55 protein-coding genes and 1 pseudogene (1 of these 56 running past the window's edge) are annotated in these 57,671 nt (G+C 41.3%); 46 read left to right on the top strand and 10 right to left on the bottom strand.

Going from position 1 to position 57,671, the window contains the following annotated elements; genetic code table 11:
- The 8 genes from IFU39_RS03515 to IFU39_RS03480 all read left to right on the top strand — a co-directional run.
- Positions 1-280, top strand: the 3' portion of a protein-coding gene (locus IFU39_RS03515) for a thioredoxin family protein (protein ID WP_192131287.1). 62 nt of this gene lie to the left of the window's left edge; the window shows 280 of its 342 coding nt (coding positions 63-342); its start codon lies beyond the left edge, outside the window; the stop codon is at positions 278-280.
- 141 nt (positions 281-421) lie between these two features.
- Positions 422-1,102, top strand: coding sequence for a hypothetical protein (locus IFU39_RS03510; protein WP_105598997.1), 681 nt, complete (start codon positions 422-424; stop codon positions 1,100-1,102).
- Positions 1,103-1,153: 51 nt separating this feature from the next.
- The gene (locus IFU39_RS03505; protein ID WP_105599162.1) at positions 1,154-1,858 is read left to right on the top strand and encodes a cytochrome c biogenesis CcdA family protein; all 705 of its coding nucleotides are present in this window, start codon (positions 1,154-1,156) and stop codon (positions 1,856-1,858) included.
- 16 nt (positions 1,859-1,874) lie between these two features.
- Positions 1,875-2,438 carry a redoxin domain-containing protein gene (locus IFU39_RS03500; protein WP_192131285.1) on the top strand — a complete coding sequence of 188 codons (564 nt, stop codon included), beginning with the start codon at positions 1,875-1,877 and terminating at the stop codon, positions 2,436-2,438.
- Between the two features lie 102 nt (positions 2,439-2,540).
- Entirely contained in the window at positions 2,541-2,939 is a 399-nt protein-coding gene (locus IFU39_RS03495) for a rhodanese-like domain-containing protein (protein WP_192131283.1), read from the top strand.
- Between the two features lie 234 nt (positions 2,940-3,173).
- A complete protein-coding gene (licT, locus tag IFU39_RS03490) occupies positions 3,174-4,016 on the top strand; it encodes a BglG family transcription antiterminator LicT (RefSeq protein WP_192131281.1) in 843 nt (280 codons plus the stop codon).
- 107 nt (positions 4,017-4,123) lie between these two features.
- A complete protein-coding gene (locus IFU39_RS03485; protein ID WP_192131279.1) occupies positions 4,124-6,055 on the top strand; it encodes a beta-glucoside-specific PTS transporter subunit IIABC in 1,932 nt (643 codons plus the stop codon).
- A gap of 42 nt (positions 6,056-6,097) precedes the next feature.
- Positions 6,098-7,528: a 6-phospho-beta-glucosidase gene (locus tag IFU39_RS03480; protein ID WP_197997658.1), complete on the top strand. Its 1,431-nt coding sequence runs from the start codon at positions 6,098-6,100 to the stop codon at positions 7,526-7,528.
- Between the two features lie 177 nt (positions 7,529-7,705).
- Here the strand turns inward: IFU39_RS03480 and IFU39_RS03475 are convergent, their stop codons facing one another.
- Positions 7,706-8,254 carry a cysteine hydrolase family protein gene (locus tag IFU39_RS03475; RefSeq protein WP_076331723.1) on the bottom strand — a complete coding sequence of 183 codons (549 nt, stop codon included), beginning with the start codon at positions 8,252-8,254 and terminating at the stop codon, positions 7,706-7,708.
- A 121-nt stretch (positions 8,255-8,375) separates the two neighbouring features.
- Here IFU39_RS03475 and IFU39_RS03470 point away from each other — a divergent pair, with 121 nt between their 5' ends.
- The 7 genes from IFU39_RS03470 to IFU39_RS03440 all read left to right on the top strand — a co-directional run bounded on the left by IFU39_RS03470 (position 8,376) and on the right by IFU39_RS03440 (position 17,059).
- Entirely contained in the window at positions 8,376-8,816 is a 441-nt protein-coding gene (locus IFU39_RS03470) for an Lrp/AsnC family transcriptional regulator (protein ID WP_076331722.1), read from the top strand.
- Between the two features lie 199 nt (positions 8,817-9,015).
- A complete protein-coding gene (locus IFU39_RS03465) occupies positions 9,016-9,309 on the top strand; it encodes an ArsR/SmtB family transcription factor (protein ID WP_076331795.1) in 294 nt (97 codons plus the stop codon).
- Entirely contained in the window at positions 9,306-11,777 is a 2,472-nt protein-coding gene (locus tag IFU39_RS03460; protein ID WP_192131277.1) for an FAD-dependent oxidoreductase, read from the top strand. The genes IFU39_RS03465 and IFU39_RS03460 overlap by 4 nt, the downstream gene beginning before the upstream one ends.
- A 449-nt stretch (positions 11,778-12,226) precedes the next feature.
- Positions 12,227-12,931 carry a response regulator transcription factor gene (locus IFU39_RS03455; RefSeq protein WP_206759544.1) on the top strand — a complete coding sequence of 235 codons (705 nt, stop codon included), beginning with the start codon at positions 12,227-12,229 and terminating at the stop codon, positions 12,929-12,931.
- Between the two features lie 41 nt (positions 12,932-12,972).
- Positions 12,973-13,812 carry a sensor histidine kinase gene (locus IFU39_RS03450; protein ID WP_062328998.1) on the top strand — a complete coding sequence of 280 codons (840 nt, stop codon included), beginning with the start codon at positions 12,973-12,975 and terminating at the stop codon, positions 13,810-13,812.
- Entirely contained in the window at positions 13,809-14,477 is a 669-nt protein-coding gene (locus tag IFU39_RS03445) for a response regulator (protein ID WP_105598999.1), read from the top strand. The genes IFU39_RS03450 and IFU39_RS03445 overlap by 4 nt, the downstream gene beginning before the upstream one ends.
- 143 nt (positions 14,478-14,620) lie before the next feature.
- The gene (locus IFU39_RS03440) at positions 14,621-17,059 is read left to right on the top strand and encodes a heavy metal translocating P-type ATPase (RefSeq protein ID WP_244660902.1); all 2,439 of its coding nucleotides are present in this window, start codon (positions 14,621-14,623) and stop codon (positions 17,057-17,059) included.
- A gap of 181 nt (positions 17,060-17,240) precedes the next feature.
- Here IFU39_RS03440 and IFU39_RS03435 read toward each other — a convergent pair whose 3' ends face one another.
- On the bottom strand, positions 17,241-18,125 hold the full coding sequence (locus IFU39_RS03435; RefSeq protein ID WP_105599001.1) for an SDR family oxidoreductase: 885 nt from the start codon (positions 18,123-18,125) through the stop codon (positions 17,241-17,243).
- A 144-nt stretch (positions 18,126-18,269) separates the two neighbouring features.
- On the opposite strand from IFU39_RS03435, the gene IFU39_RS03430 reads away from it, so the two are divergent.
- From IFU39_RS03430 to IFU39_RS03310, 25 genes and pseudogenes are all read left to right on the top strand, one after another.
- Positions 18,270-18,593: a winged helix-turn-helix transcriptional regulator gene (locus IFU39_RS03430; protein WP_105599002.1), complete on the top strand. Its 324-nt coding sequence runs from the start codon at positions 18,270-18,272 to the stop codon at positions 18,591-18,593.
- A gap of 417 nt (positions 18,594-19,010) precedes the next feature.
- Entirely contained in the window at positions 19,011-19,991 is a 981-nt protein-coding gene (locus IFU39_RS03425; RefSeq protein WP_105599004.1) for an ABC transporter substrate-binding protein, read from the top strand.
- Positions 19,992-20,027: 36 nt separating this feature from the next.
- Positions 20,028-21,005, top strand: a complete 978-nt coding sequence (locus IFU39_RS03420; RefSeq protein WP_105599163.1) for a FecCD family ABC transporter permease — start codon at positions 20,028-20,030, stop codon at positions 21,003-21,005.
- Positions 21,002-21,787 carry an ABC transporter ATP-binding protein gene (locus IFU39_RS03415; RefSeq protein ID WP_192131269.1) on the top strand — a complete coding sequence of 262 codons (786 nt, stop codon included), beginning with the start codon at positions 21,002-21,004 and terminating at the stop codon, positions 21,785-21,787. The genes IFU39_RS03420 and IFU39_RS03415 overlap by 4 nt, the downstream gene beginning before the upstream one ends.
- Before the next feature lie 283 nt (positions 21,788-22,070).
- The gene (locus tag IFU39_RS03410) at positions 22,071-22,997 is read left to right on the top strand and encodes an ABC transporter substrate-binding protein (RefSeq protein ID WP_188310574.1); all 927 of its coding nucleotides are present in this window, start codon (positions 22,071-22,073) and stop codon (positions 22,995-22,997) included.
- Positions 22,998-23,377: 380 nt separating this feature from the next.
- Complete coding sequence (locus IFU39_RS03405) at positions 23,378-24,184, top strand: nicotianamine synthase family protein (protein ID WP_105599164.1); 807 nt, start codon at positions 23,378-23,380, stop codon at positions 24,182-24,184.
- Positions 24,185-24,198: 14 nt separating this feature from the next.
- Complete coding sequence (locus tag IFU39_RS03400; RefSeq protein WP_105599007.1) at positions 24,199-25,539, top strand: opine metallophore biosynthesis dehydrogenase; 1,341 nt, start codon at positions 24,199-24,201, stop codon at positions 25,537-25,539.
- Positions 25,536-27,128: a nickel ABC transporter substrate-binding protein gene (nikA, locus tag IFU39_RS03395; protein WP_105599008.1), complete on the top strand. Its 1,593-nt coding sequence runs from the start codon at positions 25,536-25,538 to the stop codon at positions 27,126-27,128. The genes IFU39_RS03400 and nikA (IFU39_RS03395) overlap by 4 nt, the downstream gene beginning before the upstream one ends.
- Position 27,129: 1 nt before the next feature.
- Positions 27,130-28,074, top strand: a complete 945-nt coding sequence (gene nikB / locus IFU39_RS03390) for a nickel ABC transporter permease (protein ID WP_149847154.1) — start codon at positions 27,130-27,132, stop codon at positions 28,072-28,074.
- On the top strand, positions 28,071-28,928 hold the full coding sequence (nikC, locus tag IFU39_RS03385; protein ID WP_105599010.1) for a nickel transporter permease: 858 nt from the start codon (positions 28,071-28,073) through the stop codon (positions 28,926-28,928). The genes nikB (IFU39_RS03390) and nikC (IFU39_RS03385) overlap by 4 nt, the downstream gene beginning before the upstream one ends.
- A 31-nt stretch (positions 28,929-28,959) precedes the next feature.
- A complete protein-coding gene (locus IFU39_RS03380) occupies positions 28,960-29,805 on the top strand; it encodes an ABC transporter ATP-binding protein (RefSeq protein ID WP_223200037.1) in 846 nt (281 codons plus the stop codon).
- Positions 29,806-29,811: 6 nt separating this feature from the next.
- Entirely contained in the window at positions 29,812-30,603 is a 792-nt protein-coding gene (locus IFU39_RS03375) for an ABC transporter ATP-binding protein (protein WP_076331704.1), read from the top strand.
- A gap of 19 nt (positions 30,604-30,622) precedes the next feature.
- Positions 30,623-31,489 (top strand): DMT family transporter, encoded by an 867-nt coding sequence (locus IFU39_RS03370; RefSeq protein WP_244660853.1) that lies wholly within the window; start codon positions 30,623-30,625, stop codon positions 31,487-31,489.
- 40 nt (positions 31,490-31,529) lie between these two features.
- Entirely contained in the window at positions 31,530-32,234 is a 705-nt protein-coding gene (locus tag IFU39_RS03365; RefSeq protein WP_192131267.1) for a class I SAM-dependent methyltransferase, read from the top strand.
- A 225-nt stretch (positions 32,235-32,459) separates the two neighbouring features.
- Entirely contained in the window at positions 32,460-33,968 is a 1,509-nt protein-coding gene (gene nikA / locus IFU39_RS03360) for a nickel ABC transporter substrate-binding protein (RefSeq protein ID WP_192131954.1), read from the top strand.
- A 2-nt stretch (positions 33,969-33,970) separates the two neighbouring features.
- Positions 33,971-34,906 (top strand): nickel ABC transporter permease, encoded by a 936-nt coding sequence (gene nikB, locus IFU39_RS03355; RefSeq protein WP_192131265.1) that lies wholly within the window; start codon positions 33,971-33,973, stop codon positions 34,904-34,906.
- A gap of 2 nt (positions 34,907-34,908) precedes the next feature.
- A complete protein-coding gene (nikC, locus tag IFU39_RS03350; RefSeq protein WP_076331701.1) occupies positions 34,909-35,751 on the top strand; it encodes a nickel transporter permease in 843 nt (280 codons plus the stop codon).
- Positions 35,752-35,758: 7 nt separating this feature from the next.
- A complete protein-coding gene (locus IFU39_RS03345; protein WP_076331700.1) occupies positions 35,759-36,571 on the top strand; it encodes an ABC transporter ATP-binding protein in 813 nt (270 codons plus the stop codon).
- Entirely contained in the window at positions 36,568-37,365 is a 798-nt protein-coding gene (locus IFU39_RS03340; protein WP_192131263.1) for an ABC transporter ATP-binding protein, read from the top strand. Before IFU39_RS03345 ends, IFU39_RS03340 begins: the two co-directional genes overlap by 4 nt.
- A gap of 346 nt (positions 37,366-37,711) precedes the next feature.
- The gene (locus tag IFU39_RS03335; protein WP_192131261.1) at positions 37,712-38,110 is read left to right on the top strand and encodes a hypothetical protein; all 399 of its coding nucleotides are present in this window, start codon (positions 37,712-37,714) and stop codon (positions 38,108-38,110) included.
- Positions 38,111-38,284: 174 nt separating this feature from the next.
- A complete protein-coding gene (locus IFU39_RS03330; protein ID WP_192131259.1) occupies positions 38,285-38,590 on the top strand; it encodes a hypothetical protein in 306 nt (101 codons plus the stop codon).
- Positions 38,591-38,957: 367 nt separating this feature from the next.
- Complete coding sequence (locus IFU39_RS32730; RefSeq protein WP_244660852.1) at positions 38,958-40,232, top strand: GIY-YIG nuclease family protein; 1,275 nt, start codon at positions 38,958-38,960, stop codon at positions 40,230-40,232.
- Between the two features lie 440 nt (positions 40,233-40,672).
- Positions 40,673-41,970 (top strand): annotated as a pseudogene (locus IFU39_RS03320) (IS110 family transposase).
- Between the two features lie 786 nt (positions 41,971-42,756).
- Complete coding sequence (locus tag IFU39_RS03315) at positions 42,757-44,769, top strand: ATP-binding protein (RefSeq protein WP_192131257.1); 2,013 nt, start codon at positions 42,757-42,759, stop codon at positions 44,767-44,769.
- 18 nt (positions 44,770-44,787) lie between these two features.
- Positions 44,788-45,240, top strand: a complete 453-nt coding sequence (locus tag IFU39_RS03310; RefSeq protein WP_062319776.1) for a DUF6042 family protein — start codon at positions 44,788-44,790, stop codon at positions 45,238-45,240.
- A gap of 870 nt (positions 45,241-46,110) precedes the next feature.
- On the opposite strand, the gene IFU39_RS03305 is transcribed toward IFU39_RS03310, so the two are convergent.
- A complete protein-coding gene (locus IFU39_RS03305; protein ID WP_143038097.1) occupies positions 46,111-46,269 on the bottom strand; it encodes a YjzC family protein in 159 nt (52 codons plus the stop codon).
- 470 nt (positions 46,270-46,739) lie between these two features.
- Here IFU39_RS03305 and IFU39_RS03300 point away from each other — a divergent pair, with 470 nt between their 5' ends.
- Complete coding sequence (locus IFU39_RS03300) at positions 46,740-47,579, top strand: hypothetical protein (RefSeq protein WP_192131255.1); 840 nt, start codon at positions 46,740-46,742, stop codon at positions 47,577-47,579.
- Positions 47,580-47,626: 47 nt separating this feature from the next.
- On the opposite strand, the gene IFU39_RS03295 is transcribed toward IFU39_RS03300, so the two are convergent.
- Complete coding sequence (locus tag IFU39_RS03295; protein WP_062319770.1) at positions 47,627-47,968, bottom strand: helix-turn-helix domain-containing protein; 342 nt, start codon at positions 47,966-47,968, stop codon at positions 47,627-47,629.
- A 129-nt stretch (positions 47,969-48,097) separates the two neighbouring features.
- Here IFU39_RS03295 and IFU39_RS03290 point away from each other — a divergent pair, with 129 nt between their 5' ends.
- Positions 48,098-48,388, top strand: a complete 291-nt coding sequence (locus IFU39_RS03290; RefSeq protein WP_192131253.1) for a hypothetical protein — start codon at positions 48,098-48,100, stop codon at positions 48,386-48,388.
- Between the two features lie 36 nt (positions 48,389-48,424).
- Here IFU39_RS03290 and IFU39_RS03285 read toward each other — a convergent pair whose 3' ends face one another.
- Together IFU39_RS03285 and IFU39_RS03280 are read right to left on the bottom strand one after the other, a co-directional pair.
- A complete protein-coding gene (locus IFU39_RS03285; protein WP_192131251.1) occupies positions 48,425-49,462 on the bottom strand; it encodes a tyrosine-type recombinase/integrase in 1,038 nt (345 codons plus the stop codon).
- A gap of 64 nt (positions 49,463-49,526) precedes the next feature.
- On the bottom strand, positions 49,527-49,769 hold the full coding sequence (locus IFU39_RS03280) for a helix-turn-helix domain-containing protein (protein WP_062319765.1): 243 nt from the start codon (positions 49,767-49,769) through the stop codon (positions 49,527-49,529).
- Positions 49,770-49,897: 128 nt separating this feature from the next.
- On the opposite strand from IFU39_RS03280, the gene IFU39_RS03275 reads away from it, so the two are divergent.
- The 4 genes from IFU39_RS03275 to IFU39_RS03260 are packed head-to-tail and all read left to right on the top strand — an operon-like array spanning position 49,898 to position 55,026.
- A complete protein-coding gene (locus IFU39_RS03275) occupies positions 49,898-50,575 on the top strand; it encodes a TnsA endonuclease N-terminal domain-containing protein (protein ID WP_062319764.1) in 678 nt (225 codons plus the stop codon).
- On the top strand, positions 50,568-52,544 hold the full coding sequence (locus tag IFU39_RS03270) for a hypothetical protein (RefSeq protein WP_192131249.1): 1,977 nt from the start codon (positions 50,568-50,570) through the stop codon (positions 52,542-52,544). Before IFU39_RS03275 ends, IFU39_RS03270 begins: the two co-directional genes overlap by 8 nt.
- An 18-nt stretch (positions 52,545-52,562) precedes the next feature.
- The gene (locus IFU39_RS03265; RefSeq protein ID WP_192131247.1) at positions 52,563-53,546 is read left to right on the top strand and encodes an ATP-binding protein; all 984 of its coding nucleotides are present in this window, start codon (positions 52,563-52,565) and stop codon (positions 53,544-53,546) included.
- A 1-nt stretch (position 53,547) separates the two neighbouring features.
- Complete coding sequence (locus IFU39_RS03260; RefSeq protein ID WP_192131245.1) at positions 53,548-55,026, top strand: hypothetical protein; 1,479 nt, start codon at positions 53,548-53,550, stop codon at positions 55,024-55,026.
- 280 nt (positions 55,027-55,306) lie between these two features.
- Here the strand turns inward: IFU39_RS03260 and IFU39_RS03255 are convergent, their stop codons facing one another.
- The 4 genes from IFU39_RS03255 to IFU39_RS32720 form a co-directional block, all read right to left on the bottom strand.
- Positions 55,307-55,705 (bottom strand): RDD family protein, encoded by a 399-nt coding sequence (locus IFU39_RS03255; protein ID WP_149846706.1) that lies wholly within the window; start codon positions 55,703-55,705, stop codon positions 55,307-55,309.
- A gap of 312 nt (positions 55,706-56,017) precedes the next feature.
- Positions 56,018-56,482, bottom strand: a complete 465-nt coding sequence (locus IFU39_RS03250) for a hypothetical protein (RefSeq protein WP_105599017.1) — start codon at positions 56,480-56,482, stop codon at positions 56,018-56,020.
- A 160-nt stretch (positions 56,483-56,642) separates the two neighbouring features.
- Positions 56,643-57,188, bottom strand: coding sequence for a hypothetical protein (locus tag IFU39_RS32725; RefSeq protein WP_244660851.1), 546 nt, complete (start codon positions 57,186-57,188; stop codon positions 56,643-56,645).
- Positions 57,142-57,411: an ABC transporter transmembrane domain-containing protein gene (locus tag IFU39_RS32720; RefSeq protein WP_223199716.1), complete on the bottom strand. Its 270-nt coding sequence runs from the start codon at positions 57,409-57,411 to the stop codon at positions 57,142-57,144. Before IFU39_RS32720 ends, IFU39_RS32725 begins: the two co-directional genes overlap by 47 nt.
- Between the last annotated feature and the right edge of the window lie 260 nt (positions 57,412-57,671).

The following is a 57,671-nucleotide window of genomic DNA, read 5'->3' as shown; positions in this document are numbered from 1 at the left end:
ATTAAGTTTTTTATATGTATCTCAAACGAATTGCAGTGTTTGTCATGCATTGCTCCCTAAGATCAAAATGCTATTAGAAGAATATCCTAAGATTCAATTGGGGCATATCGACATTCACAATGTAGAGAGCATAGCAGAGAAATATATGATTTTCACAGCTCCGATCATGTTGCTGATCATAGAACAGAAGGAATATGTCATAGCAGATCGATTTGTTCGCTTTAACGAATTGAAGCATAAACTTGATCAGATATATGAACTGTACACCCAGTCCATGTAAACCCAATGAATCTGAACTCTTGGGAACGACAGCGGGCAAAAGTCACACTTAATCAAGCTGGCACCTATCAAATTTGGAGCCAGCTTGATTCATTTCCCTTGATTACTTGTGCCGGCTGTGCACTCGAATAGGAGATACGCCTTGGAGTCTATTACAATTGGTTCTTTCAATATTAGCTTGGAACTGCTGATCAGAAGTGCTTCCGTACTTGCAGGTTATTTTGTCTTAAAATGGCGTCTGCATGTACTGCGAAACGTTGAAGGAACTTCGATCGATCATCTCATGACAAACATTTTGATTGCAGGTCTCTTTATTTGGAAACTCAGCCCGCTGATTTTGGACTTTCAGCTGGTCATTCACGATCCGTTGTCCCTGATCTACTTTAACGGAGGAACAAATGGCCTCTGGATTGCTGCCTTGTATGGCTGCATCGTGTTGATGATTCATACGTGGAGAAAGAAATTTTCTTTCTTTATGTTCCCTGACCTCTTGCTGACGTTCTACCTGGCTTCATCAGCCTTGTATGGTCTGTTATATTTTATCCTTCTCCAAGGAGGAGTTCGATCTTTAGCGTTAGGCTTGCTCGGCTTGGTTATGGTCATCACTCAATTCAAATTCAGCAACCAACGTATGTTGTCTTTTCTAGGATTGGTAGTAACCGTCTTATGGTACAGCGTGGGCAGAGCAGTGATCGCCTTTGTGGACGGAAACAATGAATTTGTTTTACACGGAATTGCCGCTGAACAGCTTTTTTTTCTTAGTGCAGCATGCATCTCTTTTTTGACTAAAATCATGCTGGAGAGGCGAACCGAACACGATTGATTTTATTCCATGGGGGAATCTGGTCCGTGAAGGAGTGACGATTTGGAACAAGTGACGCTTTTAGTAGCATTTACAGCAGGTGCGCTTTCGTTTTTCTCCCCTTGTGTCTTCCCGCTTGTACCTGCTTATGTTTCACATATCTCGGATACAATGGTTGAAGTAGGAAGGATTGCGGCGAATCGGAAACAATTATTCCTCCGATCGATCGGTTTTATCCTTGGTTTTGGCGTTATTTTCGTATTTATGGGAGCTTCCGCTAGTGCCATTGGGAGTTTCATTTCTATGCGCAGGGAATTAATCGAGAAGTTCGGCGGTATTTTAATTATCGTATTCGGATTGCAGATGATGGGTTTGCTGAAACTCAAGTTATTGATGAATTCCAAGCCCTTGCAAAACGAAAAAAAATATGGTGGCTGGTTCGGTTCCTTTTTTCTCGGACTGGCCTTTGGTGCAGGTTGGACGCCGTGTGTAGGACTCGCATTATCCTCCATATTAATCTTGGCTGGTTCTTCTGAATCCCTATATCAAGGGATTGGTTTCTTAGCGGCTTATTCATTAGGCTTGGGTATTCCTTTTTTGCTTATTTCACTTTTAGTTACATTTTCGCTATCAATCGTTAAGCTCATTAATCGGGCCCTTCCTCTGTTGAGCATATTCAATGGAGCCATCATGGTGGCTTTGGGCATTATGCTGTATACCGGGAGTTTCCAACGATTAAGTGCAATGCTTGCCAAGTACTCATTTTTCAGTTTCTAATGGAGGACTACTGCTCGTGAAAAATATTCGTAATATGCTCGTTGGCGTTTTTCTGACAGGCTTGGTTGTATGGGGAGTCTACGATCATCTGCGCGAACAAAATGAATTGAAGTTTCATGATAACGCGAACGGTATCAACGGCATAGAAACAGGCATCCAGGTGGGCAAAATTGCACCAAATTTTGAGCTGGCATCCCTGGATAACGAAGAAATGTCGCTGACTGAATTGAAGGGAAAACGGGTTTTGCTGAATTTCTGGGCCACTTGGTGCCCGCCGTGTCGTGCCGAAATGCCACATATCGAGAAATTTCATGAAGAGTATAAAGATCAGAACGTTGTCGTCATAGGGATCAATTTGAGTTATACGGAAGATTCGATAGAGGAGGTGTCAACATTCCTTCGAAAATATAATGTAACCTTCCCTATTTTGAAAGATGAGAAGGCACGGGTAGCTGATTTATTTGCGATCCACTCGTACCCGACCACCTATATGATTGATTCCAGTGGGATTATTCGCCAAAAATTTCAAGGTGCAATTACGTACGATACGATGAAAACAGCGATGGATTCCATGAATTGAAACGCTTTTGGTAAGAAGGATGTCTGGCATTGTCACGTAGCTTGGGGAAAAAGTTCAAGCAAGTTTCAGGTCTTGCAATTTTGTGGAGGAAGGGATAGTACGATGACATTGATTTATATCTTATTGGGGCTGGCGGGTATATGGGGACTGACTCAACTATGGCCTCTGCGTTCCCTTACTTATATTAATATCGAGGACTTGGACCTCACTCAAGAACGTTGGGGAAAGGTGAAAATCCTGGATGTCAGAGACGCGAGCGAGTATTGGACTGGTCATATTCCGGGCACAATAAATATCTCGGTTGGCAGACTGCCTGTATTGTGGAGCAAACATATTGAGCCGCATGATGAAGTATTCATCTTTTCCCGCAGTTGGATTCAGCGAAAAAAAGCTGCCAGAATTCTGGCACGTCGGGGCTTTCGGCAGTTGTATGCTGCTAGAGGTGTTTTTCTTTCAACTAATAAGGGAAACGTGGCATCTCCGTGTCCATGTATGCAATGAAGCGTTTCATTAATGGCTGTGCAACAGATTTAAGGCAAAAACAAGCAGTTGAATAAATTAAAATGGTTATTGCTAAATCTTTCGTCCGCGGCTATAATGAGAATGCGAGTTAAGGATAGTGATTGTTTAATTACAAGCTAGACCTGCTTGCACATCGTGAATTTGCGCTATATTTAGCGTTTATTTCGAGATGTGCGGGTGGGTCTTTTTATTTGTATTAAGGGGGGAAATGAGATGATTATTCTTAAGATCCTTAACAATAATGTGGCGGTTACACAAGATAAATTGGGCCAGGAAGTCATTGTGATGGGCAAAGGAATTGCTTACCAAAAGAGAATAGGCGATGCTCTTGACGAGCAAAGCATTGATAAAATTTACTCCCTTTCTACCAAGGAGGCATTTATCAAATTCCAGGAACTTCTGACGGAAATCCCTTTAGATTACTTCGATGTTGCGGATAGAATCATAAATTTCGCAAAAATGACGCTAGGCAAAAAACTGAATGATAGTGTATATATATCGCTCAGCGACCATATTTTCTCAACCGTAAGCCGTTTTAGAGACGGAATCTCCCTCAAAAATGCTTTACTTTGGGATATTAAACGGTTTTACGCGGATGAGTATAAGGTTGGTTTGAAGGCGCTTCAATTCATCAAGGAGTCTTTTGATATTCAGTTTCCGGAAGATGAGGCTGGTTTTCTTGCTTTGCACATCGTCAATGCGGAGGATCGCCAAGAAAGTCAGGATATCTACAGAGTGACTAAAATCATTCAGGAAATTAGCGACATTGTCAGGTATTATTTTCAAATTGAATTCGATGAGCAATCCGTAGCATTCTATCGATTTATTACGCATCTGAAATTTTTTGCTCAACGATTAATCAGTGGAAATTTGCATGAGAATGAAAGCGATCAGGATCTTCTGGATGTGATAAAAGAGAAACATCAGAATGCGTTTCGTTGTGTCGGGAAAATCGAAACCTACATCAAAAACAACTACAATTACAGCCTTACGGGTGAAGAAAAGCTGTATTTGACGGTCCACATTCAACGTGTGGTGTATAAGACTCGATCATAACGTAACTATGAAAGGAGGTGAGGGTTTAAAAGCAAGCCAGGATGGTGACATTAAGTTGGCCAAACCCTTCACTATGCTGTTTCAGCTAGAATATGGAGGAGAACATAATGGGAAAATATCAGCAGTTAGCGGAAGAGATTGTGAATCAATTAGGGGGATCAGATAACATCGGTGACCTCACTCATTGCGTTACAAGGTTAAGATTTCATCTGAAGGACGATTCCATACCCAATGATGAAGTTATGAAAAAGCTGGACGGGGTAGTAACTGTCTTACGTTCAGGTGGGCAATATCAAGTCGTTATTGGAAATCATGTTTCTGAAGTTTATTCGGAGGTTAGCTCACTGGTTAAACTGAATCCAGACAATACGAGTTCTTCAACCGAAAAAGGTGTTAAAAAGAAAAAGCCGCTGGACGCTTTTGTTGATGTAATATCAAACTTGTTTCAACCTATTCTCGGCATTCTATTAGCTGCAGGGATGCTGAAAGGCTTCAATACGTTGTTGAGCACACTAAATCTTTATACAACGGATAGCGGGGCATATATGATCATTAATACCATGGGGGATGCTATGTTCATGTTCCTCCCTGTATTTTTGGGATATACATCTGCTAACAAGTTTAAAGTACAACCCTTTATCGGTATACTCATTGGATTAGCTATGTGTTACCCCGCTATTCAGTTGGATGCCTTGGCAGGATCCAGAGAGCCACTTTACACGCTATTCAGCGGATCTGCCTTCAGTTCTCCAGTTTATCTGGATGTGTTCGGCGTTCCATTGATCAGTATGAACTACACATCCACTGTTCTCCCAATCATCATCGTAGTTTACTTTGCTTCTAAAGTTCAACGTACGCTGGATAAAATTGTTCCGAGTGCGGTTAAATTTTTCATGGTACCGATGGTCACGGTGCTGATTTCCTTATCCTTGGGCTTCTTATTGATCGGACCTGTTGCGAGTTATGCGTCTGAATTGATTGCTCAAGGCATACTGGTGGCACGAGACGCAAGTCCATTATTTGCAGGATTCCTTTTGGGGCTCTCCTGGCAAGTACTTGTCGTGTTCGGACTGCATTGGGGACTCATCCCTTTATATATTAACAACATTACGAGCATGGGTTACGACACCATCATGGCTTCCGTCTTTGCAACATCATTTGCCCAGTTGGCCATTGTGCTTGCAATTATCGTGAAAACCAAGGATAAAAAGCTTAAGGCTCTTGGCTTCCCTTCGGCCATTTCTGCATTGTTTGGCATCACTGAACCTGTCGTTTACGGTATTATCCTGCCGCGCAAGAAGCTGTTTATTATGAGCTGTATCGTTTCGGGTGTTGCCGGTGGATTTTATGGACTGTACAACCTTAGAGAGTTTACTTTTGGTGGATTTGGTATATTTGAGTTTTTGACGATGTTCGACCCTAATGAACCAGGCACGTCTAATATTATGATTGCCATCATTGGTGTAGTGTTTGCCATGGTTGTCTCGTTTGCATTAACACTCGTCATGTTTAAGGATGATAAGACGGAAGCTGACTCTACTACATTGTCTGTAGATCCACCTCAATCGATGTCTAAGACTGGAAAAAAACATACGATGCTCAGTCCGATGAACGGGGAGATCATTCCGATTAAAGATGTGCAGGATGGGGCTTTCTCGCAAGAACTACTTGGCCGAGGGATTGGAATTCGTCCTTCTACAGGCGAGCTGTTTGCCCCCTTTGCCGGAAGGATCGTTACGCTATTCCCGACCAAACATGCCGTTGGAATAATTTCGGATGAAGGAATGGAAGTATTGATTCACATTGGTTTTAACACCGTTCGGTTGAAAGGAAAACACTTTGAAAGCTTCGTTCAAGAAGGGGACATTGTGCAACAGGGACAGAAACTGGTCGAATTTAACATTGCTGAGATCGAGAAAGAAGGATACTCCTTAGAAACGCCAATGATTGTTACAAACACGGAGAATTATCTGGAAATCGTCGAGACCAAAGAAAATAAAGTGAACGCAGGCGATGTGCTGCTTACAGGCTTGTTGTAAGAGAATAATTATATATTTTATAAATAGAGGGAGACGATAAATTTGGGATTTAAAGATGGGTTCTTATGGGGAGGAGCAACCTCGGCCAACCAATCAGAGGGAGCTTACAATGCGGACGGCAGAGGACTAGCAAACGTTGATTTGAGCCCGACTGGCGATGTGCGAGAAAGTGTGCTTATGGGAAAAACTAAAATGTTTGACTTTGACGAAAATTATTACTATCCTGCCAAAGAAGCAATCGATATGTATCACCATTTTAAAGAAGATATTGCCTTGTTTGCCGAAATGGGTTTCAAGGTATATCGCTTGTCGATTGCGTGGAGTCGTATTTTTCCCAAGGGGGATGAGACAGAGCCTAATGAGGCTGGGCTTCAATTCTACGAAGACTTGTTCAAAGAGTGCCAAAAGTATAATATTGAACCCCTCGTCACCATTACTCACTTTGATGTTCCAATGCATTTGGTCAAGGAGTATGGTTCATGGCGGAACAGAAAAATGGTTCATTTCTATGAAAGACTGTGTACGGTGATATTTAATCGTTACAAAGGCTTGGTTAAATATTGGATTACTTTTAATGAAATTAACATGGTCTTAGAAGCGCCATTTTTAGCAGCTGGGCTGTTCATTGAAGAACACGAAGACGCGGAAGCTGTAAAGTTCACAGCCAGTCACCATGAACTGGTAGCCAGTGCGTTGGCCACCAAAATTGCCCATGAAGTTGATCCGGAAAATATGGTAGGTTGTATGCTTGCTGCCAATGCTCCGTATCCTAGAACATGCCACCCACAGGATATATGGAAAGCGAAGCAGGTTGAGAACCAAAGCTACTTCTTCATTGACGTTCAGGTGAGAGGTGAGTATCCTGCGTATACCCTCAAAGATCTTGAGCGCAAAAATATAGTTCTCCCATTCGAAAAAGGGGATCAGGAGTTACTAAAACAGCACACCGTTGATTTTATCGGATTCTCGTACTATTCTTCCAGTGTGGTTAGCGCTGATCCTACACAAACGGATACGATTGGAGGCAATTTGTTCCCCAGCTTGCCTAACCCCTACTTGAAAGCTAGTGACTGGGGCTGGCAAATTGATCCACTCGGTTTGCGGATTACGATGAACAACATTTATGATCGATATCAAAAACCTTTATTCATCGTAGAAAATGGGCTCGGTGCTGCAGATATAGCGAATGAGAACGGATATGTTGAAGATGACTATCGAATTGCTTATCTAAGCGAGCATATTCAGGCGATGAGAGATGCTGTCGACTACGACGGCGTTGATTTGCTTGGGTATACTGTCTGGGGACCGATTGATATTGTGAGTGCCAGTACTGGCGAAATGAAAAAAAGATATGGATTCATTTATGTTGACCGGGACGACGACGGTCAAGGAACATTAAAACGCTCCAAAAAAAAATCATTCGAATGGTACAAGAAGGTTATTGAGTCAAATGGTCAGAATCTGGATGTTTAATTCATAATAAGGTCAACATAAACAAAGGTCACTCCCACTTTGCTTGACAGAGTGGAAGTGACCTTATGTTTTCTACTTTTATTATTTTACAATAAAATAATTTTGCAACTGGTTGCGAAGTTTTTCACCTTCAACTTTGATCTGAACTATTGTGCTCTGTAATATCGTGTTTATTTCTTATTGCGATGTGAAATCTTCAGTCGATTTCACATCGCAATACATGCCATTAAGTGCGCCGACAAAGGCATAATGGACCTGTTCAGCTGGTACGACCTTATTTTGATAGGATAGCTCTCTCGTTGCACATGCATCTTCAATAAGTGTTGTTTCATAGCCGAGATCCACTGCAGCTCTAACGGTTGCATCAATACACATATGTGTCATCATCCCTACAACCACTACTTTGGTTATTTCTTTCTCTTTAAGTTTGCTTTGTAATTCGGTATTCAAAAAGCTGTTAGGGGAGTGCTTTATAATAATACTTTCATTTTCTAATGGTAGAACAGCCTCATGTATTTTTACACCTTCCGAATCTGGAAGAAAGAAACCAATCGCTGGGTCACTTGCGATATGTTGAACATGGAAAATATTATCCTTGTGGTTTTTTCTGAACCAATCAAGCACTTTTGCAGCATTAGAAGCTGCTTTTTCAGGATTGCTTAATTCCATCTTCCCATTCGGGAAATAGTCATTTTGAATATCTACAATAATTAGAGCTGTGCTCATTATTCTCCACCTCGTATAAAATATTTTGTTACACTATAATCATAAATCGAATTGTAATTTTATTCGATAAGTTAACGAAACACTTTTGTCCTAAAAAAATTCATGGTGAAAGGAATTTATTATGGAACTTGATCATATTGATTTTCAGATCCTTCGGATACTATCTGAAAATGCACGTATCCAATGGAAAGAATTAGGTGAACAGATTCATATGACAGGGCAAGCAGTAGGAAATCGTATAAAAAAACTTGAGGAAAGTGGTGTTATAAAAGGTTATTCTGCAATAGTTGATGAAACGAAAATGGGACTAACCTTTACAGCTTTTATCATTTTCTATATGAAAACAGCTAACCATCATTCGTTTATAAGATTAATGGACGATCGAAGGGAGGTATTAGAGGTTCACCGCGTATCGGGAGAAGGCTGTTACCATTTAAAAATTAAAACTAGCTCTCAAGAGCAATTGAATCGTTTTCTGGACGATATTCTTGAGTATGGGAATTATACTTTACATCTATCTATACAAGAAATAAAAAAACAGAATTCTATAACTACTACATGACTAAACGTATTTAATTTTCTATAAGTAACAACTAAAAAGGTATAATTCCTCGTTCAATGTGTTTTATACCTTTTCTCAGAATAAAGCGCTGCGTGATGAATGTGAATTTAAGAGAGCACATTGACATAAAAACCGTTATATCGTAATATTACGTTATAACGGTTTAGGAGGGATACTTTTGACCACACCCGCTTTTGATATGAATACTTTAAAACAGTTCGACGAACCCGCTAATCTGCTGAAAGCTTTATCTCACCCGATTCGTTTATGTATTGTGCGTGGACTGATGCAAAAAAAGAAATGTAATGTTTCATATATGCAGGAGTGTCTGGATCTTCCCCAATCAACCGTATCACAGCACTTGCAGAAGCTTCGCAGTGCCGGTATTGTCGCTACAGAACGGAATGGTCTTGAAGTGAATTATGTGCTTGCCGATCAACGGGTCGAACAGATTATAATTACTTTGTTTGGAAAGGAAGACTGTGAATCATGAGCAAAAAAATACTGATTGTTGGCGGTGTAGCTGGGGGTGCATCTGCGGCTGCACGGCTGCGCCGTCTGGATGAACATGCCGAAATTATTATCTTTGAGAAAGGCCCCTATATATCGTTTGCCAATTGTGGTTTACCTTATTATATTGGTGGCTCGATTGATGAGCGAGAGCGTCTGCTGGTACAAACACCAAAAGGGATGGCAGATCGCTTTCGTATTGATGTGCGTACAAAAAGCGAGGTCATGGCTATTGATCCGCAAAAACGTACGGTTCGAGTGCAGAGCCAAGAGCGTGGCCATTATGAAGAAAGCTATGATGAGTTAATTTTGTCACCAGGTGCAAAACCAATGGTTCCCGATATACCGGGTAAGGACAATCCACTGATTTACACCGTACGTAGCATTCCTGATATTGATCGTATCAAAGAACAAATAAATTCATCTAACAACCGATCATCAATCGTTATAGGTGGTGGATTTATTGGTGTTGAAATGGCAGAAAACTTAAAGGAAGCTGGATTGGAAGTAACGTTAATCGAGGGTAATGGACAGCTACTCACCCCATTTGATCCTGAATTAGCAGCAGCTTTGGCCCAGGAAATGGAGCTGAATGGTGTTAACATGCTGTTCTCCCAGCGTGTTCAGGGATTTCATTCCCTTGAGCAGGGCATTGGAGTAGAGCTTGCTGATGGTCATGTTCTGACAGCTGACCTGGTTATTCTTGCGATAGGGGTAACCCCGGATACATCTTTTCTGAAAAGTAGCGGCGTTTCTCTGGGCACACGTGGACATATCATTGTAAATGAAGCTCTAGAAAGCAGCGTGCCACATATTTATGCAGTTGGCGATGCCATCGAAGTAACTGAGACCATTCATGGTACGAAGACAGCTATTCCACTTGCCGGACCTGCCAATAAACAGGGAAGAATTGTTGCTGATCGAATTGCCGGACTTAGTTCCACATACAAAGGAACACAAGGTACGTCCATTATCAAAGTATTTGGAATGACAGGAGCAACTACGGGGAGCAATGAAAAAACACTAAAGCGTCTTGGTGTTGATTATAGAACCGTAATCGTGCATCCTGCCTCTCATGCATCGTATTATCCAGGTTCCAGCGCGATTACTCTTAAGTTGCTTTTCACACCGGAAGGTAAGATTCTAGGTGCACAAGCAGTCGGTTATGACGGAGTGGATAAACGGATTGATGATATTGCTGTAGCCATACATTTTGGCGGTCATATCCGAGATTTAACCGAGCTTGAACTGAGTTACGCCCCACCTTATTCTTCTGCAAAAGATCCAGTGAATATGGCTGGGTACGCAGCAGAGAATATTACAGCTGGACGTGTTCAAACGTTCACCTATGATCAGCTGTCTGAGCGCAAGCCAGACCAGTCTATACTACTGGATGTTCGCAGTGCTCTGGAGCATCGTAATGGGAATATTCCGGGTTCAATAAATATTTCAGTGGATGAGCTTCGTCAGCGGTTAGATGAACTAGACTCATCCAAAGATATCTGGGTATACTGTCAGGTTGGTTTACGTGGATATACGGCTTCGCAAATCCTGCGTCAGCATGGATTTAGCGTGAAAAACTTGAGTGGAGGCTATAAAACAGATCGCCAAGCCCAGTTTAAGCCGGCTCCATTTTCTCCTGCAAAACCAGATCATCATGAGCCTGGGCTAGGCGTGAAGGAATCAGGGCCAATTCCCACTGCTTCGACTGAGCCACAGCGTATCGATAATGAGTTGAATGTATGCGGTTTAAGTTGTCCGGGTCCGCTGATACAAGTGAAGCAGAAAATGGATCAACTATCGAATGGAGAGACCTTGCGGGTTAAAGCTTCCGATCCAGGATTCTATGAAGATGTGAAAGCATGGGCAACCATGTCTGGGTCCGCACTCTTACATCTGGAACGAATCAAAGGCGGAATTATTGAGGCTGTCATTGCCAAGAATTCAGTAAAACCCATTTCCGATTCGCCTAGCCACCATGATCCCGCTAGCACGATGGTTGTCTTTAGCGGCGATCTAGATAAAGCCATTGCCTCTCTTATTATTGCAAATGGAGCTGCAGCAAGTGGACGTAAAGTAACGATGTTTTTCACATTTTGGGGATTGAATGTTATTCGGAAGCATCAGACGCAGCCTGTATCCAAAACCATGATTGGCCGGATGTTTGATATGATGCTGCCACGTGGAAGCAAAAAGCTTGGCATGTCCAAAATGAATATGCTTGGTGTTGGTCCAAAAATTATCCGTGGCCTGATGAAAAATAATAACGTTCCGTCTTTAGAAGAGTTGATAGAGTCCGTCATTGCACAAGGGGCTGAGTTGGTAGCCTGCCAAATGTCCATGGATTTAATGGGCATTCAGCGTGAAGAATTAATAGATCAAGTTACAATTGGTGGGGTCGGTTACTATCTGGGAGAAGCATCCCAAGCTAATCATAACCTGTTTATTTAAGTCAATTCCTACTTTCAAAGAACACCAAATGACATTGTCTTAGAGAAGTTAGAGGGTAAGCGTAGAGACATGCTTTCCTTAATCGCATTATCTGTATTACCTGAAAAAAGGCCGAAAAGTGGTTTCTGTCATGCACAGAGAGCTGCTTTTCGGCCTTTTTGGCCAATAAGAACAAATACACAAGAGAAGAGCGATATATCGCGTACAGTTTTGTAGCAGATCCTACTTTATTCTTTCATTTATGTATCTAGGACTTGTTGTAAACCGGTTATCAGGTATGTTCATGATTTGTTTACATTTGAACGATATTACATGTTTCTGATAGCCCTACAGAGCCATTCAGTTAATGGACAGATGCAGTTATGATTTTCAGTAAACCTGTGACATCAAGTTCTGTGGTTCATGCAATGGAGGGGAAGCAAGTGGCCAATATTCACAAAAAAATTTTATTGATAGACCATGAAACTAGAATTCGAGTGCTGATGAGAAGGTATTTGGAAAAAGAGGGTTTCATTGTAGACGAAGCCTCCAGTGGAGGCCAAGCCATTCAGAAATGTTATTTAAACAATGGAAATTACGATCTGATGTTGCTTGATTTATCGTTGCCCGATATGAATGGGATTGAGATCTGCAAATATATGAAGCACAACTATCATGAGATTCCGATCATCATGTTGTCTGAGTATTCCGAAGAAAAGGATCGAATCGAAGGTTTCAAGGCAGGAGCCGACGATTATGTTTCCAAACCGTTCAGCCCCAGAGAAGTTGTCCTGCGTATTCAAAGTATTGTGGCTCGCACACAAGGAATCAGCTTGCATGATTTTAAAAGCACATCAAGCAACGAGGTCCTTATTGACGAGATTCTGATCCAACCTTCTGCTCGGCGTGTTTTGGTTCAAGATAATGAAGTACATCTGACGCCAAAAGAATACGAATTACTCTATTTTCTCGCTACACATCAGGAAAGAGCGTTTTCCCGAGAAGAATTGCTTATCCAAGTATGGAAGTCATCTCACAAAGAAATTTATGATCAACGTACTATCGATACTCACATCAAACGATTGCGCGAAAAGCTTTTTGCCCAATATTCAAAAGGAAATGAGATCATTCAGACTTTATGGGGATACGGATATAGGTTCCGGAGTCCGGAGTGATCGCCATCTTAAATTGGATTACAGATTGTGAGGAGTAACCTATGTCTTATAAACAAATCAAATGGATGATTCTGTTCATTCCAACTTTCACTGTTGCCATCTGGGAATATGTCAGACATCAATTCCTTTTACCCTATATCTCAATGGACTTAGGCAATTGGTTAACTCCGGTTCTAGTGTATGTCGTCAGTATCACACTATTAACCCAACTATTTCGCATTTTAGAAAAAATACAGAAGGAATTGGAAACGGAACGCTCCGAAAAAGCTGCGCTTGAAGCACGCGAACAACTGGCACGAGAGCTTCATGATGGGATTGCTCAATCCCTTTTTTTGCTGTCAGTCAAGGCCGAAAAGTTAGAAAAGGGAAGTAACGAGAAACAGCAGGAACAGAACATTTTGTCCATCCGCAAAACGATTCATGAAGTGAACCGTTATGTAAGGCAAGCGATCACCAATCTTCGTCTCGATCGGGATGTAAGTCAATCCTCCACGCCAATATCATCAACACTTGTGGAACAAGTTCATGTCATGGCCAAGGACGTACGTACGCAAATCAATATTCATTGGGAATTAAAAGATCACCAGCTAGATGAAAAAGAAAAGGTTGAACTGCTAGCCTGTATTCGAGAAGCGCTCATCAACATGAACAAGTATGCTTCTGCCACAGCAGGATCAATTACAGCGATAGGAATGAGCCATAGCTGGAAGGTTACAGTTAAGGATAACGGAAAAGGGTTCGATGGCGATCCGTTTGCCAAAAAAGGAAAATTCGGTCTACGTATTATGAAAGAACGCTGCAATGAGATGGGATGGATCATGAACATGTATCGAGAGGACAGAGAGACGATCGTTGAGATTCACAAGGGGGCTCTAACATGACATTAACCACCACAACAAGAGTCTTGGTTGTTGATGATCATGCACATGCAAGGGAAGCTATCCGTGAGATTTTGGAAATGGATAACCACTTTAACGTTATCGGTATCGTCTCTAACGGTCAAGAAGCAATCGACTTCATGGAAAAGTGGCTTCCAGACCTTATTTTAATGGATATTCAAATGCCAGTCTTGGATGGACTGGAGGCAACTCGCAGAATCAAGCTTACGTTTCCTTATGTGAAAATTGTCATGATAACTGTGTCGGACGATATGCTTCATTTGCTGGAAGCTCTAAAACGCGGAGCCCAAGGTTATCTGCTTAAAAATCTGGAGCCCTCGACATGGCTAGAGTACTTACATTCAATTATTAACGAGGAAGCTCCCTTGTCAAGGGACGTGGCTTATCAAATTCTAAAGGAAGTCAACGTGATCGAACACAAGGAACCCATTGTTAAACTGACAACCAGGGAGCTGGAGATTTTATACGGAGTGGCAGCTGGATGGACGAATAAAGAGATTGCAGGTAGATGTGATATCTCTGAATACACGGTTAAGAATCATCTGAAAAACATATTACAAAAGTTGCAGTTACAAAATCGCGTTCAACTTACACGTTACGCATTGGAACAGGGGCTTGTATCGGAGGCCAAACGACATCCGGAATAAAACGGTAAGAATTTCATGTACGGCTAACGTACAGATAAGGAGAGGCAAAATTTATGCACAATATTGATAGCAGCTCCACGTCAGGGCAACCAACAAATGCAAACGATGCTGGACATCGCCAAACTACGCTTCAGATTACAGGTATGACTTGTGCATCATGCTCAACCAGGATCGAGAAAGCACTAACCCGCTTGAACGGTGTTAGACAGGCGAATGTAAATTTAACTACAGAGGAAGCAACGGTAGCATATGACCCCGCTTTAGTAGATATTCAGTCCCTTCGCAATAAAATAGATAACTTAGGCTTCGGAACTGCTTCGACTTCCGTTGACCTAAATATTTCAGGTATGACTTGTGCAGCCTGCTCAGCACGCATCGAAAAAGGCCTCAGTCGTCTCCCGGGGGTGACGCGTGTGAATGTAAACTTGGCTCTGGAGTCAGGGCATGTAGAATTTGTAGCTGGAACACTGAAAGGTTCCGACCTCATTTATAAAATCAGGCAACTGGGTTTTGAAGCACGTATAAAAGCTACAGAGGCAGAAGCTCTATCCATGAGGGAACAGGAGATTCAACGCAAAAAATGGAAGTGGATCTTGTCAGCCGTCCTGTCTTTTCCCTTATTATGGGCCATGGTGTCACATTTCTCGTTCACATCTTGGATATGGGTTCCTGATGTATTTATGAATCCACTGTTCCAATGGCTGCTTGCAACGCCCATACAGTTCTATTTAGGATCACAATTTTATAAAGGTGCATATATAGCTTTGAAAAATCGAAGTGCCAATATGGATGTGCTCGTCGCACTTGGGACAAGTTCAGCTTACTTGTATAGTTTATATTTAACATCGCTAACTAGTACCGGTGGTACATCTGGTCATAATCATGGAGGAGGCGTCCCGGTGACAGAGGTTGTAAACACGGCCACTCAAGGACCTGTTAATTTGTATTTCGAAACCAGCGCCGTGTTGATTACATTGATATTGCTCGGTAAGTGGCTGGAGGCTCTGGCTAAAGGAAGATCTGCGCAATCTATTAAAAGCTTGATGCAACTGGCTCCGAGAAGTGCTCGGGTTCTCCGAAACGGTGAGGAGACAGAGCTTCTTCCCGAATATGTACTCGTTAATGATCTAGTCATCGTGAAGCCTGGCGAAAAGATTCCTGTGGATGGGATTGTTGAGGAGGGGGCTTCCTCCGTAGACGAGTCGATGTTAACCGGAGAAAGTCTGCCTGTGGATAAGAAGTTTGGCGATCGTGTAACCGGTGCGACCTTGAACAAAAATGGACGTCTTGTTATTCGCGCAACTCAGGTCGGTGCTGATAGTGCGTTATCCCGGATCATCCATATCGTGGAACAAGCACAAGGATCGAAAGCTCCGATCCAACGCGTAGCTGATTCAATTTCAGGGATTTTCGTACCTGTGGTCGTAGGCATAGCTGTGGTAACCTTTATATTGTCATTGATCTTCGAAAACTCAGAAGGATTCAGCGCTGCTCTAGAGAGAGCAATTGCAGTTTTGGTGATTGCCTGCCCATGCGCACTGGGCTTAGCTACACCAACATCCATAATGGCTGGTTCGGGGCGTGCTGCCGAATATGGTATTTTGTTCAAAGGTGGGGAGCATCTGGAGACTGCGCAACACATTCAGACGGTTATTCTCGATAAAACGGGCACTGTTACTCACGGAAAACCAGTTATGACCGATGTAATGTCTGCACCGGCTTGGTCAACCAACGAACTGTTGAAGCGGGTTGGGATTGCTGAGTCTAGCTCTGAACATCCTCTCGCCCAAGCGATTATAGAGGGGATCAGAGACAAAGATATAAAAATCATGTTCACGCCAGAACAGTTTGAGAATATTCCGGGATCTGGCGTACGTGCACGTGGTTACAACCAGGATATTCTCGTTGGAACACGCCGACTACTAGCCGATGCTATGGTGCAGATTCCTACAGAAGCATTGGCCTATATGTCTGAATTGGAGGGTCAGGGAAAAACAGTAATGCTCGTGGCAGTAGACAATGAATGGGCTGGAATGGTTGCTGTTGCGGATACCGTAAAGGAAACATCTGCACAAGCGGTTAGCCGGCTTCAAGCGATGGGAATCGAAGTGGTGTTAATGACTGGTGACAACGTACACACAGCTCGTGCTGTTGCAAGCCAAGTCGGGATCACCACAGTCATTGCATGCATTCAACCGGAGGAAAAAGCTGCTGAAGTAGAGAGATTACAGCACATGGGGCAGATTGTAGCCATGGTAGGTGATGGGATTAACGATGCGCCCGCTTTAGCGGTGTCTAATATCGGCATGGCCATCGGAACAGGCACTGACGTTGCCGTAGAGGCTGCGGATGTTACACTCATGCGCGGAGATCTCAACAGTGTTGCAGATGCTATTGAATTAAGTAAAAGAACGATGCGAAATATTAAACAGAATCTTTTTTGGGCGCTCGCATACAACGTAGTAGGTATTCCTATTGCTGCCATTGGTCTTCTGGCTCCTTGGCTGGCTGGTGCAGCGATGGCATTCAGTAGTGTGTCAGTTGTACTTAATTCATTACGTCTTCAAAAAATGAAACTTTAATTACGTTAATAACCTGGTGAGTCATTCCGTTTTGTAGCTCCAAAGACTGATTCAGAGAGAGACAACATAAAGTGTAGGGTGGCTGATAAAATAATCTCTCAGGGAATGTACTATAGCACATTCCCTGAGAGATTAAAGTATTATTGCAACGAATTCTAGAGCGATGTTACTGGATCTATTCTTAAGAACCAAAAATTGTTTTTACATGCGGTTGTTGCAACCAATCCTTCAGCGAGGTCAGTTGGAGATCAGGGACAACCACGCGATCTTTCACGTCATAATAGTTCAGGGAATCAATATTAGCTCCAATCCAACGATAGAAGCCTCCAATACCAGCTGCTTGGTCCGCCCCCATTACTGGAGAGAGAGCTGTTTCAAAATCATCATAGTTCAGGAAATTGAAGGTTATATCTTGTCCCAACGCTTGCGTAAAGCGCTCGCCGAGTTCTGCACCAGTAAGTGCTTCCGGACCTGGAGCTAACAGCACTTGTCCTGCCAGCTCAGGATGGGTTAGCGCATAATAATGATATTGCGCTGCGTCTTCGGAGCTGATCCATGGGATCGGTTTATCTGCTGGTACAGGGTAGAAGAGCATTCCATTATTGATCAGACCCGGAATCAAGAAGTTTTCCATATAGAGTGTGGGTTTTACCAAAATAGTTGGAATACCACTTTGTTGTACGTACTCGATCAATTCTCGTTTTACATCCAACGTTTTGGTGTCGGTTGGCTGTTCTGGTAAAAATCCATTCGAATTCACAACGATCAATTTAACGTGCGCTTGTCGCGCAGCTTCAACGGCATTTGTAATTTGCTGCTTCATTAATGCTGTGTCATACTCAATTGGCATATTCAAGAAGACTTTACTAACACCGCTGTTAACATCTTTCAACGTTTCTGGTGCAGACAGATCACCTACAAATGCCTCTATACCTTGCTCTTTTAAAGCCGTTACGTTTTTGTCATGACGTGTAATGGTGCGAACAGCTACCCCTTTGGAGGTTAACAATCTTGCTACGGCTCCACCTTGTACCCCTGACGCTCCATAGACTAATATCGTTTCCATATATACAACAGCTCCTTATAGTTACATTCATTTGTTCAGTATCGAACTAAATGTTATATTTATAATAACTAACTCACAAACTTTATGTAAGTACGCACATTCGGGATATCAGGTATCTCTTGTGATACTTTTGGAGGTAAACTTATGGAGATCGAACCACTGGAAAATTGCAGTACTTGTCCGGTTGAATTTGCAGTCAATGCAATCGGCGGCAAGTGGAAAATTCTGATTTTGTACCATTTATTGAATAAAGATATTATACGGTTTAACGAACTACAAAAATCGCTCTCCACGGTGACACATCGCACACTTACGCGTCAATTGCGTGAGCTTGAAGAAGGTGGGCTAGTGAACCGCGTTGCTTATGCTGAAATGCCTCCTCGTGTCGAATACTCACTAACAGATAAAGGACATAGTCTCACACCGATTTTGTTACAATTGCAAAACTGGGGTCTACAGCATATGTAAGCACCTTGAACACAAGATAACACCATTAAATTCGCTGTAATAGCGACTTTTCCTATTATAAGGAGCCGGTATTATTTATACTCATATCTGAATTAAACTGATATCTAAAAGATGCCCCCCAATGATCAAATACATCATTGGGGGGCATCTTTTATTCAAATCATGTATAAAGAGAGCTTTTTTCAGGTATAAGAACCAGGTTCACAAATTGTTTGAAATTATACCATTTTGTCTCCCTCGAATAGCTCAACTGAGCCATTCATCTATTATAAATCTAAGGATAAGCTTATTTAAATGTGAGAAAGAAGGCTTCCTCGTAGATGAAGCGGCTAGTAGCAGACAAGCCATCATAATTAAAGTGTGAACTAGGGATAAATACGGCTTTAAGAAAAAAGATCTAAAAAGGGGAGAAAACTGATGAAGGATCGATTTAAATTTACAGTCTTTATTTTAATCATGCTGGTAATTGTAAGTGGTTGTCAAAATACTTCACAACAACAAGAGAGCAACAGAGAGGAAGTTACTATTAATCAACCATCTGAACCTTATCTAACTTTTAAAGACTTTGACGGGGAAACCGTTACACTCCAGGATAAACCTCAAAATATTGTGATCTTGAATGAGCAAGTTCTTTACTCCTTCTATCAAGTTGGAGGGAAAGCAGTCGGTGTTCCGACTCCCTTTAACATTGAACCGCCTAAAGAAGCGATAAAAGTACCGAAAGTAGGTTTTATGCACGAAGTTAATATGGAAAAGGTATTAGAGTTAAAGCCTGATTTGGTGATTGGCCAGCGCTTTGACCATGGTAAATTCAGAGAAACTTTCAAAGAAGCTAATATCCCTTTAGCAAATCTTAACACCCAATCTATTGAAGACATAAAACAGAATACGATTTTGATGGGGAAAATTACAGGTAATGAACCAAAAGCGGAAGAGCTTGTAAATAAGATGAACTCAGAGATCAATCAAGTTATCGAGCAGATTCCAGATGAACAAGAAATGCATACTTATGCCATACTAACCGTTATGGGAGACACTGCATATGTTGAACAGAGTTCAACAATAGCAATAGATATTGCAGATCAGTTGAAACTGCGTAATGCAACAGTATCCATAGATGGCGAAGCTTTTGCCGGATATATCCCGTTTAGTATGGAAGAGATGGTGATGATCAATCCGGATTATCTCTTTATTCTTTCCCACACAACGAATGATGAAGCTAAAGAAATGATCGAAAACAACTTCAAATCAAATCCAGCCTGGAGCTCACTTTCAGCCATTTCAAATGACCAAATGTATTTTCTTCCAAAAGATAAATTTGTAATGGCTCCTGGTGTTGATGTTGCCGAATCCTATAAATATATGGCAGACTTGATCACTCCAAGTCAAACGAATTAGATATTTATGATTGAGAATAATCAGTTAAAAAACAGGATGAGCTGGAAACTCTTCATTATTGGACTTTTTATGATCTTCGCTATACTTAGCGTCATAATCAGTTTAGCTTTTGGAGCTGTTTCTGTAGATGTACGGTCCATTTTAAGTGTTTTACTTGGCAACACAGATTCGGACTACTACACGATTATATGGAATATTAGACTGCCACGTACACTTGTAGCCGTTTTTGTAGGCATTAATTTAGCTCTTTCCGGTGCATTATTACAAGGGGTTATGCGTAACCCTATGGCTGATCCCCATATTATCGGTGTTTCCTCCGGTGCAGGTTTATTTGGGACAACCATGCTACTGGTCTTCCCTGCCTTCTCACATTTGTTAGTACCTGTTGCATTTGTAGGAGCATTGACATCAGCCTTATTGATCTATTTGCTCGCTTGGGACAAGGGCGTATCTCCTATGAGGATTATTCTTGCTGGAGTTGCAGCTTCTGCTTTTTTAAATTCTGGAGTCTCAGCACTGTATACATTTTATAGTGACCGCATACAAGGAGCGGTTTCCTTTATGGTAGGAAGTCTATCCGCAAAAAGCTGGGGGCATGTGGAGACGATCATTCCTTACAGCATTATTGGATTAATATTGGCATTGTTAAGCGCCCAACGTATGAATGTACTGTTACTCGGCGATCCAGAATCAAGATCACTGGGACTAAACACGGAGGGTTATCGTTTATGGTTTATTGCTATAAGCGCGCTCCTTGCTGCCAGTGCTATAAGTATTGTGGGTCTACTCGGGTTTGTTGGCTTAATTGTTCCTCATGCTGCAAGGATTCTTGTGGGGAATGATTATCGGATATTGCTGCCTGCTTCAGCGCTGCTGGGAGTGACCGTTCTGTGTTTATCGGATACCATTGGCCGTGTTGCCTTCGCACCAATTGAGCTGCCAGTGGGTATTATTATGGGTGTGATAGGCGCTCCATTTTTCTTATATTTGTTACGAAAGAAGAGAACGATATGACACTAGAGACAAAGAATGTTCATATTGGATATCATGAAAACGAGGTAATTTCGGCTCTAAACCTTCGGTTTGAAGCAGGAAAGATCCACAGTATTCTTGGACCCAATGGCTGTGGTAAAAGTACACTTTTAAAGGCGCTGGGAAAGCAAATTCTGACTACGGATGGAAAGATTTTATTTAAGAATAGTGATATCAATACATGGAGCAGAAAAGCTTTTGCCAGAGAATTAGCTTTTTTAATGCAAGTACATGAGAGTAATCCCGAAGTTACTGTTAGACAGCTCATTGAGTATGGCCGTTTCCCTCACAAAAGGAAATTTGAACGATTAAATCAAGAAGATCAATTCATTGTTGATCAAGCCATCTCACTTACACATTTAGTGGATTTATCAGAAAGAACAGTAGATACCTTATCTGGAGGAGAGCGCCAGAGAGCATGGATCGCAATGGCACTAGCTCAACAGCCTGCTATTTTGTTATTAGATGAACCTACCTCTTACCTGGATATTCATCACCAGTTTGAGATTATTGAACTAATTAAACGCTTAAATATCGAACAGGGCATCACAATCATCTTGGTGCTACATGATATTAATCAGGCAGCCATGATCTCTGATCAAATCATTGTGCTTCAAGCTGGAGAACTTTATGACCATGGTGCTCCTCAAAATGTTATTACACCAAAAATGTTACGTGATGTTTTTAAAGTTGATGCTGAAATAGATATTTCTTCTGATAATGAATCGATCTCTGTCTATAACTTTCAACTATTCAACGAATAAATAAACACAAAACAATCTCTGAATAAAAATCAGAGATTGTTTTGTGTTTATCATTGTATTTTAATTCGCGATAGGTTTTAAAGTGCATATACGTCTGGAGCAACGGCAACCATCACAGGATGTTCACGTTTTGGGCAGCTATATAGCTCGAATGAGCCTTTGCTCAGGAATATGTTTTATATACGATAAGATAGGATTTATGCCTCATATCTGGAATATAAAAAGATGGGGATTTACATAGAAAAAATCGATTGTTATCATCTGGATTGCGGCCTTACTTAGCTTGACTGCTGCTTGTGGCACAGACGCGCAGCAGGAGCAGGTTTCATCCAGCCCGGCTGCGGGGGACAAGCAGCAGAATGAGACAAATACAGGGGATTCGGAACAAGCTGCCAGCCCCTATCTCACTTTTCAAGATCTGAATGGTTCCACAGTCACCTTGGAGAAAAAACCTGAACGCATCGTTATTCTGAACAACGAACTAACTGAATTGTTCTATCAGGTTGGCGGCGAAGCCATTGGAATAGCAACATCAGCTGGTGTTGCTATTCCTGCTGAAGCAGCAGATGTGAAGCAACTTGGCCTGATTAACAGCATCAATCTGGAGGAAGTCCTCCAATTAAAACCTGATCTGGTCATCGGTCAACCGCTCTTTCACAAGGATCTGTCCGATACTTTCGCTGATGCTGGCATCCCATTCGCCATTTTGACGGTGAAGTCCATTGAGGACATTCGCAGTAATGCCAAGTTGTTCGGACAGATCATCGGCAAAGAACAGGAGGCTGAAATTGCGATTACAGACATGGATGCGAAACTTGACGCTCTCACAACAGATTTATCAGCGAACAAGCCGTCTTATGCAATCATAACCCTGATGATGAACACTGCGTCTATGCAAAAATCGACCAGTATCGCGCTGGATATTGCGGAGACGCTACACATGAAGAACATTGCTGAAAATCTTCCTTCTGGCAAAATGCCAAGTTCAGTACCCTTCAGTATGGAAAAGCTGGTTGAACTGAACCCAGACTACCTCTTCTTCGTGGTTCATGGGATGGATGAGGATGGGCAACGCATGATCGAAACCCAATTGGAGAGCAATCCAGCCTGGAGTTCGTTGCAAGCGGTGAAATCGGACCGCCTCCATGTTTTGCCGCCTTCCATGTTTGTTACAAATCCCGGCTTGAAAGTGTCAGAATCAGTAAAGTAAATGAAGCAACTGGTGTATTCGCCAGATCCAGCGAAAAAATAAAAATATGTACTGATGAGAGTCCGTAACCGCTATATTAGCGGCTGCGGACTTTTTAACTTGTGTAATATCACAATGTATCTCTATTTGAGAAGATGTATTGACACAGAGCAGCATGCTGGATATTTATGTATTAATATGTTAGAAAGCATTGCAATCTGCTTTGATCTCACAAATTAGACACAAAACGACTATCACTATAGCTAGATTGAGCTATATGGAAAAAATATCTTTTTATGTACACTATGAATAGCATAATGATAGCGCTTTATTTGCAACTCTGTTTATACTCCAATGAATAGGGATTGATGATGTTTCTAATCCAGAACGGAGGAAATACATTGAAAAGTAAATATGCCTTCTTACTTTCCTTGAGATCACTTGAATACGAGATTAAGCAATTAAATGCCTATGCCAAGGAACATGAAGAGTGTTTCGATCTTTTACAACTGAAGCTGGATTCGCTTTGTCAATTTATGACGTTGGAGGAGAACGACAGACAGTGGCTTGCGTGGGGAAGTCAGGAGGAAATCCAGTTATATGGCACGCAACTTCGCGAAACATCTGTGCAAGCGTTATGTGAAATGGAAAAGTATCAATCTGCTCTTGCGATTGAGAATCGTTTGAATGTGAGTGAGTATATCGAAATACTCTCCACATCCGTCCGAAGCGAGCTTCGGGATTTCCAGCTTGATCAACGCTCCAAAGTTCTTTTTATTGGTTCAGGTGCATTTCCTCTCTCCGCATTGACCATTGCTCATGAAACGGGTGCAGAAATTGTATGTCTGGATATCGATCCAGAGGCTGTTGAAAAGGGGAGAAAAGTAGCCGATACCTGGGGACTTGCCGACAGAATTGTTTTCTCTGGAAAACCGATCGAGGAGTTGTCTTTTGTGAGTGAAGCAACACATATCGTCATTGCCTCTCTAGTTCGCAACAAACTGGATATCTTGAATGATCTCAAAGGAAGAATTCAACCCGACACCCGAATCTTGATGCGCTATGGTAATGGACTGAAATCACTTTTTAATTACCCGGTTGAAGAGGAATTGTCTGACGATTGGCAAAAAACTTCGATTTCTGCAGGGAAAGGCTTCTATGAAACAATGATTATTGAACCGAAGCACAGTGTCATACAGGGAAGGTGAGGAGATTGGACAAGATGCAAGAAACATCGGCTCTAGGCAATGTATTGATTGTTGGTGGAGGCCCGGCGGGTATTCATGTTGCCGTGGATCTGTCCAAAGGTTGGTCTCATCGGATCGGTGTGGCGAACCGGAAGGGAATACACGCAGAGCGACTTCTAACGGAGCTTGAAGAGCACGAATTCCACGTATCCACAGAGGTTCTGGTCGAACGTGCCAGACATCTTTCGGCAACTGCCCGCCTGGACAGGTTTTATGCAGGATTCGACACGATAGAAGATGATTGGCAAACCATTGTTTTGTGTGTTCCCTGTCACAGCTACGTTGATGTCATCCGTGAATTAAAGCTGGATTACAGGCTTGAGGTTAAACGAATCATTCTCATCTCTCCGGGCATAGGCTCGAACATGCTTGTTCAAGAAAGTCTCGATGCAGTTAGAGATCGCATAGAAGTGATCAGCTTCTCGACATACTATGCAGCTACTAAATTTGACCCGGCTGCTGCTACTCTCCTGAAATCTATCGTCAAAGGCTTGAAGAGAAAAATTCACATGGGTTCCAGTCGAGCAAATAGTCGTACGCTGTTCCACCTTCAAGACTTTTTCGCCAGTTTAGGCATTGAAGCTGAACAGACCCCGCATCCAATTGGAGCCGAAAGCAGAAGCATTACGACCTATGTGCATCCACCGTTTTTTATGGATTCATTTTCGTTAAATGAAATCTTCAGCCATACTCGTTCCACCAAATATATGTATAAACTATACCCGGAAGGACCCGTTACACCTGGCACCATCCACAGTATGGTCCGGCTGTGGAAGGAAATTTCCTGCGTGCTTGTGAAGTTTGGAGCGGAACCGATGAACCTGCTGAAATTTATGAATGATGACAACTATCCTGTCCAGGAGCAGTCACTCTCCAGATCAGATATCGAGGGATTCGTTCAGTTTGATGAACTTCATCAGGAGTACTTACTGTATATCAGGTACGCCTCGCTCCTCATTGATCCCTTCTCCAGCCCGGGCAAACAGGGTCAATATCGTTCATTTGCAGCTGTACCTTACCAGCAGGTAAGCCTGGATCATGAAGGGAAATGGGTTATTCCGCGTATTCCTTATGAAGATTACAGAAAATTAAAACTGTTATACCATATTGGACAAACTTTGCAAATTCCAATGCCTCAAGCCAGAACGCTCATGCAGAACTTTGAGCATCAATTAGGGGCATTTATGAAACAACAAGGAGCAGATGCATTTCGTTCTGAACTCGTCCAGGACAACACCTTGGAGGAAGCGAAAATTATTATCCGTAAAATGCACACGCAGTATTTAAAGGGTAGAGAGGATGTTTTCAAATCATGAGTTTAGGAATTCGATCACAGCGTAGTAAAATCTTCTTTGGATTTATCTTGATATTATGTGCGGTCACCTTTCTGTCTGGATGTAGTCAGGCTAGTCGTTCCTCCGGTTCATCTAGCGAGGAAAATACGCCTGCTACATCCGTCTCTAAAGACATTACAATCATACATAGTCTTCCCAATGATACGCTGGATCCGCACAATACGTGGATTACGTTGCGTGCTGGTGTAACGGAAACATTATTGCGACTGGATGAAAATATGAAGATTTCTCCGTGGCTCGCAAGTGACTGGGAAACCAAGGATGATCGCACATGGGTCTTCTCGATTCGGGAAGGCATACAATTTCAGGATGGAACACCACTGGATGCTCAAGCGGTAAAAGCATCGTTTGAGCGTGGCATTGCCGACAGTAAAGCACTTGCCGCCGCTCTTAAAATCGCTTCAATGGAGGCGAACGGACAGCAACTTCAAATTACGACAACCGAGCCTTACCCGGCATTTCCTACAGAACTGGTGCATCCGACCACCAGTATTATCAGTGTAGCTGCCGAGAATCAAATGGGCAAAGAGGCATTCAACAATGCCCCGGTAGGAACCGGTCCGTTCAAGGTTACCAGCTTCACACCGGGCAGCGAAATTCATCTGGTGCGTAACGACGATTACTGGGATGGCAAGGCCAAGTTAAATGAGGTTACATTCAAATTTAATGCTGATGCCAATGTCAGAACGCTCGCTTTTCAGTCCAAACAAGCGGACATTGTATTTCATTTGTCTCCAGAGATGCTGACATCTATCGAAGCTGACAACGAGCTCAGCGTTAGCTCGGTTACGAGCTTGAGAACACATTATTTTACCTACAATCCTGCAAGTTCAAGCGTCAGCGATCACCGTGTTCGAGAAGCCCTGGACAAACTGATTGACCGGGATTCGATTGTACAGGATATTATGCTTGGTCATGCTTCACCAGCCAATGGTCCATTTAATGCTTCACTTCCTTTTGGCAATAGAGAAGGGTATCAGAAACTGGACGAAGCAGGTGCACTCCGGCTATTGGAAAGCGCAGGGTACACCAAAGGCTCAGATGGGAAATTTCAAAAAGATGGAAAACCGTTGACATTAAAACTGATTGCTTTTACCGGCGTGAATCCCGAGCTGCCGCTGATACCGCAGGTAGTTCAGTCAGAAGCAGCCAAAGCGGGTATTACGATTGAAATTGTTTCTGTAGAATATCCTGAAGTATACATCGCAGATCATACCGATTGGGATATGTCTACATCGAGTTATTTGACTTCCCCAAGAGGAGACGGAGGCTCATTTCTGAATTCCGCATATGTTCCGGGTGGCTCTTACAACCCTGCCAATATTCAAGTCGATGGATTGGAGCCCATTCTGAAGGAACTGAATGAGACAGGTGATACAGAGAAACGAAACGAGATTACTCAGCAGGCAGTGACAGTGATCAACAAGGCTTTGCCTCATTCCTATATTATCAATCCCAACATTCTGGTGGGGATCAATCAGCGGGTAACCGATTGGAAACCTGGAGCAGAGGAGTTCTATATCGTAACGCATACACTGGATGTGAAGTGACATGGTTCGGCAATCCTTTTCACGAATCATTCAGCTGATCCTTGTACTTTTAATGCTGAGCCTGGCAACCTTCCTGCTGATGAAGCTGGCTCCAGGTGATCCCGTACTTACGATATTGAAGGCCAACGAGGGAGCTGTCTCCCAATCGGATCAGGACCAGGTGCAAGAACAGCTTGGATTGAATTTACCACTTGTGCAGCAGTATGGTCTCTGGCTTCAGGGCGTGATTCAGCTCGACCTGGGAAAGTCATTTGTTAATAACCGGGCTGTGTGGGACCTGATGATGGATCGACTTCCCGCCACAGTATCGCTGACTTCAGGTGCGATTGTCGTGTTATTGCTTATATCCGTCCCGCTGGCTATATTGGGTGCAAAATATAAAGGGAAATGGCCGGATCATCTCAGTCGACTATTCGCATTGATCGGAGCTTCCATCCCCAGCTTCTGGCTAGGCTTATTGTTAATCTACGCCTTTGCCTTCAAGCTAAACTGGCTACCTACGATGGGCAGTGGCAACGTCAGGCATCTCATTCTTCCATCGATTACACTGGGGTTTGTCATGGCCCCCGAGTACATCCGCTTGCTTCGGTCGGGACTGCTGGATGCGTTATCGCAGGAATATGTGCGTGCCGCTCGTGCAAGAGGCATAGCGGAGTGGAGGGTCATCGCCAGACATGCACTTCGTGCCGCTCTTCTGCCAGTCATTACGATTTTCGGAATGAGTCTGGGTGCACTGCTGGCAGGTTCAGTCGTGACTGAAACTCTTTTTGCCTGGCCGGGTCTGGGAAGTATGGTCATGGAAGCGATCACTCAACGGAACTATCCGGTTATTCAGGGATATGTTCTGCTGACAGGCGTATTCATTGTGACAGCCAATGTGCTTGTGGATCTTAGTTATAGTCTGCTCGATCCCCGAATTCGCTCGGGAAGGGGGAGAAACGTGTGAAATGGACATCACTTGAGAATCTTGTGGAATTTCATAGAGGCCAAAGTCTTCGATTGAGTCCGCTACTGTGGCTCGGTGCGGGCATCATTCTGTTTTTCCTCCTTATCGCTCTCATTGGACCCTGGATATTGCCTAACGATCCTCTGCTGGTTCGTATGTCCGATCGTTTACTTCCACCCAGTGCCGAATTTCCGCTAGGTACTGACCATCTGGGCAGATGCATTTTGTCCCGCATTATAGATGGGACCCGAACAACGATGAGCACATCCTTTCTAGTGTTGACTACAGTCATCCTTATAGGTGTTCCCATAGGCATGTTATCCGGATTTTGGGGTGGTAAGCTGGATACGTTACTTATGAGAACCGTCGATGGCATTGGTGCAGTTCCTGAATTTCTATTGGCTGTTGCTGTTGCCGGTTTTCTTGGTCCAGGTCTGCTTCATGTCATGCTGGCTGTGGCGTGTGTGAAATGGATTACGTATGCAAGATTGGTGCGGAGTATTGTGCTGCTGGAAAAGGAAAAAGATTATGTCAAAGCTGCTGTTGTGGCTGGTAGCGGGATGTGGATCATTCTTTATCGTCATTTGGCAAGACAGGTTGCGTCGCCGCTCGCGGTCATGGCTGCACTCGATGTAGGCCGTTTCATTCTGCTGATATCGACGCTTTCATTTCTCGGTCTGGGTGTGCAGGCTCCTGCTCCGGAGTGGGGGGCGATGCTGAATGAAGGACGCTCGTACTTCCAGGCGGCCCCACAACTGATGATTTACCCTGGGTTATGCATTCTGATGGTTGTATTCAGCTCTAATCTGATCAGCGACGGCATTCGGGACCATCTGGACATACGTAATCGTTAAAGTGTTTTAATGTGGATGGGAGGGAAAAGCATTGAGGAAATTAACGGAAAGGCAACCCATCCTGGATGTAAATCATTTGTCGATCAGTGCCGTCCATCAGGGTCACAGCCACAGAATTACGGAAGATATTTCATTTAATATTCATATCGGGGAAACACTGGCGATTGTCGGAGAAAGTGGAAGTGGAAAAAGTGTTACAGCCAGTGCGATCGCCGGCCTTCTGACCAAACCACTCGCCATTACCCATGGGCAGATTGTTTTCCAAGGGATAAACTTGTTAGAGTCACGGGCAGGGTACGTGAAATCGCTGCGGGGTAAAGAAATTGGTTACGTGTTTCAGGACTATCGCGGTAGCTTCACACCGTTCATGAAGGTCGGCCATCAGTTGATGGAAGTCATCCGTACACATACCCGGGCTACACGAGCGGAAGCGAAAGAAATGGCGCTAGACTGGCTACACCGTGTAAAGCTTCCTGCCGAACGATCCTTTCGGAGCTATCCGTTTCAGTTGAGCGGAGGACAATTGCAGCGGATTGCACTTGCAGCCGCTTTGATGCTGAAGCCAGCTCTGCTGGTTGCAGATGAACCGATTACAGCGCTTGATGTCGTCACTGGACAAGCCATTATGGACTTGATGCAGGAGCTTCAGCATGAAGTCGGTTGCGCAATTTTGCTGATCTCCCATGATTTGAGACAGGTCGTTAAGCGTTCACACCGAATCGCGGTCATGCAAAGAGGCCATATTGTGGAAATAGGAAGCCGGGAACAGATTAAGCATGCCCCACACCATCCCTATACGCAAGCGCTGCTCAAGGCTTGTCCGATAATCTCTCGCAAGCAGCATACGAGTCCACAAGAAACACAAGTTTGGGGGTAACAGAAGATGGAGCCTTTACTGCTGGTTAAAAATCTGGTTAGAACCTATGGACGAGGTAGGGATGCGGTCCGAGCAGTTCATCAGGTTTCGTTCACCATACAAAAAGGGGAGTGTCTGGGGCTAGTTGGCGAGAGCGGCAGTGGCAAAAGCTCGCTGGCGCGACTGCTGCTGGCCTTGGAAAAACCTGATCATGGAGAAATACGACTGCTGGGAGCCTCACTTGTAGAGGCGAAAAAGAATACGCTCCGAAAGATGAGGCAACACATTCAGGTTGTATTTCAGGATAGTAATGCCTCCCTGAATGATCGGTTGCCTGTCTGGCGTTCTGTACTGGAGCCTTTGGACAATTTTCCAGAGGTTAAACCTCCCTTTCTGGTGGATGTCAGGGAGAACAGACGTGCAACATCGGCAAGGCTGCTGGAGATGGTGGGACTGGGACCGGAACATCTGGATCGTTACCCCCATGAACTGAGTGGAGGACAACGCCAGCGGGTAGCCATTGCAAGAGGCATCAGCCTCAAGCCAGAGCTGCTCATCTGTGATGAGCCCACTTCCAGCCTGGATGTTACCGTGCAAGCGAATATTCTCAAGCTGTTAAAACAATTACAGACCAATCTGGAGATGTCATTCTTGTTCATCTCCCATGATATTGCAGCCGTTCATCAGATGAGCAATCGAATCCTCGTCATGAAGGATGGGGCAATCGTTGATGAGTTTGCAAGCGAGCAAATCAGCGAGCCAGAGAGACATGATTATACAAAATGTCTGCTTTCAGCGGTATATGACCTGGAGCAATAGTTTTTTCTTTACACAAGTTATGATGAAAGAGGTTCTAATGAAAAACGGTGTATGGTTAGCGTTGTTCTCCTCATTGGTATTCAGTGTGATGAACGTTCTTGTGAAAGAGATCAGTGCGACGATTCCACCGGCAGAGATTGCTTTCTTTCGCGGACTGATTGGAACTATTCTGATCCTCGTATTGATGCGTTACGGACAGATTTCTTTTTCCCAAACAGGAATTCCAATGCTGGCATTAAGAGGTGTACTCGGCGGGTTGTACATGCTTGCCTATTTTTTTACCTTGTCCAAGATTCCATTAACTGACGCGAGCATACTTGCACAGATGTCACCCGTCTTTGTCATTGTGCTCTCAGTTATTTTCCTGAAAGAGCGACTTTCCCGCAGAACTATAGCGATACTGCCCTTGATTTTCCTGGGTGCAATACTTCTGATCAAGCCCCATGAGTATGCCAGTTATTCTGCCTATGCTCTGGTCGGGATATTAAGCGCTGTCTTTTCGGCAGCAGCCGGGATCTCCATTCGCTACTTGAGCAAGACTCATCCATCCTATGAAATTGTATTTTATTTTGTGGCTACCTCAGCGCTGGTCGCATTGCCCTTTATGTCACAGCAATTTGTCGTACCAGACCCGATGCAATCGGTGTACCTTCTAGCCATTGGTGTGGTTTCACTGCTTGGACAAGTGTTCCTGACCCGGGCATTCACACATGAAAGTGCTATCGTGGTTCAGGTCGTCAGCTATTTCGGTCTGGTATTGAACGGAATATTCGGCTTTATATTCTGGCAGGAAATTCCGGATATGCTTACCGTGCTTGGCGGTGTGATCATTGTTACGGGGTGTATCGCCCTATCAAGTCGAAGAGGGGCGAACAAGACACGATAGATGTTTGGCCTACGTATTTCAAATGAAGGAGGTTATGATCTTGAACAAACAAACGCTGTATGATGTATGGTGGCACCACCCTGGAGAAGGAGATCAGGGGATGGAAGATGATCATATCCCACACTGGGAGAGAATACTTGGTTTTATACCGGAAGAGCGTCTGGAGCAATGCAGTGTTCTTGATTTCGGCTGCAACCAGGGAGGATTCCTGAGGCTTCTACACTCTCACCGGCCTTTCAAGGAAGGTGTTGGAACAGATCTGGCACGTCAATCCATTGAAATTGCCAATCAGCGCATGGGAGATCTGCCGCTGGAGTTCTATGCTACTGGGCAGCCTGAGCAGTTTGTGCATCGGTTTGATTTAGCTTTTAGTCTGGCCGTGTTGTATTTGATTCCCGATCTGAATAAACATGCGTTGCAGATCAGAACCTGTCTCAAGCCAGGTGGCATTTATTATGCTACCTTTGCCGACTACGGTAGCAACCCCAGTTTGCCCGAGATCAGGGATCGCATTAACGGCAATGCAGCCATTCCTATGCAGGATCACACACTGGATACCATATCCGAAGCGTTCATGCTGGCAGGATTTCAGGTGAGCGTGCGTCGCATGCTGCCAATAGGATTCGTCGATCTGTCTCATGGTAAGAAGTGGTATAAACGAGTGGCAGATCAATTGCAGTTTGCCTATGAACAATCCTATATATTCCGGTTTGTTGCCCCAAAGGCTAGCATAAATGGTCTCTAGGGGTAGATTATAGAAAGGGTATGACTATTGTTGTATCCTCCTGGCTCAAGTGATTGATTTCAATGGCTTGAGCTTTTTTTGTCACAAATTTTAGCTTTAATAGCTCATTGGGGCTATTACGAATATTCATACCCATCAAGTACGATATAATACGTATTGTTTTTTCAATCAGATGCTTTTATCGATGGAGGTTAGACAACGTTGCAGACACAGAGAAAAATAACGATGATTTTGGTTTTATGCACAGTGCTTTTCGTTTCGGCCTGTTCCAGTACGCCGAAGGATGCAACAACGCAACCTGCAGCGACGAAAGACAAGGAAGTTACGTTTTTGTTCAACTTTGCAAGCCAGACGATTGATCCACATCAAGATTATACCCCTTTGAGAGCTGGAGTGACTGAAACCTTGGTTAAGTTGGGTGAGGATCTGCAGATCGAGCCCTGGCTGGCTGAGAAGTGGGGCACGACAGACGGACAGCACTGGACATTTGAGATTAAGAAGAATGTAACCTTCCAGGATGGACGGGCCCTGGATGCCGAAGCTGTAAAACAATCTCTTGAACGGGCGATCCAGGTGAATCCGGGTGTAGAACAGGTTTTGAACATTAAGGAAATGAGTGCATCCGGTCAAACACTGAATATTACGACTGTGCAACCCTTCCCGCAGTTTCCATCCGAGCTTGTTCACCCGAACGCATCCATTCTGGATGTCAATGCGGCTGACCCGGACAAAACACCTGTTGGAACTGGACCTTTCAAAGTTACGTCCTTCACAGCGGGAAGCTCACTCAAGGTGGAGCGCTACGATGAGTATTGGGGCGGAGCTGCCAAGCTGAGTCGTGCCTCATTCAACTTTAATGAGGATGCGAGTGCGCGCCTTTCGGCTCTGATGTCGGGAGATGCGGATATTGTATATCGCCCGCCAACTGAAAGTCTGGAAACGATGAAAAGTGACTCCACTCTTCATTTGGAATCGGTCACAAGCCTGCGCACACACGAGCTTATTTTTAATACAAACCAACCCGAATTCAAGGACAAATATATGAGAAAAGCCTTTGATGCTCTTGTCAATCGTGAAGAATTGAAGGACGTGATTATGGGTGGACAGGCTACGCTCGCAACAGGACCATTCATGCCTGGTTTCTCCTTTATGCCTTCCTATGAAGTCAAAACGACAGGTACCGAAGCAGCACTGGCATGGTTTGAAAAGGCTGGTTATCAGGTGGAACAGGGTAAAGTAAGCAAGAACGGCAAGCCGCTTAGCCTGAAGCTTGTAACGTATACATCACGGGCGGAATTCCCGCTGTTTGCTCAGGTACTGCAAGCACAAGCGAAGGAAATCGGTATCCAGATTACAATTGAGTTTGTGGATAATTATGAAGACTATCTGCTCACCAAAGATGACTGGGACCTGGGCACATACAGTCCATTAATTGCACCACGCGGAGATGCCAGTTACTTCCTCAATGTAGCTTTCAAACCCGACGGGACGCTGAATTTCGGCAAAATTAATGATTTGCAGCTGAACAAATGGATTGACCAGTTGGATCAGATGGTGGATACCGATAAACGAAATGAATTAATTGAAAAAATCCTGATGCATATTGATGAAGAAACTTATTACTCCTACCTGGTTCATCCCAATACGCTCGTTGTGTATAAAGATCGGGTGAAAAATTGGGTAACCAGCAAAAGTGAGTATTACATGCTGACCAATCAACTGGATGTGGAATAGACATGAACAAGCTCCTGAAACGAAGTATAGAGTTCATTCTCTTTATTTTGCTTCTGTCCTTCATTAGCTTTGTGTTCGTAAAATTAGCTCCCGGTGATGCGGTAAGGGAAATACTGCGCTCGGATGATGTGGCCGTGACCTCTTCCCAAATGGAGAAACAGCGTGAGGCTTTGGGGTTAAATGATCCTGTGCTCGTGCAATACGGGCAGTGGCTCGGACGTCTTGTCCGACTCGATTTGGGAACTTCATATATGACCAATCGTCCGGTAACGGAGGAATTACTGGACAAATTGCCGGCAACCTTGCTGTTGACGTGCACTTCACTGCTTGTGCTGATCGTCATCGCCATTCCGCTCGGCACACTGTCCGCCTTATATCCCCATAGCGTCATCGACCGGTTCAGTCGTCTTCTGGCTGTACTGGGCACCTCAGTCCCTAGCTTCTGGCTGGGGCTTCTTTTAATAGAAGGCTTCTCAGTGAGAACACATCTGTTTCCCTCTATGGGGACGGGGAGCATTGCGCATCTGGTGCTTCCATCCCTTACACTGGGATTAACCATGGCCGCCGTATACGTGCGTCTCATTCGTTCAAGTTTGCTGGAAAGTCTGGGTCAGGATTTTGTTCGGGGTGCACGATCCAGAGGAATAGGTGGCTCGAGTGTGCTCCTTAGACATGCCTTCAGGCATGCACTCACTCCCGTTGTCACCATGTTTGGTGTAAGCATCGGAAGCTTGCTTGGGGGAACGGTCGTGATTGAAGTGCTGTTCGCCTATCCCGGTATGGGCAAATTCATTGTTGATGCCATTCAGAGTCGTGATTATCCGGTTATTCAGGGCTATATGGTACTGATGGGCCTGATCGTTACAATCATCCACATGCTCGTCGACCTTCTGAATGACGTTCTGAACCCCGAGATCCGGTTGAAGGGGGAACGATAATCATGCTTAAAACCAAGTTTAGACTTACCCCTCCGGTGCAAAAACCAAAAATGAGCGTTCACATCATCATTTTGGTACTCGTTGTTTTGACCTTGATCTGTGCTCCTTATGTGGTTCCACATGATCCCTATGCGGTCAACTTGGCGATACGACTTCTGCCCCCAGGTATAGATCATCTGCTGGGGACCGATGATCTTGGTCGAGATCTATTATCCCGTATGCTGCTCGGGGGAAGGAATACGGTAGGAACCAGTTTAAGTGTTCTCTTCGGTTCACTCGCCATCGGTATTCCCGCAGGATTAATGGCCGGGTATGCAGGCGGGTGGCTGGATCGAATCTATAAACGAATATCGGATGCTTTTCTTGCATTTCCGGATTTTATTATTGCCATTGTGCTTAGTGGGCTGATGGGACCAGGTATCTTCAATCTGATGATTGCCATCGTTTCGGTCAAATGGATTACGTATTCCCGCATCGTTCGAAATAGCGTGATCGCGAAGAAACATCAGGAGTATATTACCATCGCCCGCCTGAGTGGATTACGTCCTCATCAGATTTTGTGGAAGCATTTACTACCCCATGCGTTGTCTCATGTGATTGTGATCGCTTCGCTGGATATGGGTAAAGTCATTCTCATGATTGCCTCGCTCTCCTATATCGGATTGGGGGCACAGCCTCCTGCACCAGAATGGGGGGCCATGCTGAACGAGGGACGGGCATATTTTCATAGCTCACCTTACCTTATGATTGTCCCTGGACTCGCGATTATGCTCGTCGTGCTCTGGTCCAACATGCTGGGAGATCGGGTGCGCGATAGGCTGGATATCAAACGAAGCAGGGAGTGAGAAGCTGATGAGTTTACTCGAATTAAAAGGACTCCGACTTATCGCCGGAGAGAAGATCCTTATTCACGATATGCATTTGTCCGTAAAGGCTGGCGACTGGCTGACTGTCATTGGGGAAAGTGGCAGCGGAAAAACACTTACAGGTTTGTCTATCGGTCGTTTACTTCCAAACGGGGTGCGCCATGCGGCTGGACAAATCACATTTAACGACCAGTCTTTATCGGAGTTATCCGAGAAACAGATGAATGGGCTGCGTGGCAAAGAAATCGCGTATGTATTTCAAGACTATACAGGTGTATTTAGCCCGTTTCTTACGATAGGCAAACAACTGGATGAGACGCTTAGGGTTCATTATACATGGGGGCCCAAGGAACGAAAAGAACGGATCGAGCAAGCTCTGAATGACGTTTCCTTACCTGCCAAACGGGTTGTTGTCAGCTATCCGTTCCAGCTAAGTGGTGGACAATTGCAGCGGGTATCCATCGCGATGGCGATGTTGCTTGAACCGAAACTGTTGATTGCGGATGAACCCACGTCTGCGCTGGACTGGGTTACGGGGGCAGAAATACTCGATCTGCTCATTCGATTTCGAGAGAAGACAGACTGTTCCATTTTGTTCATCACACATGACCTGAAGCTGGCTAGACGCTGCGCGGATCAGATTGTCATTATGCGGGAAGGTCGAATCTTGGAATCCGGCAAGGCTGAGGACGTGCTAACACAAACCACACATCCGTACACCCAAAAGCTTTTGGCAGCTGAATCCATACTGTCTTATGCTGAACCTGGCGTCGTTCCGGAACGAGGTGGATTATCATGAGTGAAGAAGCTGTGTTTACCGTTCAAAACCTGATCAAGACCTATGCTGGACAGACAAGGACGATCGACGGAATTTCTTTCAGTCTCCACCCGGGAGAATGTGTGGGGCTGATCGGAGAAAGCGGGAGCGGAAAGAGTACACTGGCACGTTGTATTTTATTGATGGAGAAGATGGATTCCGGGCAAATGTGGTTTCAGGGAAGAGAGATGTTAAAACCTCGAACTACTCTCGCCTATCGAACCCTTGAGGGTCAAGTTCAGGCCGTTTTTCAAAATCCTGCATCGAGTCTCAATCCAAGACTACGGATCATTGATTCCGTGATGGAACCGCTGGACACCTTAAAGAATCGAACACCTGTAATCGTCCAGGATTGCAGACAGGACAGGCTGAAGTGTGCCGAACGGCTACTGGATCTGGTGGAGCTGCCAGCGCATCTCTTGCATCAGTATCCCCATGAGCTCAGTGGAGGTCAGAAGCAGCGCGTCGCTATTGCCAGAGCGATAAGCAGTGACCCATCCCTGATCATCATGGATGAACCCACATCCAGTCTGGATATGATTACACAAGCTCAGATCATCGAGATGCTTATGATACTGCAAAAAAACATCGGATTTGCCTGTTTATTTATTTCACATGATCTGGCTACAATCCAGCGTATATCCGATCGAATTATGGTGATACAGGAGGGACGAATGATAGACCATTTTGCCAAGGAGGATTTATTTTCATCCGAGAGGCATGCATATACACAGCAATTGGTTCACAAATATTCGAAGCGAGGGAGAAAATTATAAAATCCGGCTAATGATAGCCGGATTTATTTTTGACCATTTGTTAGCTTTTTTCTCCATTCAAGATCATGCCTTTTTTTACTAACCGCACGGCAACCCTACAACAGTTATGAATTACTTCAAGACTCTACCGACATATTACTCTGAATGCAGGAGCGATGTTTACTATAAAGTTAAGTAACACGTACTTCTAAAATAAAACACGTTTCTAGAGTTATTCAATCATCATATATTAGTATTAGACGAAAAGTTGAATCTAAGAGGAGAATAAAATTAGTTAAAAAACCTTCATATACATCTATGAATTATTGTACAGAAAGACAATGGCGGAAAAATTACTTTTTAAATAATGAAGACTCAACAATGTATTGATACAAAGATTCTTTTTTGGATTATGGAAAAAATAGTTATCCAATTTAGTGAAAATTTCTTCAATGCATGGCTGGAGATAGCAGGGGAGAGAAGTAAAGAAATTAGCGCACCTTCTTGGAACGAAGTAAATGAGATGAGATATGGTTCTATTCCAATAATAGCTTTTAAATATAATTTTATTGAGAAAAGCTCATCAAATTGTGTTGAGTATCACTATTCAGAAAATGAAGAAGTGCCAGCTTACAAATATGTTTGCCCATATCAACACGAAAGTGCCATATACGTAATTGTCCAAGGACAAGAACATTGTTCTATTCAAAGTCGCTATTATAGCGGCTTTTTTGATTTAAGGAACCAAGTTCTTGTCCCAAGCTAAGGATAAGAACTTGTACCGATTACCGATTAGATATATATCTAAACACTGATCACATTTACTTAAAGCCTTATTACGTACCATATGATTGTTCTTACTAGATGGTACACGCTATACTGATAAGACAAGAGGGCTACGGCCTTCTTTGATTTGTTAGAAAGGGGAGGGGAGATAAATATGAACATTACTGATGCAGCGATGGTTTTCGAGGAAGGCGAGCTGGTTAATATATTGACGCACACAGCACATAACGGTATCATTGACGATCGCAGCTCAGGCCGTATAAAGGCAGTTGAATACAAGGTCGCGCCACTTCCCAATTATGGAGGCACGCCATCGCTAATTATGTTTACATTGGAGGAGCTGACAGAAGGGACTAGAACTCAGTATTTATGTCAGTTTCCCGAACGTATAAAATATTCAGACGGCGAGTTGACCTTTAAGGACAACCATCACTACTTCACAGTCAAACGACAAAAATAATTGTTTTCCAGATGGCGCCCTAGGGCGTCTTATTTCTGTCTACGATTTGATAACAAAGCGTAAAGTGGGTTTATAGAGTGATTGGACACTCGAAGCCACCTCAGATACACTAAATGAAATGAGGAGAGTGTTCATGAAAAGACGATTTAGATGCCCCGTTGCGGCGAAAAAGGAGTATGTCGTAGAAGTGCGAATGTAGTGTTCGTTTTGTGTTGTCATAATTAGTGAGAATTATATATTTATGCATTAATATACAATAAATTTAAAGGAAACATATTTTGAGAGTAATTTAATTATAGGGTATTCAGTACATTAGAAATTGAGTTGTTATTTAGAATGAATTGATACAGATTCAGGGGGAATAAAAATGAATTTTATTAAACGGATTTTTGGTATAGAAAAAACAAAAAAGCAGAATGATAATACAAAAAAATTCAAAGATCCGGGTGATTTGTCTTTAGGAGAACAGAATCGTTCACTTTCTAATGATGTATCCTATGAACTATCTATGAAGAATGAGCTGGGGTTGTCTTTATACTCATCCCATGTAGGTGTTCCTACTGGGAATACGGCTACTGATTTTTACGTGTATGAATGGTTCATCAAGAGCACAGGTGAAGTATTCTATGTCGGTAAGGGGCGCGGTAACCGGTTTAAAGATTTCCACCAGAGAGCATATGAAGCCGAAAGAATTCGTAATATGTATGATACGGAAAATCGATTTATTGGTATGGGATTAACAGAAGAACAAGCATTGGAACTAGAGACACAAGAAATGGTTAGGCTTCTAAACGAAACTAATGATAGATTAACGAATCGTATAATACCGCTGTTTACTAAACGCGGTAATGGATATGAACGTAGTCTTAATACCCCTCTACTGTCATTTGAAAGAGCTCCTCATCAGTATGCAAATGAGATTGAGGAACATTACTTCAACATAACCTCACGTCCATTTGATAAAGTTGAATATGATAACTTAAAAGCAGTAGTTTTTATTACCCGAAATATGAGGAATGAGCTGAATATCATATATAATGGTAATCCAGACAAATACATAAGTGAAACAAAGAAATTATTATCAACCAGTGGGAATAAAATACTCAAAAGTCAATTTGCAAAGTCGGTCACATCGTGGATTTATATTGGAGATGAAGGTGTATCCAGTGTTAATTTAGATCAAGAGAAAGCATTAGAAAGGCTCGGGATACATATTCCTGTTTATCATCTTATAGATGTATGGAAGCTTTTAAAAGAAAAATGGGATGTAGTGGAGACAAATTCTGTTGAAGAAATTCCAATATATCCAATCCATAATCGAGTCTTGCTTCAAGATATTAAGCATTTGAATAACTGGGAAAAAGGTTTCGATGAAGGGTTCTCATATTGGGAAGAAGGCGAAATAGAAAGAAAAGAGGGCCGTCTCGAAAAAGCTATTGAACTATTTAATATTGCAAGATATAACGGATACAATGCTCCAGCCTTATATAAATCGTATGCAATGTCCTATCGAAAATTGAAAGACTACGATAATGAGATAGCAATATTAGATGAGGGCCTCGTACGTTATCCATCTCTAGAATTAAAGGAGCGTAGAGAAAAAGCTCTAGAGTTAAGACAAAAAATAAATAAAAATAAATAGGCCCTTGGCTTGTAACATCCAATGTGATTGAGAACTAGGCACAATCAACAAAGAAGATTGAACGAGCGGGTATGCTAGTCGGTATACATAAGGCCCTTCGTGAGAAGGGCTCTTTCAAAGATACGGCTTCACTCAATATTCTCAAATGAATAACTTTAAAGGCTTGTTCTGATAACACGACCTTATAGCTTGATAGTGGCTTTCATTATTAATCAGCAAATTACCTTCTGTCACATGTTGATTATTGAATCCTCCAAGTATTTTTCAAGCTCGTCATTTGGTCTTATCATAAAAGTTAACTTATTGATTTAACATTAGATATAAGGAGCCATTCCTGTAATGAAGTAATTTGAGCTTTGAATGAAAAATGCGCCTTTAGTATACTGGGAATCGTTGTTCCGACCAAAGAACAATACCCACATACGAAAAGAGGCGCACAAATGAAGTATAAGATGAAACAGAAACAGAATCAACGTATTACGCGAATTACAGAAGATACGCTAGTCATTGGAGCAGACATTGCCAAAAAGATTCACGTAGCTAGAGCGGTAGATTTCCGTGGCATTGAATTAGGAAAAGACTGCGTGTTCTACAACGATCAGGAAGGGTTAACTAGGCTAGTAACATGGATGAAAGAACTTCAGGAGGTTCATCTGAAAACGGACATTTTTTTCGGAATTGAGCCTACCGGGCACTACTGGTTTCCGCTAGCCGCTTTTCTGGAAGCTCGAGATATCAAGATCGTCATTGTGAACCCGCATCACGTAAACAAGAGCAAGGAACTTGAGGATAACTCGCCGACGAAGAGTGACTATAAGGATGCCAAAGTCATTGCAGATCTCATTCGAAACGGGAAGTACTCGGAGCCCAAATTGCCGGCAATGGAATATGCCGAACTACGCATCCTCATGAATTTCCGTGAGAAGGTTATGGTGAGTTTAAACCAAGTCAAGGCCCGTGTGCATAATTGGTTCGACCGCTATTTTCCAGAGTATTTGAGCGTGTTTAAAGATTGGGAAGGCAAAACTTCCTTGATGACCATGCGCCAGTTTCCGACACCGGAAGAGATCGTCTCTACAGGCGCCAGAGGCGTTCTCGCACACTGGAAAACGGAAGTGAAGCGCGGAGTCGGTATCAAGAGAGCGGAAAAGCTCTTTGCGACAGCCGGGATATCCATCGGGCTTACCGAAGGGTTACGAGCTGCGAGACTGGAGCTTCTGAGCTTGCTCGACCAGTATGAGCTTTTCTCTAAACAGGTGGAAACGACCATGAAACAGGTCATGGATATCTTGAGTGAGATACCGGGAACGACGCAGATGTTGAATATCCCAGGCGTTGGCGCGGTTACCGTTGCAGGATTTCTGGCTGAGGTTGGCGATCTGAGTCATTACGACCACGGACAACAAATCATCCGGTTGGCGGGCTTGAATCTAAAAGAAAATAGTTCTGGTAAGCGTAAGGGTAAAACTGGCATTACCAAGCGTGGACGATCTCGACTAAGAGCTCTATTGTTCCGTTGCGTCATGCCAATGGTAGCTAAGAATGAGGAGTTCAAGGCCCTTCACAAGTATTTCACAACACGAAGTCAAAATCCGCTGAAGAAAAAACAGTCGCTAATCGCGCCTGCGGCAAACTGATACGCGTCCTGCACACGCTGGGGACGAAGGAAATAGAGTACAACGCAAACGAAGTTCTTGGTCCTGTACGACAAGCGCAGTTACAACAGATTGCAGCTTAGTTCAAAGAATCAATAGCCTGAAATCTCGACTCGTTCACAGATGTATAACGAGACAATTGAAGCACCGGAGAAGCCGAAGAATACCATTCCATAAGGGCAACGACCCCGTTTAGGAGCAAGAATCGGCCTCCACCCCTGGGCAGGTAGAACGAAGGAATGTAAGGGCAATGACCCCGCGTGACATGGGAGGGTGAACCCCGAGGGAGATGTGGAGATCCACTGTGCGATCAAAGTATGACCACAGTTTGGATAAAAAATGGAGTCCAAGCTCTGTTCCCGTCACCGGTCATTACAGAAAAATCTGGTTCTGAACCAATATTCCTCCATCAAGCCAAGATGTCGAAGTTGTAAATCTACGAATGGACGAGAAAACAGGCGAAAACATTACTTTATAGTGGGAGGGTAGTAGAATTCAATATTTATATAGTGATGTCGAATAGTTACATAATGGTAGAATCAAGGTCAATTTATATTTGCTAACGGCGCAGCGAGCGCTTTTATCCATAATTTCTCATATTTAGACAAAGAGGATCTAGAACGGGAAACTACTCGTACAAAAAAAGTTGAAATATTGAACAAAAATCTTTGAGGTTCATTGTTTGGATAAGCAGTTCAAACTTCACCAAAGATTGGATCTGTCTAACATGAAGGTTAATCTCAATACTAATTCTCGGCAAATTTGCTACATAGCGGGATTATGCGGACGATTGATTTTACAATATATACAAAAAGAAAATATTGGAATAGAATTAAATCATAATTTATGTCATGGGAGTGATTGAGAGTATGAAAAAAATTCAGATTTCTACTAAAGGAATAAAAAAGTCGCTTAAAAAATATACATACCTGCAATCGATCTCTGAATATATTTGGAACGGTTTTGATGCAAAAGCAACTATAATTGAGCTCCAAACATTCCAAAACGAGTTAGGTTCTATTAACGAAATTCAAATTATAGATAATGGGTATGGAATAAAGATCCAAGATCTAGAGGGTAAGTTCACCCCCTTCTTCGAGTCTGATAAATCAATAGATCCTAATCTAAGATTAAGAAACATGCTATCCGCTACTCATGGAAAAAATGGTATTGGGCGTTTGACATTTCATCGTTTTTGTTCCGAAGCCGAGTGGATAACAGTCTATAAGGATGAATCAGTAAAAAGGAAGTACTCAATACATATAAAAGAGAATAGTCTGGACACTTACAATGTCACTAATCCAAATATAGTGGAAGAAAATATCGGTACATGCGTTATTCTAAGAGGGATTTACGAAACAAGTATTGATATAAGTGAAATAAAAAGATTTCTTTGTCGTGAATTTGGATGGTATTTAGAATTATACTCAGGGCAGGGGTATAAAATTAAACTAAACGGTGAGACCCTAGATTACAATAACATTATAGGTGAAATTGAATTTGATACATTTGAGTTTCCTCAGATAGATAGTTCCTTTTCTGTTAAATATGTGCGATGGAATGAGCGGTTGAATCATGAATACTCTAAATATTATTTTATCGATTCTAACAATAACGAGAGACATAAAATAAACACTAAATTTAATAATAAAGGTGATTCATTTTATCATAGCATTTATATTCAAAGTCACATTTTTGACGATTTTTCCTTTGACGATATCCAAGATGGACAACAAGTAATTTTTGGTTACAACACTGAATCAGATGAATATAAATTTATGATTGAGAGATTGAACGAATACCTTAGAGAAAAAAGGAAACCATTTTTAATAAAATATACTGACGTTGTTATTCAAGATTTCAAGACTGTAAATGCATTTCCAGAATACGGGGGAAATCCATGGGATGAAGTTCGTAAGGAAGAGCTTGAGAATTTAATACGAGAATTATACCAAGTAGAGCCTAAAATTTTCGTTAAACTGAATGTAGAACAGAAAAAAACTTTTGTTCGATTTTTGGATCTAATTATGGATGCAGGTGAGCGAGAGAAGCTGTTCGATGTTCTGAATGGAATTGTTGAATTAGATAGCACAGAGCGAAAAGAATTATCCGATATGCTTAAAACGAATCACTTATCAAATGTTATTAAAACTATACGCTTGGTTCAGGATCGATTTAAGGCAATAAACTATCTACAGGAAATGGTCTTTCGAAAGGATTTAAGAGCTAATGAAGTTGATCATTTACAGAAGTTTATTGAAAAGCACTATTGGATTTTTGGTGAACAATATCATCTTGTTACAGCGGCCGAACCCAAATTTGAGGAAGCGTTGAGAAGATACGTACATTTACTAACGAAAGTTGAGATAGAAGGGAAAATAGATCATCCTGATAAGCTTAGAGAAATGGATATATTTATGGTCCGGGTTGAAAAGCAGGTTGAAAGAATTAGCAATATTGTTGTTGAACTCAAACATCCATCGATTAGTCTTGGAAAAAAACAATATGACCAAGTTATTAACTACCTCCAGGTAATTCTTAATCAACAAGAATTCAACTCATCACAAATGCAGTGGGAGTTCCTGCTTGTTGGAAATAAGTTTGATCAAACAGGTTATATTGAACAATTATTAGAAAACGCTGCTAACCATGGCGAGCGTTCAAAAGGACTAGTTTTCAAAACAGGAAAATTCAAAGTTTATATAAAAACCTGGGCAGACATCTTTACGGAATTTGAAATAAGGCACAAATATCTGGACGATAAATTGCAACTAGAAAGAGCAAAATTAAATGATCGTTTAGATCAAGTGGGTCAAATTATTGAAATACAAGACGAAAACACAGCAATAATGCCAGATCAATATGTCATTCCCCAAAAATAAAAGTGAGGTGCAGTTACTATGGATACTCTGCTCAGTTTAATTAGAGAAGGTGTAGTAGAAGAAAACTATACAATAATTCCTAATGGATTCATTGATAATGGATGGATTGCAAAGGCACCATCTATTGCATCTCCTATACTGATGGGTTTATGTCTTACAATATCAAAAGGACTGAATAAAAATGAAATACTGAATTATTTAGAAGAACAATATTCCGATGACAACAATTATAATTATTTTGTCGCTCGTCATGATTTTAAGGATAAGAATGAACAACTCGAGTTTTGGGAAAATCGACAACGCGAAACAAAAATAAAATATTCACTAGAATCTGCAAATTATAAGTATCCTGTTTGTCTTCAAGATATGCTAAATTTGTTTGTACAATGGGGCATTGTTATTGAAGAGGATGAAACTTATGACTTAATAATTTCTCCTTTCCCTACGCCCGAATCTCTTGGGATAAATTGAAATTTAATCACGATATTTGATTTTAGTCTGCAGCTTGAAGTCGTATTTTTGCGACTTCTTATTTAATTCAAGCACCGCCTACAAAATGGTAATATATTTTCATAGTGTAAGGAGCATTATAATGAATTCATTCTTTGAAAGTGGTATTCCAACCATCGTATCAATTATGACTGTATTTTTTTTATTTATTAAAACTTTCATAAAAACATTCAACAAAACAATAATTGATTATACTATGGAGGTTAGAAATATAAGTCTATGGGAAAAGTTTTTAGAACATATTCTAACATCTTTCGTGTTAGTCGTTTTACTCCTAATACCGATATTTATAGTTGAACTTAGCACTTTTACTGCCTATTTCATATTCTATGCTACGGTTTTTATTTTTTTGATTAGTGGATTGATAATAACCATTTACTTAATTCGTTTCATGTTCAAAGATTTTCATAGTAAGGTTTTAAATGTGTTCGTCTTTATTAACTTCATTTCAGTTATCTTTATGCCTTTTCAAGTAATTAAAACATTGAATATGGATGCATTATACAAACTCCTTAGCAATTATATCGTTTCTTTTTTAGTACTCTCTGTACTTGTTACCTACATAGCGTTTACTTTAGATATTTATCCTAAGTTATTTAAATATTTCAACAAGAAGGAGTCTAAAAAACTTAAAATAAAAGTAATAGCTGATCCGTCCAATGAATTAGAAACACTACATTTTCATTATATGCTAGACAGTGAAAGACACGTATTATCTGAATCTAGAAAGCTCGAAAAGATAAATGATTCCTTTTTTATTTACTACCCTAAAGAGAATGTTCTTTTAAAATACTATTACTTATAATAAAAGAGGGCATAGCCCTCTGATTACTATTGTTTTTTGTATGTTTGGTTTTTCTTTGGGGTTGGTGGAAGCGTATCACCTTGCTTTACAGTAACACCGGTTTTAATCGTACCACCTCTCGGACCAAGAACTTTATAATCTCCTGTTTTTGGGGCCGAATTACCTGACTTTAATGGCTTTGACATATTATCACCTCCTTGTACTTTCTTTTACGAAATATTTAAGTACAAGTTTCTAATTACTATGTTAGAAGAATTACATAGAGAAGATGGATTATATGTCAAAAGGCGATATGTAGCCACAGGATAGGTTGTAATCAACCAAGTTTCTAATTATAATGCATATATAGGTGTAAGTGCTCCCAGGATTACAGGAGTCGTTTAATGATGAAACGTAGTACGGAGAAGCTGATTAAATGGTGTTGGATTTTTTGGGTAACGTTTCTGTTGTATAGATTACTTAGTCATTAATTAAAGAACAAAGTACGTACACCTATTAATTAAATCTAAATTCCTGGAACCTCCTCTTATTTTAAGGGGAGGTTCTTTAAACATAAAAATAATACTTTCATTGTTTTTTCAAAATATCCATTGTTTAAAACAAATAACAATGGTCAATACCACTCACTAATCTGATCACAAAGGAGAATAGATTAGTGAGTATAGAGAAAATCATTCAATTTGTTCAATCATCAAACTATGAGCAAATGAACTCAACAGGTGCAAAAATACAATTGCTGAGACAAGTCATTGGTGAATATCAATCATCCCTGGGACTTCAACGACTTGAATGGACAGAGCATGGCGTTGTTGGAAAATTCATTGCAAATAAACACTATGATATGAAAAATCCAAAATTGTTCGACTTATTAGAGAATCATGGAGTTCTGTCTAAAGTGGTTCGGATTAAATTAAAACAATTAAATGAGACAGAGAAATTATCGCTTCAAGAATTCTGTACGGTTGGCAACGAATATTTAAGGTTTACTCCAATTAGAGGAAATGGTGGCTACAATGAAGAGGAACTCAGTGTATACAGAAAGTATGTAACCAACAAAAATATATATGACCTCTTAGACCAATGGAAGCATTATAAAAGGATCTACTCTAACTTTGTTGAACACTGGGAATCTATTCGTAATCTGGCATGTAAGGAGATGTTGAGCACGAATCAGCACAAAGTAACCTTACCTGTAGGGAAGCTAAGTGTAGTAATTCCAGATCCAAACATTGATACCGATGCTGCATATAAAATGGGAGGGGGGAAGCTGCTACAACGAAGCGGAAAGATTAATATGGATCAAGTAAGATTATATGCAGCTAGAGGATACTTTTCATTGTCACAAGTGTATAAGCATCTACAGGTGGAGAACATCCAAACGAAATATTTGCTTTTAACATTAAAAAGTGAGCGAAATATGATGGAGGGATTAGTTCAGCAGAATAATAGATACTCTTGGATTAACTTACAAAGTGAAGCAGCATGGGAAATATAAATTTGAAACAAAGAAGGCCGATGTCTATGACATCGGCCTTTCTTGTCTTAACTATCAAAAAATTCAGATAAGAGCAGGTTAACCTTTTTTAGATCGGAAGATTTCATAGGCCAAAGCTTCTCATTGACTTCGTTTAGCAATTTCTCTTTATCACTTTTTCCAGTCTTAACATACTTGCTGTAATAAAAAAGTTCATGGACATTGACTTGAAGAGCATCCGCAATTTTCTGGAGATTTAACAAGGTAATATTTTTCTCGGCACGTTCAACGCCCCCGATGTAGGAGAAGTGAAAACCAGCCATTTCGCCTAATTCTTCCTGCGAATATCCTTGTTTTTTCCGTAATTCGCGAACACGCTGTCCTACTAATCTTAAAACAGGTTCGTTCATTGCCACACCTCTAATTCAGTCTAAACAATGGGAAACCTTCGATACATTAATGTATATAGATTATTTAATTAAAATGATAAGTTTATATATCAATTTGTTTGGGCATACATGATAAAGGAGGTGGAGGAGATGACAAATCACCTAAAAGCAGATGTTGGAATTGCTACCATAACAGCTCAAGGGATTTTGTTTAATGGTCGATTTTACACAAACCGAGCAGTGATTAAAAAGAAGTGGTTTGTACTAGCGAGAGAGGAAGGACAGTGGAAGATACCTGTTGTGTACTTACACAACTATTATGAAGCCATAATTATTATATCTTTAAAACACCAGGAGGTAAGTTTGGCTATGTGGGTTAATATTGAAGATTTGAATTTGGAAGAAGTAGAACATTATCATAAGGAATTTTCCAAAAAATAAAGCCTCATCTATATTAGATAAGGCTTGTAATGATAGTCATTTGATAATACTAGACAAAATTAAATACTTCTCCACTGCTTCAATATTACGTTGAGCCAATTGCTGCTTTGTGTTTCTCACACTATTTTTTTCAGCATACTGTAGACGAAAAGAATGGGTAAGCTGCCTAGTAGTCACTTCAGAGGCACCGAATTTTGAAGCATACTTTTTAACAAAAACTTGAATAGTCCTTTTAGAAATTCGTTTCCCGTGTACTTCACCATTGCTCTTAGCTAAAAAGAATGCTTCTTCCTCATTTTGAGGATTATAAAATTTCGTTCTAGTATTCATGTATTCAATAAGGTATTGTTTAGCTTTTTCTCCAAACATAACTTTATGTCTCATTCTGACTTTGGCTTGTTGTCTCGTGATTAGGATATAGTTATCGATCAGATTTAAATCATTTATGTCCATATTAACTAAATCACTTACAATTAAGCCGGATTCCAAAAGTAATGTAATAATACTCACATCTCTGGCTCGATTTTGAATATAGAACCGCTGAGCTTGGAGGTTATTCTGCTCAGAAACTCCTTCCTGAACGAATTGAACAAATTGATAGATCTCATTAAATCTTAAAACTTTGTTTTGCATCTGACGAGCGACTTCCATTGGACCTTTGGGCCTCTTCATTGTAAATGTAGCAAACCAATTACGGCGTAAAACTGGAACCCCCTTGATCTCAAACTCGAGATGTATAAAGCTAAATAATGAACGTAATGCGTTAAACCTACGCAACATAGAGCTATATTGCAAATTTCTTGAAACATATAGATGGTTAACAAATTGTTCCACATGCTCACGTTTAATATCATTAAACAACTCTAATTTCAGCTCACTTTCAGACGCAACGTATGGCCAAAGCTTTGGTCTGATCCAACTAAAGAATATACGAAAATCCCTTGAGTATTCTAATAGACTTGAAGGCGAGACGTTCTCATCTAGCTTCTGCTCAATAAAGTTAGTAACTACCTTAGGCAGCTCATTTGCTATGTCTGATAGTTTTTCTAAATCACGAAATTCTTGTACCTTCATTACCTGAAACACATCCTTTATTCTTTTTCTGGCTGTGTTCCCATTTCACTCTTTATTTATACATTTATGATTTATTTCTTCCTTCATACGATAGATTATTAAATAAAGATTCCAGAGGAATTTCTAGAATATGAAGTAGCAAATATAAGTTATATGCACTAATCATATGCCTACCTCGCTCAATGTTGGCTAGGGAAGAGCGGGCAAGAGGGTAACTCTGACAAATCTCTTCTTGTGTTTGCTTTTTCGATTTCCGAAGATCTCTTAGACATTCTCCTAGCCACTTATAGAACTGTTCTTCTGACATTTGAACCCCTCCATCTATAATTCTATTACTTCTTAGTATGTTCATAGATAGGCACTAGTTATACATAGAGGGTATAAAAAAGCTTTTTTTTGTTTATAACTTAAACAAATTATGAAGGGATGTTCTTTGTGGAGAAAAATCAAGGCATTAAGTATCATCCTATCAAGATTTTAAGAAGTAAGAAATATGGAAATAATTATTGGACTTCACGTGGAAACAAAGTAAATAAACGCAATATTGAGCTTTACAGTGATTTGGAGTTTGATCACTGGCTTACTGTGGAAACAAATCCGGACGTTTTAACGTATTGTGAGCAACCTTTGAAAATATCATATGTTTTAAAGGGGCAATTACGTACAAGCATATTTGATATGTGGACTTTGAATCAGGATGGTAAGGAAACCTTTGTGGAAGTCAAATATGAGAAAGAACTCACATCAAATCATCCTAAATACGATCGAACCAAACGTCAGATTGAGGCACAACAAGAATGGTGCAGATTAAATCACAAAGCCTATGAAGTTCGTACTGAGAAAACCATTAGAAGGGGGCGGCATTCAATAGAAAACAGAAAATCCATTGTCACTGCAGTTCTGAATAGTGAAATGCCCGCTTGTATCTCAGATGTATTGGCTCGTATAACGGTGCGTAACAAGAAGATTCAAGAAATCATCAAAGAGATATCTTGTTTTAAAGCAGAAGATGTAAATTTGGCACTCAAGTGGTTATATTACACGGGCAATCTCACAGTAGACATTGAAAACCAAATTTGGGGAAGCCAAATGGAGGTATGTAAAAATGAGTAGAGCACGTATCTATGAAAAAACTGGATTAGAGCAGGAACAAATTAATCCTGTACATTGGCCCAGTGTAGATGAAAGTTCAATTAAGGAGCCGATGCGTACGAATTATATTCAGCGTAAAAAAGCCGTTTATATGTACTTTAGTAGAGATAGATTAGAGGAAATCCAAGAATCGACTGGAGTTTCTCCTCGAAACTTGAGAAGGTTAGTTCAACGTTGCATGCAGTATGATCGAGATGGTGTCGTTTTAGGGTTTCGGGGATTAATTCCACAGAAAAACGTAAAAGTGTACCAACTTAACGTATTTAATAAAAATCAGAATAACGATCGAAAAACAGGTGAATTTAATCGATTTCTTGATATGCATCCTGATATTAGGGAACTAATCGAAGATTTATTCCTGGGAAGAAAGAATCGCTCCTTGGAGCCAGTAATGAAAGTAAAGCACGTCCACAAAAGATTTATAGAAGAATGTCGGTTAAAAGGAGTAACTTACTCAGATTATCCCCTTAATACAGAATGGATGGGATACAAAGCAGTACAACGTTACCTTAAGCAATTAGCTCTACAAAATTTCAAGAAATCCGTTGCTCGACACGGCAATGATGCAATGCAAAAAGCAAGACATGTGGGAGAGGAAACACAAAACCACATTTCAAAGTTATTCCCATTCCAAGAAGTTCAGTTTGATGCTCATCGTATTGATGGTTTTTTTGCAGTAGATTTGACTACACCTGATGGAGATCTGGTAACTAAGCTTCTAGAGCGGTTTTGGATTCTAACAATTATTGACGTGGCCACTCGTAACATCTTGGGATACTCCATAAGTTTAAGTAGAGAATATAGTGCCAGTGATGTCATGCACTGCGTTCGTAATTCAGTTATGCCACATAAGCAGTTAGAGCTGACAATCCCTGGCTTATCGTATCATTCCGTCGGTGGATTCCCATCAGAAAAGTTTCCTGAACTAACCTGGGCAGTTTGGGATGTGATCTGTTTAGATAATGCTAAATCACATTATGCCAACATGGTAAAAGATCGACTGGACAACTTAATTGGTTGCTTTATGAATTTAGGGCCTGTAGCACTACCAATGAGAAGGGGGATCATTGAAAGATTCTTCAAAACACTGGAAGAAAACGGATTCCATCGTCTACCAAATACCAGTGGTAGCGGGCCGAATGATCCACGAAGAAACAATCCTGAGGAGAAGGCTCTTCGCCTAAACATTACCTATGATCATTTAAAACAACTGATTGATGTACTGATTTCCAACTATAATGGTACTCCCCATGGCGGAATTTATCACCAAACACCTCTCGAACTTTTGGAAAAAAGAATGACAACAACTGGAATAATGCCGAGACGTCTTGAAGAAGCCAAACGATCGGAGTTGCTTTTTATGCAGACTACTCAAAAACGAACTGTAAGAGGCTCTTTAAAATCCGGTAAGAAGCCTTACATCCAGTTTGAGGGAGTTGAGTATCGAAGTGAAGGGCTTGCTAACTCAGCGTACTTGTTAAACACTGAACTTGTGCTACATGTAAACGTGGATGACATTCGCACGTTAAAGGCTTTTCTTCCAGATGGAAGTGAATTTGGTTATTTAACAGCAGCCGGCCGATGGTCACTTACAGCTCATTCTCTACAAACTAGAAAAGCTATAAACTCTCTAGTTCAAAGAAAACTACTCCACTACACAACTTGGGATGATCCTATTTTCGTTTACACTGACTATCTCATGCGTACAAAAAAATCAAGGAATATGACAAATAAAATTACTCAAGTTCATGAAGTAAGTAAATATGAACCTTCTAATTCGCCCAAAGAACAAACTAAAGTGTTGGAAGAAGCCCATCGACAAAACGAGTTATTAGATAACGTACGAGAAGAGCAACTCAAAAAAGATAAATTAAATGAAATGGATATATACGATCAACTATTGAAACAATTCAAAACAAAATCATTTTAGTGGAGGAGTTAATTTCGTATGAATACACCAACGGTACTCATTGGGACGCATCCGATTGAAGTTGGCCACTATTTGTTGCCAACGAAAGAAGTTCTCCGATTAATGGAAAGTATAAAAAAAATTATTATGAATCGCTTACCTGGAATGATTGTCTATGGTCGACCGAGAATAGGAAAAACATTTGCTATAAAATTCGCAATTGAAAATTTCCCGACATACATGGAAGCTCCGTTACCGATTTTGATTGCTAATAGCAATTCCTATAAAGTTCCCAGTGAAGAAAAGTTTTTTGTTGACATGTTACAAGATTTTAAATTTCCTTTTATAAAAAGGAGAAATCCATCCGATTTGCGAAACCAAATTGTCAATCTGTTAATGGAGAAAGCTGAAAAGTCCCGTTTAAGAAGAATTATTCTAATCATGGACGAAGCGCACCGCCTAACAGAGTATCATTATAACTGGTTAATGGATATCTACAATCAGTTGGATCGCGAGAAGATAAGTATGTCTGTTATATCTGTTGGGCAGGATGAGCTGTTGGCAAGAAGGACATTCTTTCTCGAACAAAAAAAGTCACAGATTATTGGTCGTTTTATGACTCATGAACATCGTTTTTTTGGTCTTACTTCATTGGAGGAAATAAAGCGTGTTCTTAGATGTTATGATGCGCCGGACATATCTTGCTATCCGGAGAATAGTGGATGGAGCTACACTCGTTACTTTTTTCCCGAGGCGTATCAAAAAGGATATCGACTTGAGATGGATGCTGATACAATTTATCAACAATTCATGTCACTTCGAAGAGAACATGGAGTATCCTCAGATTTAGAGATTCCTATGGAGTATTTCGCTTATGCAATTGAAAATGCGTTAAAGATATATGGAGCTCATGGAGAACAGTCAGAATGGATTACATCACAACAATGGTTGAATGCGATTAAGCTGTCTGGTTACATTGAATCTGAGATCTACATGGCTCTAGCGCATAAGGGAGCTAATTAAAATGAGCGTCATTTGGAGAAAAGAATGGTTGTATGAATATGAGTCACCCTGGTCTGTATTTGAGAAATTAGCTCTAGTTAACATAGCTGATCGTAACGAATTACTTCGTTATTTTGGAGATGACAAAATAAAAGACGTAAAGCATAACATTGGGAATAAAAAGAGAGATCTTATAGAATTAAGAAGTTTTAATGAAGAATTACTTCATCAAACTTTAAAAATCAACCTAAAAGAACATAACAATCATATTATTCAATCGCTGATTAAACCTTTTCATGGTTTATATCATTCTTGGGAACATTGGTTTTACAAAGATCTTCATTGGTGTGAAGATTGTTTGAGCGGGGGATATCATTCCTGGTTTCACCAATTTAAACTGTTTGATGAATGTGTGTTTCATGAGAGTAAGTTGATTAACTCGTGTCCTAAATGCAAAGAAAAAATACCATTCTTATTAACTAATAAACAATTGGATCATGCATTTATGTGTAAGTGTGGACATTCTCTCGCTCAGTTGCATTCATCTAGTTGGAATGAATGGAGGGGACCGAACGATCTAGACCAAACTATACTCCGATGGCTTCAAAACTCGGATGATAATAAAATTCAGTCCAAATGGATCATTCATGCACAGCACTGCAACTTAAAATCGTTAATCAAAGCTTCTCCAGAGGAAACTCTTGAATTTGACGATTCTAATCCTGTTCAGCAGAATCAATATTTTTCCACCCCTTTCCAAAATGAATTATTGCGTGTTTGTTCCGCTGCATACCAGAGAGTAGAAGAAGAACTACTAACAACTGTATTGGAGGAACATAGACATTGCATTTCTCAACTAATGGAACTCAAAAAAACAGATGAATTAGCTGAATTTCCCACTATATGTACATATGCATATGCCTATGTATTTTGGAGAAAATCTCTGCTGAACAAAGAATACTTTTACTGTGACACCATGTGTAAAACAGTAGATAATGATTCTTTCTATAGAGGACCATTGATCATAAGAGATCACTTAGAATACTTTGCAGACCAAATCGTTAGTCATCAAATGAGAAGTGCGGGGGGGATTAATCAGAACGCATTATTCTGGGTATTAGAAAAGATAGTAGCTCAATTTAGCGCAAACTTTTTTATGGATTGGTTGAGAGTTGCAGGAGATAGAAGTGTAGAAGCAAGTGTACCTCAATGGAACGAAATTGAACAAATAAAAGATAAAAGTTTCCCAAACATAGCAATAAAATATATTAAATGCGAAAATTCTTCATCAAGCTCAGTTGAGTTTTATTATCTAGATGAAATTCAATCGAGACCTAAATGGAAATGTCCGCACCAGGATGGGCGAAACAAAGAAGCGATTCAAACTATGAAATCTTTTACACCTCAGAAAATCGCAATGCTCGTTATGAGTAACCCTGATGAAGAGAACTTAAAGCTACAAAAGTCAGTTGATAAATATGTGAAAAGATTAAGTTTTTAAAACCCGTTAATTTTCAAATTTGAAAATTTAACGGGTTTTTTTATTTCTGTAGCGCTAATAAAATGAAGAGAAGAACAACATCAATCGTCAATGGGTACAAGTTCTTGTCCTTTAACGGTACAAGTTCTTGTCCTCAGACATCTAATGATTCGTGTAGAATGAAGTCACCACAGTCTTGGACGTAAACATATGTACAAAATACGAGTTTTGTGAAACAGTACTAATGATTTAAAAGCTGCACAGTGATTTTTACCCCTGCACAGCCAGTTCATTCTTCGAGTTAATCCCAAACTACTTCTGTTCCTGCTATAAAATCGTGAATCGCACGTCGATCCTCACGCAAACCAACCATAAAAGCACTCACAATAACTCCGATACCCAAAGTTATTATATACACAAGTCCAGCCACGACAACTCGCATCAGCATCGTACCAATTTTTGGCGGTTCGTGTGTATCGTATTGGCGGATTCGAATTCCACATATACGTTTGCCTATGGTTCGACCATACCAGTAAACTGGTAATAAAATTGAGTATATTGCACTAAGTAGTTTGGCAATCGGCTCATCCGTATCAAAGTTACCCGTAAGCACACCTGCAATAATCACTAACGGAATTGAAATAATAAGACTATCCAACACATTTGCTCCTAATCTAATCCAAAAACCTGCTTTATACAAAATGCTTTCCTCCAAACTACAATTTTAAACTAAACGGCTAATTTACTTCATGAACTCCCTTCATTAAAATATCTAACTTTATGTACACAACTCAAATAGTATAACAGAAAATTTTACCTTTTTACGATAAAACTCCTATTTCATTTACTTGCATCTTTTGTGAATTTTATAACAAACTATCGAATTAACTTGACTGCTGTTCATGTTCACTACTTACTCTTACATAATCCTTTCTAATATTGTATTTAGCTTCTGAGTCTTCATGAAAACACCATAATAATTATGTAAACCAAGAAAGCTACTCAACATTTGTTAAGTAGCCTTCTGTTTGTTCTGCATCTGCCCTCTTCGCCAAATCTTATTCTCCACAAGGCCATAGACTAAACCGGCGATGGCAAATATCCATATCGATGTCATTCGGTTCAGATGGTATCCATTCACGAAATATGGATTGTACATGAGATCAAAAACCCACAGCCCGCCCCATCCAAACCCAATCATATAGATGAAAGTTCTCATCATAGGAAAGCATACATATTTCCGCAGCAGCCATGAGATCGGGATAAGAATAACAATATAAAAAGCGACTAAATAGTGACCGAATCCCAGGATAAGCGACAAAATATATATCAAGCCCCCTAGATTACGTAAGCCGTAATACTCTGTCGTTGTAATATGGTACCCTTCAATCCTCTCAAGAACGATGAGTGCTGTAAAGAAGATCCCGATAAATATCAGTCCTAATACCATGTAACGTTGAACCGCGTTCACCAACATCAGATCACCCCAATGTCTAAACGCAGCCAGAACCGTTCAAGTTACATGATTTCGAACAAATTACACAATTACACATAGGCGTTATTAGGTTCTGTTAAATGTTAAAAGTTAATCCATCGTAAATTGCTCTAATCCAACGACTACTTCTGACCTTCCAGAATCATCGTACCCAGGCGGTCCATAAGCTCCATTCTCCCCATCGCTGTGTACGAATAATTGTAATTATCGACATTAGAGATTTCAGGCCCCATTCACCGTATAACATCTCAGCTGCACCTTTATCGGAATAGATGACCAGGTTGTTTGGATATGTCTCAATTACGGCAAAGGATTCACCATGTACAGCCGCCTCCAGCTTTTGTTTCCACTCTGCCGATTTCGCATCATACTTGGCCAGATATTCATCTTTCTTGCTTTCTTCTCCAAACGTATCTGCCAAGAATGTCAGGTGATCTCTCCAATCATAGTAAGAGTAAGGCAATGCAATTGTAGGTCCCATGATGCCTTCCAACCCAATGGAAGCTGACTTCAATTCATCAAAAGAACGACGCAGCCGTTCAAAACGTTTGCCCCCCATATTGTGGGTCTTGATCTCACGAATACCGCTCAGGTATTCCTGCAGCCGGCTGGCGGCTTCGTTTTTGGCTCGAACATGGTTCTCACTCAGTCGTGCCTGAATTGAATCCGTAAGCCATAACAGAGCCACACCTAAGGGAACCGCAATTCATAGCTACGGCCATTCTCCAATCCACCAACAGAAGCCCGCCAAAAGCAAGCACAGGAAGCACAATTGCACTGATTAGCTGCGACAGATTGTGAGAGATCGTATGCTCAACCTGACCATAATCACTCAAGATCAGATTCTTCAGATCCCCAGGATCATGTTTTCCGAAAAATCTTAACGACAGATGACGAATATGTTCGGCCAACTACAACCTTCCTGAGGCCGCGAGGCTGTATGGTGCCCGATAGGTCTTGTCATAGAGCGAGACATAAGCCGCATACTCCACCAGAAGCCACACAAACAAGATTATAAGCCCTATTGGACATATGACCTCGTCGCTTAACTTGAGAATGAATGGTGAAGTATTTACATTCTCGCCAAGCAAAAGAAGTGTTGTTGGAGAAAGTTTTCGTTTTTTATTGTATAGACAAATATGACTTCTTTGATCTGTCACTCCCGTAATAT

The organism is Paenibacillus sp. CFBP 13594 (genome assembly GCF_014842675.1).
Classification (GTDB): Bacteria; Bacillota; Bacilli; order Paenibacillales; family Paenibacillaceae; genus Paenibacillus; species Paenibacillus amylolyticus_B.
This window is presented reverse-complemented; position numbering and strand designations above follow the sequence as displayed.

What these genes read in the sequence shown, in the direction of transcription:
- IFU39_RS03495 (WP_192131283.1), top strand. Translation starts at nt 2,541, where the DNA reads ATGACATTGATTTATATCTTATTGGGGCTGGCGGGTATATGGGGACTG.
- licT (WP_192131281.1), top strand. Translation starts at nt 3,174, where the DNA reads ATGATTATTCTTAAGATCCTTAACAATAATGTGGCGGTTACACAAGAT.
- IFU39_RS03485 (WP_192131279.1), top strand. Translation starts at nt 4,124, where the DNA reads ATGGGAAAATATCAGCAGTTAGCGGAAGAGATTGTGAATCAATTAGGG.
- IFU39_RS03475 (WP_076331723.1), bottom strand. Translation starts at nt 8,254, where the DNA reads ATGAGCACAGCTCTAATTATTGTAGATATTCAAAATGACTATTTCCCG.
- IFU39_RS03470 (WP_076331722.1), top strand. Translation starts at nt 8,376, where the DNA reads ATGGAACTTGATCATATTGATTTTCAGATCCTTCGGATACTATCTGAA.
- IFU39_RS03465 (WP_076331795.1), top strand. Translation starts at nt 9,016, where the DNA reads ATGAATACTTTAAAACAGTTCGACGAACCCGCTAATCTGCTGAAAGCT.
- IFU39_RS03460 (WP_192131277.1), top strand. Translation starts at nt 9,306, where the DNA reads ATGAGCAAAAAAATACTGATTGTTGGCGGTGTAGCTGGGGGTGCATCT.
- IFU39_RS03450 (WP_062328998.1), top strand. Translation starts at nt 12,973, where the DNA reads ATGTCTTATAAACAAATCAAATGGATGATTCTGTTCATTCCAACTTTC.
- IFU39_RS03445 (WP_105598999.1), top strand. Translation starts at nt 13,809, where the DNA reads ATGACATTAACCACCACAACAAGAGTCTTGGTTGTTGATGATCATGCA.
- IFU39_RS03440 (WP_244660902.1), top strand. Translation starts at nt 14,621, where the DNA reads ATGACTTGTGCATCATGCTCAACCAGGATCGAGAAAGCACTAACCCGC.
- IFU39_RS03435 (WP_105599001.1), bottom strand. Translation starts at nt 18,125, where the DNA reads ATGGAAACGATATTAGTCTATGGAGCGTCAGGGGTACAAGGTGGAGCC.
- IFU39_RS03430 (WP_105599002.1), top strand. Translation starts at nt 18,270, where the DNA reads ATGGAGATCGAACCACTGGAAAATTGCAGTACTTGTCCGGTTGAATTT.
- IFU39_RS03425 (WP_105599004.1), top strand. Translation starts at nt 19,011, where the DNA reads ATGAAGGATCGATTTAAATTTACAGTCTTTATTTTAATCATGCTGGTA.
- IFU39_RS03420 (WP_105599163.1), top strand. Translation starts at nt 20,028, where the DNA reads ATGAGCTGGAAACTCTTCATTATTGGACTTTTTATGATCTTCGCTATA.
- IFU39_RS03415 (WP_192131269.1), top strand. Translation starts at nt 21,002, where the DNA reads ATGACACTAGAGACAAAGAATGTTCATATTGGATATCATGAAAACGAG.
- IFU39_RS03400 (WP_105599007.1), top strand. Translation starts at nt 24,199, where the DNA reads ATGCAAGAAACATCGGCTCTAGGCAATGTATTGATTGTTGGTGGAGGC.
- nikA (WP_105599008.1), top strand. Translation starts at nt 25,536, where the DNA reads ATGAGTTTAGGAATTCGATCACAGCGTAGTAAAATCTTCTTTGGATTT.
- nikB (WP_149847154.1), top strand. Translation starts at nt 27,130, where the DNA reads ATGGTTCGGCAATCCTTTTCACGAATCATTCAGCTGATCCTTGTACTT.
- IFU39_RS03375 (WP_076331704.1), top strand. Translation starts at nt 29,812, where the DNA reads ATGGAGCCTTTACTGCTGGTTAAAAATCTGGTTAGAACCTATGGACGA.
- IFU39_RS03370 (WP_244660853.1), top strand. Translation starts at nt 30,623, where the DNA reads ATGATGAAAGAGGTTCTAATGAAAAACGGTGTATGGTTAGCGTTGTTC.
- nikA (WP_192131954.1), top strand. Translation starts at nt 32,460, where the DNA reads ATGATTTTGGTTTTATGCACAGTGCTTTTCGTTTCGGCCTGTTCCAGT.
- nikB (WP_192131265.1), top strand. Translation starts at nt 33,971, where the DNA reads ATGAACAAGCTCCTGAAACGAAGTATAGAGTTCATTCTCTTTATTTTG.
- nikC (WP_076331701.1), top strand. Translation starts at nt 34,909, where the DNA reads ATGCTTAAAACCAAGTTTAGACTTACCCCTCCGGTGCAAAAACCAAAA.
- IFU39_RS03345 (WP_076331700.1), top strand. Translation starts at nt 35,759, where the DNA reads ATGAGTTTACTCGAATTAAAAGGACTCCGACTTATCGCCGGAGAGAAG.
- IFU39_RS03340 (WP_192131263.1), top strand. Translation starts at nt 36,568, where the DNA reads ATGAGTGAAGAAGCTGTGTTTACCGTTCAAAACCTGATCAAGACCTAT.
- IFU39_RS03335 (WP_192131261.1), top strand. Translation starts at nt 37,712, where the DNA reads ATGAAGACTCAACAATGTATTGATACAAAGATTCTTTTTTGGATTATG.
- IFU39_RS03330 (WP_192131259.1), top strand. Translation starts at nt 38,285, where the DNA reads ATGAACATTACTGATGCAGCGATGGTTTTCGAGGAAGGCGAGCTGGTT.
- IFU39_RS32730 (WP_244660852.1), top strand. Translation starts at nt 38,958, where the DNA reads ATGAATTTTATTAAACGGATTTTTGGTATAGAAAAAACAAAAAAGCAG.
- IFU39_RS03315 (WP_192131257.1), top strand. Translation starts at nt 42,757, where the DNA reads ATGAAAAAAATTCAGATTTCTACTAAAGGAATAAAAAAGTCGCTTAAA.
- IFU39_RS03310 (WP_062319776.1), top strand. Translation starts at nt 44,788, where the DNA reads ATGGATACTCTGCTCAGTTTAATTAGAGAAGGTGTAGTAGAAGAAAAC.
- IFU39_RS03305 (WP_143038097.1), bottom strand. Translation starts at nt 46,269, where the DNA reads ATGTCAAAGCCATTAAAGTCAGGTAATTCGGCCCCAAAAACAGGAGAT.
- IFU39_RS03295 (WP_062319770.1), bottom strand. Translation starts at nt 47,968, where the DNA reads ATGAACGAACCTGTTTTAAGATTAGTAGGACAGCGTGTTCGCGAATTA.
- IFU39_RS03290 (WP_192131253.1), top strand. Translation starts at nt 48,098, where the DNA reads ATGACAAATCACCTAAAAGCAGATGTTGGAATTGCTACCATAACAGCT.
- IFU39_RS03285 (WP_192131251.1), bottom strand. Translation starts at nt 49,462, where the DNA reads ATGAAGGTACAAGAATTTCGTGATTTAGAAAAACTATCAGACATAGCA.
- IFU39_RS03280 (WP_062319765.1), bottom strand. Translation starts at nt 49,769, where the DNA reads ATGTCAGAAGAACAGTTCTATAAGTGGCTAGGAGAATGTCTAAGAGAT.
- IFU39_RS03270 (WP_192131249.1), top strand. Translation starts at nt 50,568, where the DNA reads ATGAGTAGAGCACGTATCTATGAAAAAACTGGATTAGAGCAGGAACAA.
- IFU39_RS03265 (WP_192131247.1), top strand. Translation starts at nt 52,563, where the DNA reads ATGAATACACCAACGGTACTCATTGGGACGCATCCGATTGAAGTTGGC.
- IFU39_RS03260 (WP_192131245.1), top strand. Translation starts at nt 53,548, where the DNA reads ATGAGCGTCATTTGGAGAAAAGAATGGTTGTATGAATATGAGTCACCC.
- IFU39_RS03250 (WP_105599017.1), bottom strand. Translation starts at nt 56,482, where the DNA reads ATGTTGGTGAACGCGGTTCAACGTTACATGGTATTAGGACTGATATTT.